Here is a 44,132-nt window from a genome sequence, read left to right on the forward strand (position 1 = left end):
GTCAAGACGTATGTCCGGGCGCCGGGCTGGGTGATGGCGGAGGCGGCGCGGTTCGCGCACCGGCAGCTCGGGGTGCGGGCCGGCAGCCATCTGCTCACCCCGGGCGTCCAGCTCGGACAGGATCTGACGACACATCTGCAGGCCACCCAGCGGATGGAGTTCGGACATGCGGTGTCCGGCTCCGGGCACGCCTACCAGGACGTCGAGGAGGTCTACACGGGCAGCGACTTCCATCTGATCGCCACCCCCTTCTCGTCGGCGGCGCTGCTCGGCGAGGACCCGGCGCTCGCGGACGACGTACGGGTCACCCGGCTGATGCCGCCCTGGGACACCGCGGTGGTGCGGGAGAACGCCGGTCACCGGCCGACGCCGGCCCAGCTGTCCGACATCGCGACCGAGACCGGGGTCTACCGGCGGGTGCTGGACGGCGGCGGGCTGCTCGCGCTGGGCACCGACCAGCCGCTGGTGCCGGTGGGACTGGGACTGCATCTGGCGCTGCGCGCGCTGCACCGCGGCGGCCTGGGCGTGGCCCGGACGCTGCGCACCGCGACCGCGCTGCCCGCCCGGGTGTTCGGCGCGGAACGGGACCTGGGGACGCTGGAGGTCGGCAAGCTCGGTGACATGACGGTGGTGGACGGCAATCCGTTCGAGGACTTCGACACGCTGGTGCGGACCTCGGCGGTGCTGCGCGGCGGACGGGTGGTCACCCAGCGGGAGTTGACCGAATCCTTCCCCGCACCGGCCGGACGGGCGCTGCGGTCGGCCGGGACGGACGGGACGGACTGGCTGGAGGTGGGCCGGCAGCTGCGCCGGGACTCCTGCTGCGATTCCGCGCACTGACCCGTCGACCACCGCCGGGCGGTCGGGTGGTGTGGGGTGGCGCGGCTTCCCGGGACGCCGGGAATCCGCGCCACTCCGTCGCCGTCAGGGGGGTGGTGCGCCCGCGCTTCGCACTCCAACTCGCCCGGTGATACCGGCCAGTTGATGTTTTGGGTGGGCCGGAGTAGGTATGCCAACGGGTATTGCACGCGGTAAGCGACGGATCACTTTCCGGAACGACCACTGCAGACGGTGCCGCCGGCGCCGTCCCGAGGCGGGGTGCGACCAGCGCGGGGAAAATGCGGAGGAGGGCTTGTCTTGCATCGCCATTTCACGGACCAGCGGCACGAAGCACTCCGGCTCCGGGTACGGGACTTCGCCGAGAGGGAGGTCCGCCCCCGGATTGCGGAGATGGAGGCGAGCCGTACCGTTTGTCGTGACCTTTCGCGTCTGATCGCCCGGCAGGGGTGGATCGGCGTGACCGTCCACCGGGCGTACGGCGGGATGGGCGCCGGGCATGTCGCCAAGACCCTCATCATCGAGGAGCTCTCGCGGGTCAGTGCGGCGATGGGCGCCATGGTGCAGGCGTCCCAGCTGGGCGTCGCCAAGATCATCCACTTCGGCAACGAGGAGCAGAAGAAGACCTGGCTGCCGGCCATCGCCTCGGGCGACTGCCTGCCGACCATCGCCGTGACCGAACCGCACTCCGGCGGCCATGTGCTGGGCATGACGTCCACGGCGGTCCGGGACGGCGACGACTACCTCCTCAACGGCCGCAAGACCTACGTCGGCAACAGCCACGTCGGCGATCTGCACGGCGTCGTGGTGCGTACCGGCGAGGGCTCCAAGGGCCTGTCCGCCTTCCTCGTCGAGTCCAGCGCCCCCGGGTTCCGCATCGGTCCCCAGCGGCCCGCGATGGGGTTGCACGGCTTCAGTTTCGGCGAGCTGTTCTTCGACAACTGCCGTGTCCCGGCGGCGAATCTGCTGGGCCGGGAGGGCGACGGGCTGTCCGTGGCGTACTCCTCCAGCGTGCTGTACGGGCGACCCAACCTCACCGCCGTCTCGCTCGGCATCCATCAGGCGGTGCTGGACGAGACCACGAAGTTCTGCGCCGACCGGCAGCGTTACGGCAAACCGCTGGCCGACCTCGGCAACATCAAGCTCAAGCTCGGCCGCATCCAGTCACGGCTGCTGCTGGCCCGGCTCGCCGCGTACCACGCCGTGCACCTGCTGGACCAAGGGCTGCCGTGCGATGCGGAGTTGATGAACGCCAAGCTGGTGAACGTGGAGTCGGCACTGGAGTCGGCGCGGGACGCGATGGAGATCCATGCCGCGTGCGGACTGTTCACCGACCGGCCGATCGAACGTTTCCTGCGGGACGCCCACCACATCTTCGCGCCGGCCGGCACCTCCGACATCCAGTTGCTGCGCCTGGGCGAACTGGCCCTGGGCCGGGCGCGGGGCGAGTGGTCCAGCCGGCTCGCCGAACAGCTGCGGCTGGCGCCTTCGGAGTGGCCGGACGAAGACGAGGCCGGTGAGGGCCCGCCGCCCACGGTGCCGGGCCAGCGCACCGGCTCGTCCCGCCAGCGCTCCTGGTTCGCCCGGCTGCGCTGAGCGCGGACCCCGGAGACGGCGCCGCGGCCACCGGCAGGACGCCGGGGCCGCGGCACGGAAGATCAGGAAAGGATCGGGGCACGGACAAGGAAAGGATCAGGGCGGGAATCAGGGGAAACGGTCAGAGGCTGTCCTGCTGCCGCTGTTCCATCCGGTGGATCTGCTCGACGAGTTCGGAAGCCATCGACTTGATGGTCTCCAGCCCCTCCCTCCCCCAGGGACGCGGTTCCAGGTCCACCACACACACGGTGCCCAGCGCCATCCCCGTACGGTCGATCAGCGGCGCGCCGAGGTAGGAGCGGATGCCGATCTCGTCGACGACGGGGTTGCCGGCGAACCGCGGGTAGTCGCAGACGTCCTCCAGCACCAGGGCCTTGCGGCGGACGATGACATGCGGGCAGTAGCCGTGGTCACGGTCCATCACCCGGCCCGGCTGGGCACTGGCCGGCGCCGGGCCCAGTTCGACGGCCTGGTCCTGGGCGGGGGTGTAGAGGCCGGCGAAATACTGCCGGTGCTCGTCGATGAAGTTGACCATCGAATACGGCGCCCGGGTGGTGCGGGCCAGTTTGCGCGCGAAATCGTCGAACGCGGGCAACGGGGATTCGCCGATCCCCAGGGCACGCAGCCGGGCCACGCGGGCCGGGGCCTCGTCGTCCTGCGGGGTCAGCAGCAGATGGCGGGTGGGGTCGTAGGAGACGTACGGGACGCGGGAGGCGGGGTGGTTCATGGCAGCTCCGGGGTCGCGGCGAGGGCGGGGGTGAGCAGATGCTCGACGAGCGAAACCAGGACATGGGTGGCCGAGCTGCACTGTCGGGCGTCGCAGAGCACGACGGGGGTGTTCGGGGAGAGGTCTATGGCGGAGCGGACCTCGTCCGGCTCGTAGTGGAAGGAGCCGTCGAACTCATTGACCGCGACGATGAACTGGATGCCCCGCCGCTCGAAGAAGTCCACGGCGGCGAAGCACTGGTCCAGACGCCGGGTGTCGGCGAGGATGACCGCGCCGAGCGCACCGTTGGACAGCTCGTCCCACATGAACCAGAAGCGCTGCTGGCCCGGCGTCCCGAAGAGGTACAGCATGTGGGCGGGGCTGAGGGTGATCCGCCCGAAGTCCATGGCGACGGTGGTGGTGTTCTTGTCCTCGACGCCCGCCAGGTCGTCGGTGTCGACGCTGATCTGGGTGAGCAGCTCTTCCGTGCTGAGCGGCTCGATCTCGCTCACCGCCCCGACGAAGGTCGTCTTGCCGACCCCGAAGCCGCCGGCGACCAGGATCTTGAGCGCGGTCGGGAAGAGGTCGGGCACGTCGTCCCCCTGGGCGCGGGGGTCACAGTCGTTTGCGAAGTCCATTCAGCACCGCCTCCAGCAGGGCTCGGTCGGTACGGGAGGCGGGCCCGGCCGAAACGGCGGCGGGGGCCCGCGCGGTGAGCGCCCCACAGTCGACGAGGTCGGCGAGGAGCACTTTGGTGACCACGGCGGGCAGCCGTATGTGCGCGGCGATCTCGGCGACCGAGACCGGCCCGCCGCACAGCCCGAGCACCTGGGCGTAGTCGGGGCCCTGGCACGCGACGGGCTTCCGGCCGGTGGCCATCACCATGGTCAGCAGGTCGAAGTGCGCCGTGGGACGGGTCCGGCCGTTGCTGACGGTGTACGGACGGACCAGCCGGCCCGCCGCGTCGTCGTACCACGGTTCCCCGCCCCGCCACTGCCGGCGCACGGTCACGGTCAACGACCGCCCGCGGACGCCTGATGGCGCGCGGGGGTGGACAGGTACGGCCGGACGCTCTTGACCAGCATCGACATCTCGTAGCCCAGCACCGCCACATCGGCCTCGCGGCCGGCGAGCACCGCCAGGCAGGCGCCCGATCCGGCGGTGGAGACGAACAGGAAGCTGGATTCGAGCTCGACGACGACCTGCAGGACGTTGTCGCCGTCACCGAAGCGCGCCCCGGCGCTGCGGGCCAGGGAGTAGAGGCCGGAGGCCAGGGCGGCCATGTGGTCGGCGCTGTCCGGTTCGAAGCCGTGGGCTGCCTTGACCAGGCCGTCCGAGGAGAGCAGGAGCGCGCTGCGGGCGTGCGGTACGCGCTGTACCAGCCCGGTCAGCAGCCAGGACAGATCGGTCTGTTGGCCTGCCTGCCGCTGCAAATGCGCCTGCGTACGCACATCACTCACCATGGTTGCGGTCGTCTCCTCGGGGGCGCGCCATCGGGGCGTCGTGGTCACGGTCGTGGTGCAGGTCGTTGCCGCCCGGGTTGCCGGCGCCGTCACGCAGGTCCGGGGCGGTGCCGTTGGTGTCGGCGTAGCTGTCGTCGGCGAGGCTGAATCCGCGCCGGAAGGCGGCCATCAGGCCGGGGTCGTGCTCGGGCTCGGGGCCATCGCGGCGGGCGGCGGACGGCAGGATCGGGTCGCCGCGCAGCTCGGGGACGAGATGGGTCTGCTTGCGGCGGCGGGGCAGCCGTGGGCGGGCGCTGTTGTCCACGGGGGCCGGTGCGGGCGGGAGGATCACCGGGCCGGGGGCGGCGAGCCGTTCGGCGGGTCCGCCGTCGAGGGAGGGGGTGACGGTGTGCCGTTCGGGGACGGTCGTCTCGGGGCGGGGCAGGTCGGGGGTGGGGCCGTCCCCGGCGTGCACCAGCCGGCGGCGGGCGGCGGGCGAGTCCGGGTCGGGTGAGGGGGCGGGGATGGTCACGGTCCGGGGGCCCGCGTCGACGGTGTCCGGACGGGCGTGGGGGTCGTGAGTGTCGTGGGGCTCGTGAGTGTCGTGGGGGGCATGGGTGTCGTGGCGGGCGTGGGTGTCGTGGCGGTCGTAACGGTCGAATCCGCCGTCCCGGCCGCCGTCCGCCGCGTCCTCCGTGTCCCCGTCGCGTTCGTAGCTGTCGAAGCTGACGTAGATGTCGGAGCCCCCGTGGTCGCGGGCGGGGTCACTGTCCGGTGAGACGGCGGCGCGCTGACCGTCGGCGCCGTCGGCCTCGTCGGCGGATTCGGCGCCGAGCAGCGCCTGCGGGACGATCAGCACGGCCTGAACGCCGCCGTAGATGTTGCTCTGCAGCCGGACGACGATGCCGTGCCGCCGGGCCAGTGAGGAGACCACGAAGAGCCCGATACGGCCGTCGCTCAGCAGCTCGGCCACGTCGATGTGGTCGGGGTCGGAGAGGAGGGCGTTCATCCGGGTCTGCTCGTCCACCGACATGCCCAGGCCGCGGTCCTCGACCTCGACCGCGAGGCCGGCGGTGACGAGTTGGGCGCGCAGCAGGACGGGGGTCTGCGGGGCGGAGTAGATGGTGGCGTTCTCGACGAGTTCGGCGAGCAGGTGGATGACGTCGGCGACGGCGTGGCCGCGCAGGGTGCCCTCGATCGGCGGCACGAGCTTGATCCGGGGGTACTGCTCGACCTCGGCGATCGAGGAGCGGAGCACCTCGGTCATGGAGACCGGGCGGCTCCACTGGCGGCGCGAGATGGCACCGCCGAGGACGGCGAGGTTCTCGGCGTGCCGGCGGATGCGGGTGGCGAGGTGGTCGACGTGGAAGAGGCCCTTGAGCAGGTCGGGGTCCTCGACCTGGTTCTCCAGTTCGTCGAGCAGCTCGATCTCACGGTGCACGAGGGACTGCAGCCGGCGGGCGAGGTTGACGAAGACCTCGACCTTCTGCTCGCTGCCGCTGGCGTTGCTGCGGGCGATGGCGACCGCGTCGATGACCGCGGACTCGGCGGCCCGGCCGGCGGCGGCGACCTCGTGGGCGAGCAGGTCGAGGGTGTCGCCGGTGGGCTCGGGGCCGCTCTCGGGTTCCCGGCGCGGGAGCCATTCGCCCTGGCGGACCCGGTCCAGCAGGTCGTAGAGGTCGGACTGGCTGCGGGCGCAGACCTGGCGCAGCCGGGCGTAGCGGGCGACGGCGGCGCGGGCCTCGGCATTGGCGGCGGCGCCCGCGGTGAGCACGATGACGCAGACCACGACGAGGCCGCCGGAGAGGACCACCCATTCACGTCCGGTGAGCCGCGCGCCGCCGGCCTGGACGACGAAGGCGGCGACCGCGGTGCAGATGACGGCGACGAGCAGGCACGGTACGGCGGCGAGCCGGACCAGGCGGGACCGTATCGCCGAATCGGCGGCCGACTCCGGGAAGGAGGCCCGGCCGTGCCGTCCGCCCTCGCGGTCGCGGCGCCGGGCGGCGGCGGGTGCCGGAGCGGCCACGGGTACGGGGGCGGGGGCGGGCCCTGAGGAACCCTGGGTCCCTGGGGATCTTGGAGCCTCCTGGGACGTCTGGGTCCCCTGGGGGAATGCGGTAGGCATTGGCGCCCTCCGGATCGGCCGTTGGCAGTTCACGGAGCACGCACGCTAGTTGTTGCGGGGGTGGGGTTCGGACCTACTTCGAGGTTTCGCTACCCCGCGCCACCTCCTTGAGTGGACGTCGCACGCACTCCAGTGCGAGCGAAACCGAACTCCCGTACAGAAAGAGGGAGTTGACCCCTCTCAGGCCTCGCCGCCGAGGCTCACTGCCGGCGCACGCCGACCTTCCGCGCGCCGGTCGCCGGCCCGGCGTGTCGCCGCTCGAAGGCTCCGCCCGTGAGCCTGCCCCGTTGCACGGGACGCCAGTTGCCGGGAAGCGGGTGGATCGCCTTCTCACCCTCGCGAGTGATGGACGGGGCGGGAAACGGGAAGCGGGAAGCGGGAATTGCGGATCGGAGCCGGGGAGGGGGGCGCGCGTCGGAGCCGTGGAGGGGAGCCGGGACCGGAGCCGCGGATCGGAGCCATCGATCGGAGCCGTGGAGGGGCATCGTCTCGTGGCGACTGTCACCCGTTCGACGACAGATTATTTGTCAACGGTTCGATGACATGCTACAACTGGGGCAGGTGAAGCGCATTGGCAGGCACTGCCGCCCGAAGCCACTGGAGGTGTTTCACGATGTTGATGCGCACCGACCCGTTCCGCCCTCTCGACCGGTTCACCCAGGCGTCGCTGGGCGTTTCCGGCACCTGGTCGAGGCCCGCCCCGATACCGATGGACGCCTACCGCGCGGGCGGGGAATTGGTGATCGCGCTCGATCTGCCGGGCGTCTCCCCCGACGCGATCGACATCGACATCCAGCGGAACGTGCTGACCGTCAAGGCCGAACGCCGGCCGGCCCCCGAGGCGGACGACGTGCAGATGCACCTGAGCGAGCGCCCGTTGGGCGTCTTCTCCCGGCAGATCGTCCTGGGCGACGCGCTCGACACCGAGCACATCACCGCCGATTACGACGCCGGCGTGCTGACCCTGCGCATCCCGGTCACCGAACGCACCGAACCCCGCAAGATCACCGTCGGCGGGGGCGCAACGGCCCAGCAGCGCGCCACCAGTTGATTCGACCGGCACGGACGATGTGACCGACCGGCACGAATGACGTGACTGACCGGCACGAATGACGTGACTGACCGGCGCGCACGGTTCGACCGACGCGCGCGCTTCGAACGGCGCGCGCTTGATCGCCGCGCGCGCTTCGACCGGCGCTCACGATTCGCTCGGCCGTGCCACCGTGCCGTGGCTGGTCCCCGGCGGGCCGGTCACGTCACCGACCAGGAACTCCGTTGACCGAATGACGAGTGACGAGAAAGGCGACCGCGTAACCGATGTTCACCCAGCCTGCGCCTGAAACCGGTCGGCCCACAGGCCGGCCCGCACCGGGTATGACGTTCGACCAGATGCTGGAACGGGTCCGGTACGAAGGGGCGTACCCCACCCGGGAACGAGCGGAGGAAGTCGTACGCGCCGTGCTGGCGGCGCTCGGCCGGCAGCTGGTCGGCGACGAACGCGTCGAACTCACGGCCCGGATGCCCGTCGAGGCGGCGCTGGCGTTCACCTCCGAGATCCCCTGCCCCGACAGCGAGCGCCTCACCGGCTGGGGCTTCGTGAAGGAGCTCGCCGCCCGCACCGGCGGCACCGCGGCCACCACCCGCTGGGACGCCGGCGCGGTCCTCACCACCGTCGCCCAGCTCGCCGGCCCCGAACTCCTCACCCGCGTACTCGCCCAGCTCCCCTCCGGGTACGCACTCCTCTTCGGCCGCGCCGAACTCACACAAGCGGCTTGACCTCTGCGGCCTGAACCCTGACGGCCTGGCCCTGACGGCCGGATGGCCGGGGGGGTGGGATGACCCCGGGAGGGATGGCCGTGGAGGGATGCCCCGGGGGGATGGCCGGGGCGCTGGGCAATGCGAGGACGGCGGGTTGGGGGAAGGACGGACCCGTAGGGGGTGTGCGAACAGATCCCGTAGGGGATACGCGCGCCCCCTCTGGGGCCCAGAACGTGAAACCGAGGGGCGATATTCCCGCGCAAGGCCCGCAAAGGCTGGCACATGGCCCCCGCAAGGCCCGCGAAGGCCCGCACATAGCCCACGCAAGGCCCCGGCACGGCCCCCACAGGGCCCAGGAGGACCGGACCACAACCAGCCGACCGGCCGGTCGGCTGGTTGTGGTCCGGGCCTCCCATGCCGTTGGCACGCATGCCCGATCCGCGGTCTCCGTGCCGCGCGTCCCTGGCGTATGACGGCCCGCCATATACAGAGCGAGGACGCATGACTCTTGTTCCTCCGGGTAGGCGGCCGCTGCGGCGCCCGAGCGTGTCGGGCGCGCAGGAAGGCGTGATGACCACCGTCGTGAATGACACCGCGACCGAGCAGCACACCGAACTGACCGCTGATCTGCCGGAGGTGCCGTGCCCGAGCGCGGTGGCTCCCAGGGATGCGCGCGAATTCTCCAAGCTGTTCTTCGCGCGGCTCCAGGAATGTGAAGAGGGCACGCACGAGTACCAATACGTGCGCAATACGCTCATCGAGATGAACATGTCGATGGTGCGTTATGTGGCCCGCCGCTACCGCAGCCGTGCTGACGACATGGAAGACATCATCCAGGTCGGCACCATCGGGCTGATCAAGGCGATCGACCGTTTCGACCTCGCCCGTGAGGTCGAATTCTCCACCTTCGCCGTCCCCTACATCCTCGGCGAGATCAAGCGTTTCTTCCGCGACACCGGCTGGGCGGTGCACGTCCCCCGCCGGCTCCAGGAGCTGCGCAGCGAACTGGCCAAGGCGAAGGAGCAGTTGCACAACGACCTCGACCGGGAGCCCACCGTCCGCGAACTCGCGGCCCACCTGGAACTGTCGGAGGAGGAGGTCATCGAGGGTCTGGTGGCCGCCAACGGCTATACCGCCGGCTCGCTCGACGCCCCCAGCGACCCCGATCCCGGCGACCAGCGCCGCCCGTTGGCAGATGTCCTCGGGGAGGACGACCCGGGCCTGGAGACGGTCGAGGACCTGCACACCCTGGCACCTCTGCTGCAGACGCTCGACGACCGTGAACGCCGGCTGATCGAGCTGCGGTTCGGACAGGAAATGACCCAGTCGGAGATCGGCGCGGAACTCGGCGTCTCCCAGATGCACGTCTCGCGGCTGCTGTCCCGCATTCTTTCCCGGTTGCGCACCGGCATGCTCACCGACCGCTGACTCCGGGCGGCGATTCCCTCCACGAAACCCTGGAACCCGTCGAAATCCTCCGCCCCCCGACCCCTCCAACCCTCCGCTCCCCGAATCCTCGGAACTATACGAACCACCGGAACCTCGACGACACCTCGAAGGCGCCTCCCATGCACCTCCAATACGCCCCAAGGCACCCCCAGGCACCTCGAACGGACGTCGAAATCCTCCACCGCTACGGGTACGGGCGGTGCGGGCGGGTACGCGGAGGAGCGCCGGCCCGGTGCGGAATGCGCACGACGGGCCGCCCAGTTGGAATTGTCACCGCTGAGGAGGAGTGGACATGAGCACGGTGAAGGAGACGGTAGACGTCGAGGTCCCGGTCCGCACCGTCTACAACCAGTGGACGCAGTTCGAGGAGTTCCCGCAATTCATGGAGGGCGTCGAGGAGATCCGCCAAATCGACGACCGCCATAACCATTGGACCACCAAGATCGGTGGTATCCGGCGGGAATTCGACACCGAGATCATCGACCAGCTCCCGGACGAGCGGATCGCCTGGCGGACCACCGCGGGCGACACCCGGCAGAGGGGTGTGGTCAGCTTCCAGCGCCTGGACGACAGCCACACCCGGGTGCAGCTCGTGATGGAGGTCGAGCCGACCGGGGCCGCGGAGAAGACCGCGGACATGACCGGTCTGATCGACCGTCGCACCAAGGGCGATCTGCGGCGCTTCAAGGAGTACATCGAGCAGCGCGCGAGGGAGACCGGCGCATGGCGCGGCCGTATCCGGCCGGGCGGCTCCGGGCCCGTCGTCTGACGCGGTACGGAACATCTCCACATCTCCCGGAGGGGCGGCGGCAGCCGCCCCTCCGGCGTTTCGGCGGGCTGCCCATCCCGCACTCCCGCCCTCCCCGAAAAGTGCCCGGATATCGGGCATCGCCTGCTGTTTTCCGACAAACACTGCTCCGCGGCGGGACATCCGTTGACGTCAGGGCGTCGGCGGTGTGATGGTACGGCCGCCATGCAGGGCATGGACATGCCCATCCCCTAGGGCGCGGACCTGCTCATCCCCCACTGGGCAACCCGCCGCCCGACCGGGCACGGCGTACGCACGCACCCCATGCCTCCGGCGTACCACCCCTCACCCCCCAACCCCCTCAAGGAGCCCTGGTGTTACGAAGACTCGCGGTGACCGGCGCCTCCCTCGCCGTCACCCTCGCCTCCGCGCTGCTCACCACAGCCCCCGCGTCCGCCGCACCCGTCACGGCAGCAGCCAGCCACGCCACCCCCGCCACCACCGCCGCCTCCCCCGTCCGCGCCCTTGACACCCGCGCCGCCGACGACGCCCCCGACATCGACGTCACCAAGGTCCAGGCGCATCTGACCGAGCTCAACGCCATCGCGAACCGTAACGGCGGCACCCGTAAATCCAGCGGTCAGGGCTACCGGGACTCGGTCGCCTACGTCAAAGGCCGTCTGCAGTCGGCCGGTTACACCGTCACCGAGCAGCCCTGCACCTCCGGCTGCGCCGGCGGGGCCGGGCCCAATCTGATCGCCGAGTGGCCCCAGGGCGACACCTCGTCGGTATACATGTTCGGCTCGCACCTCGACAGTGTCGGGGCCGGGCCCGGCATCAACGACAACGGTTCCGGTTCGGCGGCCCTCCTGGAGACCGCCCTCACCCTCGCGGAGCGCCACCCGGCGATGGCGGCCCGGGCCCGGTTCGCCTGGTGGACGGACGAGGAACAGGGCCTCAACGGCTCGGACTTCTACGTCCGTTCGCTCTCGTCCGCCGAGCGGTCCCGGATCAAGGCGTACTACAACTTCGACATGATCGCCTCGCCCAACGGCGGCTACTTCATCAACCACCTCACCTCCACCGCCGCCCAGCCGATGAAGGCGTACTGGGACTCGCTCGGTCTCCAGCCGGAGGAGAACACCGAAGGCGCGGGCCGGTCCGACGACTACTCCTTCGAGCAGGCCGGCATCCCGACGTCCGGGTACGCGATGGGCGCCGGCGCCCGGAAGACCTCCGCCCAGGCGGCGAAGTGGGGCGGCACCGCCAACCGCGCCTATGACTCCTGCTACCACCAGTCCTGTGACACCACCGCCAACATCAACGCCACCGGACTGGACCGCAGTGTCGACGGCATCGCCGCCACGCTGTGGAAACTCGCCGTCGCCGGCTCCACCCCCGCCAACGACTTCTCGCTGACCGCCAACCCCGCCTCGGGCAGCGTCACGCCGGGCGAGTCCCTCACCGCGACGATCGCCACACAGACCACCAGGGGCTCCGCCCAGACGGTGGCGCTGTCGGCGTCGGGCGCTCCGGCGGGCGTGACCGTCTCGTTCAGCCCCGCCTCGGTGACCAGCGGTGCGAGCTCCACGATGACCGTCGCCACCGCGGCGTCCGCCGCTCCCGGGACGTACCCGCTCACGGTCACCGGCACCGGCTCCGGGCCCGGGGCGGTCACCCACACCACGTCCTTCTCCCTGACGGTCAAGGGCGCCGGAGGATGCACCGCCGGGCAGCTGCTCGCCAACGGGGGCTTCGAGAACGGCACTTCGCCGTGGACCGGCGACACCGGCACGATCGGCGCCCACAGCGGGCAGTCCGCCCACGGCGGCAGCCGGTTCGCGTGGCTCGGCGGCTACGGCTCCGCCGCGACCGACACCCTCAGCCAGTCGCTGACCCTGCCCGCCGGATGCCTCAGGGCGACGCTGACGTACTGGCTGCACATCGACACCGCGGAGACCGACCACACCGCCTATGACACCTTCCGGGTCAAGGTCGGTGACAAGACCCTGACGAGCTGGTCCAACACCGACGCGGCCGCCGGCTACGCCCAGCACACCCTGGACCTCAGCCCCTACGTCGGCCAGCGGATCACGCTCACCTTCACCGCCACCGAGGACACCAGCCTGCAGACCAGCTTCGTCCTCGACGACACGTCCTTGCAGGTGTCCTGACGGCGTCCGCTCTCGGGAGCTGCTCCAGATGTCCTGACGGCGTCCGGTCTCCGGAAGGCCTCCAGGTCTCCTGAAAGCACCGCCCACCCACCCCCGTCCCGCCCGCTGCCGTGTCAGCGGGCGGGACGGGGCAGCAGGGCGCCGGCCCGCTTCACGGTGCGGATGACCGGCGCCGTCTCGATCGAGCGGATCGCGTCCAGTGCCGCGATCCGCTCGGTCAGATACCGCGCGAGGTCGACGGAGTCCCGGCAGTTCACGGCCGCGAGCAGATTGGTCGGCCCGGTGGTCAGCGCCACCAGCGACACCTCCGGGTGCTCGGCCATCGCCGAGCCCACCTCGGCGAGCCGGGACGGCCGTACGGAGATCCACAGGCGCGCTTCGGCGCGGAAGCCGAGGGCGGCGGGAGGGACGTCGACGAGGAAGGTGAGCACACCGGCCCGGCGCAGGGCGGCCACCCGGCGGCGCACGGTCGACTTGGACCACCCGGTGGCGGCGGCGAGTTCGGGGTGGCCGGCCCGCCCGTCCCGCGCCAGCACGTCGAACAGCGGCCGGTCGTCCGGCCCGACCGCAACCCCGGCCTCCCCGGGCGCCTCACCGGTGCCGTCGGTCAGGGGCCCCGGCGGGTTCAGCAGCGCCGTCTGTTCCGGGGTGAGGCACGCCGGACCTGCCCAGGTGTGGGGCAACGCGTAGTGGCCCAGGAGCAGATGGGCGGAAACGGAGGTGACCCGGGCGGTCCTGGGCAGTTTGTGCAGGAGCAGGGCCTCGCTCTCGTCGGCGGTGGGGGTCTGGGCGGTGCACGAGATCTCGGTTCCGCCGGAGAGCAGATACACGTACGAGGTGTCGGTGCGGGCGGCGAGTGCCGTGGCGAGGGGTCCCGCCGCGTCCGGTGTGCACCGCAGCCGGATCGTCCAGGCGTGGTGGCCGAGCCGGGCACCGTTGAGCGTGCCGGCCACGCGCAGGGTCCCGGCGGAACGCAGCCTCCGGTAGCGGCGGGCGACGGTGCTCTCGGACACCCCGAGCACCTCCCCGATGAGCAGGAACGGCGCCCGTCCGTCGATCCGCAGGGCGTGCACCAGTCCGCGGTCCACCTCGTCCAGGCTGCCGGTCGCCGTCTTCATGAGGCAGGAGTGTGCCAGTTTCCGCCGGCGCTGTGGCCGGGGTGACCCGTCACCGTCCTCCCTCCTCGACCCGGTACGGTCGCGGCGTTCTGGTCGATGCCGCATGCGCGGGTGTACGCGCAGTGCGACCGGCTGGTGGAGGCGGGGCTGCTGTCGGAGGTGCGGCAGTCGGGCGGGCGGACAACTCGCCGAGCACCACCGCACGCTCGGGGTTTACGAGGAACTGGCCGAGCGGAGGGGCGAGTTGCTGACCCGCGGACAGCGCGAGGCGCTGGCGTTCGGTAGCCGCTATGAGCGGATGGTGGTGGATTTCTGGCAGTCAGTGGGGGGAGCAGCGCGGGGAGTGAGAAAGCCGCGCGCAACAACGGAGGTCGACCGGTCCTCGGGGGCCCCGGTGTGGCGTCCCGGTGCCCGCGGCCCGCTGGCCGGCGGCACCTAGACTGACCCGGTCGGGACGGGAACGGCGTCCCACCAGGGGGACGGAGACGGCAGTGGGCGGACGCGGCACGGGCGACGGCGGCGCGGTGGACGACCCGTCCACCGAGATGCTGGCCGAGGCGGCCGCGGTGTTCGGACTGCTGGCCGCGCCGCCTCGGTTGCACATCGTCTGGGCGCTGACGCAGGGCGAACGCGATGTGAGCGGGCTCGCGGAGCGGATCGGCGGGGCGCTGCCGGCGGTGAGCCAGCATCTGACGAAGCTGAAGCTCGCCGGTCTGGTGCGCTCGCGCCGGGAGGGCCGCCGGGTCGTGTACTTCGTCGACGACCCCGATGTGGTGGCGGTGGTACGCCTGTTGTTCGACCGGCTGGACGCCCGCCGCACCGGACGGTCCGCGGCCGCCGCCGACCTCCGTTCCTTCGGCGCCTGAGTCCGCGTGCCCGGGACCACCGCGGCGCCGGGCGGCGGCCGCACTCCGCTGCGGGCGGCCGCCGTACGGGCCCACGCCGATCCGTGCGCCGGCCCCGGCAGCGCGGACCCGGCCCGGCTGACGACGCTGGAGCTGCTGCGCCGGCTGGCTGCCGGGCCGCGCGGACTGACCGCGGAGCAGGCCGAGGAACGCCTGGTCCGGGACGGCGAGAACGTCGCCCCCAGCTGGCGGCCGGTCTCCTGGCCGCGGCGCTTCCTCGGCAGTCTGCGGGACCCGTTCACCGCGGTGCTGCTCTGTCTCGGGCTGGTGTCGGCGGCCATCGCCTCATGGGGCACCGCCTGCGTGGTCCTGGTGCTGGTCGTGGTGAGCTGTCTGCTGCGCTCGGGCGGCGAGCACCAGGCCGGCCGGGCGATGGCTTCGCTGCGCGAACTGGTCGCCACCACGGCCTCCGTGCAGCGCCGCGCGGACGACGGCGCGGCGCCGGTGGTCCGGGAACTCCCCGTCGACCAGCTCGTCGTCGGGGACGTGATCCGGCTCGGGCCCGGCGATCTGGTGCCGGCCGATGTCCGGTTGCTGCGCGCCAGCGGGCTGACCGTGCACCAGGCCGCACTGACCGGCGAGTCCGCCCCGGTACCGAAGTACGCCCTCGATGTCCCGCCCGATACGGACGACGGGGCGCCCGAGCCGCCCCACCTCTGCTTCCAGGGCAGCAGTGTGGCCTCCGGGAGCGCAACGGCCCTGGTCGTCGCCACCGGTGCGGACACCCGGTTCGCCGCCGCGCACCCGGGCCCGGCCCGGCGGCGGACGGAGAGCGCCTTCGACCGCTCGGTGCACGGCATCGCCTGGACGCTGATCCGCTTCATGCTGCTGACCCCGCCGGTGGTGCTGATGGCGAACGCCGCGCTGCGCGGGCGGGGCCTGACGACGCTGCCGTTCGCGATCGCGGTGGCGGTGGGTCTCACGCCGGAGATGCTGCCGGTGATCGTGACGGCGACGCTCGCGCGCGGTGCCTCGGCGCTCGCCCGCACCGGCGGCGTGATCGTCAAACGGCTTCCGGCGCTGCACGACCTCGGGGCGATCGAGGTGCTGTGCCTGGACAAGACCGGCACCCTGACCCAGGACCGGCCGGTGGTGACGCGGTCCGTGGACGCCCGGGGGGCCGACGATCCGGACGTGCTCAACTGGGCGTCGGTGGGCAGCTTCTGGGCCCTCGAACTCGCCGAACTGCCCGCACCGGACTCCCTCGACGAGGCGGTCCTCGACGCCTCGGCGGCGTACGGCGCGGATCCGCTCGCCCACGACGGGATCGCCGCGCTGCCGTTCGACCCCGCCCACCGGCTCGCCGCCGCCGTCGTCCGCAGCCCGGGCTCGTACGGCCGGCACACGCTCGTCGTCAAGGGTGCCGTCGAGGACGTCCTCGGCCGCTGCGGACGCGTCCGGCGGGACGGTACGGAGGCGGAACTGACCGAGGGGGAACGCCGGCGGCTGCTCGACCTCGCGGCGACGGAGGCGGCCGGCGGGCTGCGGCTGCTCGCCGTCGCGCGCGCCGAACGCCCGGCCCGTTCCGGGGCTTACGGGGAGCGGGACCTTCGGGGGCTCACCTTCCTCGGCTGGGTCGCCCTCCGTGACGCGCTCGCCCCCACCGCCCGGGCCGCGCTGGCCGGCCTCGCCCGGCGCGGGGTCGCGGTGAAGGTGCTCACCGGCGACCACCCCGGCACCGCCGCCCGGGCCTGCCGCGATCTCGGTCTGGAGCCCGGCGAGGTACTGACGGCCGATCAGCTCCGGTCGGTCGGCGGGCCGTCGCTCGCCGCGGCCGTCGAGCGGGCCAGCGTCGTGGCGCGCTGCACCGCCCAGGACAAGGCCCGGATCGTGGCCGCGCTGCGCGAGAGCGGCCGGACCACCGGGTTCCTCGGCGACGGCGTCAACGACCTGCCGGCGCTGCTCACCGCCGATGTGGGCATCTGTCCCCGGGGTGCGGTGGCCGTGGCCCGTGAGGGCGCCGATGTCGTGCTGGCCGACAAGGACCTGACGTCCCTCGACCGTGCGCTCACCGCCGGACGCCACAGCAGCGCCACCATCGCCGCGTACCTGCGGATCACGCTCTCCTCCAACCTGGGCAACGTGCTCGCGATGCTCGCCGCCGGCCTGCTGCTGCCGTTCCTGCCGATGCTCCCCGCCCAGGTCCTGGTGCAGAACCTCTGCTTCGACGCGGCCCAGCTCGCGTACGCCTACGACCGGCCGGCGCCCGGCGCGGCAGACGGCCCGGCCGTCCTGCGGCCACGCGCGGTGCTCCGCTACGTCATGGCCTTCGGCCTCCTCAACGCGGCCGCGGACCTGGCCACCTTCGGGGCGCTGGCACTCGCCGTGCGCGTCACGGGCGGCCCCGGCGGCCCGGCGGTGTTCCACGCCGGCTGGTTCACCGAGAACCTGCTGACCCAGGCGATGATGATGCTGCTCCTGCGCACCGGCCGGCCCGCCCCCGGACGCCGCACGATCGGCCCGGTCCACCTCGCCGTCACCGCCCTCGCCGCCCTCGGCCTCCTGCTCCCGCTGTCCCCGCTGGCCCCGCTCTTGGACATGGCCGCCCCGCCGCCCCTGTACGACGCACTCCTCGCCGCGGTCCTCGCCCTCTACGCCGTCACCCTCACCACGGCGAGGCGGCGTTACGCGCCCGATGGCCCGCCGGCCCGGGAGCCGTCGACCGTCGGCCCGGACGGCAGTGCGCCGCGGTCGCGGGTGTAGCGCCGGGCCGTGGCCTTCTCGGCGAAAGGCCGACCGTCACCGTGCCCGAGCCGGCCGGCCGGCAGCCGGATACGTCGTCGGGCCGCTCGCCTCACCCGGTGGCGCCGGACGGTGCCGGCCGTGGGATGCAGAAGAGGGCGAGGGCGGCGGCCGTCAGGTACGCGGTGGCGCCGATGGCCATGCTGAGGCGCAGCCCGGTGGTGAAGCCGGCGGTGCCGGCCAGCAGGGAGCCGCCCAGCGCCACGCCTGCGGCGCTGCCGACCTGTCGGGTGGTGTTGAACAGGGCGGAGGCGGTGCCGGCGTAGGTGTCCGGGGCGGCCGACATCACGGTGGCGGTTGCTCCGGTGAGGGCGAAGGACGTACCGAAGCCCGCCGCCATCATCGGAGCCACCAGCAGGGCGTACTCCGGTTCCTGGCCCGCGGCGGCCCAGCCGGCGAGGCCTGCCGATGCCAGCAGCATGCCCGTCACCACGAGGGGCCGGTGTCCGGTGCGGCGGGCCAGCCGCCCGGACAGGACGGAGGCGAACATCGTCATGGCCACCGCCGGGAAGAGCGCGAGTCCGGTGCGCAGCGCGGTCAGGCCGCGGTGGTGCTGGAAGGAGAGGCTGGCGGTGAAGATCATGCCGTAGAAGGCGAAGTTGAACAGCAGGCCGATGGCCGCGGCCCCGCTCATCGGGCGGGAGCGCAGCAGCGCGAGGGGCAGTACGGGGGTGCGGGCGAGGCGTTCGCGCAGGAGGAATCCGGCAGCGGACAGCAGGCACAGGCCGGCCCCGGCGAGGATCAGGGGGTCCGTCCAGCCACGTCGTCCCGCCTCGTTGAGGACGGCGGTCAGCAGGGCCACCGTCGCGACCAGCGCACCCTGCGCCGGCCAGTCCACGGGGCGGTCCGCCCGCCGGGCCGAGACGGACACATGACGCAGCGTCAGCAACAGGCAGGCGGCTCCGACGGGCAGGTTGATGAAGAACACCCAGCGCCAGCCCACGGTGGTGACCAGCAGACCGCCGAGGAGCGGACCGGCGGAGGCGGCGATTCCGGCCATCGAGCCCCAGAGGCCGAAGGCCCGGGAGCGCTCGGCGGGTGAGGGATAGGCCTGCTGGAGGAGGGCGAGGGAGCCGGGCACGATCAGTGCCGCGCCGAGCCCTTCGCCCAGCCGGGCGGCGACCAGGAAACCGGCGCTCCGGGCGAGTCCGCAGCCGGCGGAGGCGACGGTGAACACCACCACCCCGGTGCAGAAGATCCGGCGGTTGCCCAGCCGGTCCCCCAGTGCGCCGCCGGTGAGCAGCAGACCGGCGAAGACCAGGGTGTAGCCGTCCGTGATCCACTGGATGCCGGTGAGCGAGGCCGACAGCTCCCGCCCGACCACCGGTACGGCGACGTTGATCACGGTCACGTCCAGGATGACCATGAAGTAGCCCGCACAGACCGCGAGAAGCGGGGCCAGGGACCGGCCCCGACCCGCGGGTCCGTCCGGTCGATCGGCCCGAGGACCCGCGGCACGCACCATGGCGACACGGTATTCCCGGGACGCGCGCCTGCCGTGGCTCGAGTCGTCCGGCGGCGTGCCGGAACGTCACACGCCACCGCGTCGTCGAGGTGCGACGCGCGGCGCCGATCCGCTCACCGAACTCCGCCGGGTGACCACCGCTTTGGTACGTGCACGCCGGCACGGATCGCGCAGGCCGCGCGCCAGGTGTTCGGGCGCGAGGGGTACGCCCGGGCCGAGGTCGATGCGATCGCCGCCGAGGCCGGCGTCTCCACTTCCCCCCGAGCACTTCGCGCTGGTCCGCTCGATCCACGCGGAGGTGCCCCGGCTGCCCGCCGCCGTACATGCGGCTGACGACGGACGGGCTCTTAGGGCTCGACCAGAACCGCATCGGGCCGGCGGTGGGCGGCACCGGTCCGCATTTCCACAAAACGATGTCCGAGTCGTTCTACGTGCTCTCGGGCGAGATACATGTCTTCGACGGCGAGCGCTGGTTCGACGCGTCGCGGGGCGATTACCTCTACATTCCTCCGGGCGGGGTGCACTCGTTCGGGAACATCTCCGGTGAACCGGCCGAATTCCTGGTGCTGTTCGCGCCCGGCGCGGCGCGGGAGGGGTATTTCACATGGCCAAGGGGCCGGCGGCGGATTCCTGGGAGGACCGGGCGGCCCTCCGCACGTCGTTCACGACCCGCTGAAGTTCCGCCGCGGGCAAGGAGAGCGCCGCCGGCGGAGAGATCTTCCTCACGCGCACCGCGGTCCGAGGCAACCGACCGTGCGTCAAACCCCTCCTTACACGGCAGGGAATGAATTCGTGAGGAATGGGGGAGCCGTGCGGCGGCGTTCACTTCTCGCGGCGACATCGGCCGCGCTCGTCCTGACCGTCTCCGCCGGTCTCGGCCTGACCGGCTGCGGTTCACCGCGGATGGCGGCACTGCACGCCAACTGCACCACCAAGGGGCTGCGGTGGAAGCTCACGGTGCTCAAGAAGCCGGCGCACGGCATGCACCGTAGCGCCCGCCTGACGATCGTCAACAAAACGTCCCGGCCGTGCGTCTTCGGCGGCTACCCGCTCTTCGAGGTGCATGTCGGCAAGGGGCCGATGGCCGGCGGCAAGGGGCGCGGCGCGGTCCCGCCGCCCATCGATCTGCGCGCCGGCGGCACGGTGACGACGGCACTGCGCTACAAGGACGCCGAGCCCGGCATCCCGTCCGCCGAGTGCCTGGTCAGCAATGTGGAGGCGACGGTGGCCGCACCGCACGACCGCTCCCTGCGGTCCATAACCGCCCGGGACGAGTCCGGCCGGCGCTCCCTGCTGAACGTCTGCGACGACACGGTGTGGATGAGCCCGCCCAAGGAGGCGGCCCAGTAGCGCGCGATCTCCAGGGTCTCCCGGCCCTCGTGCGGGGCCGGCCCGGCTGGTTCAATGGCCCGCGAGGTGAGGGATATGGTGTCGGCCGACCGGCTGCTGGGCTTTGCGGTGATGTCGCTGCTGGTGATCGTGATTCCGGGGCCGAGCGTGCTCTTCGTGATCGGCCGGGCCCTGGCGCACGGCCGCCGGACCGCGCTGGCCACGGTCCTGGGCAATGTGCTCGGCTCGTACCTGCTGGTGGCCGCGGTGGCGTTCGGTCTCGGTGCGCTGGTCGAGCGGTCCGTCACGGTGTTTCTGGCCGTGAAGCTGGCCGGCGCGGCCTATCTGGTTTTCCTCGGCGTGCAGGCGTTCCGCCACCGCAAGGACATGAAGGTCACCGACGTACGGCCGTCCGGGCGGCCGGCCCGCGGCGATCTGCGGACGGTCGCCGACGGAGTGCTCGTCGGCTGCACCAACCCCAAGGGGATCGTCTTCTTCGCCGCCGTGCTCCCGCAGTTCGTGGACCAGGCGGCGGGCGGGCTGCCCGCCCAGATGCTCGTACTGGGTCTGGTGCCGATCGGCATCGGCCTGGTCACGGACACGGTGTGGGGGCTCACCGCCTCGGCGGCCCGCGGTTGGTTCGCCCGGTCCGAGCGCCGGCTGTCGCTGATCGGCGGCGCCGGGGGGTTCGCGATGATCGGCCTCGGGGTGACGGTGGCGGCGACCGGACGCGCGGACTGACCGGCGCCCGGTGCCGCAGCCGTCCGGCTCAGCGGTCCGCGGCGAGATCGGCGTCCAGGACCGCGGCCCCCACCGGCGGCCAGGCGGGCCACCCCTGGACCGGCGGCACCGCGACCGCCCGCCACCACGGATAGCCGACCGGCGGACCGGCCGGCTCGAACGGCTCGCCCGGTCTGGGGTGGACGGTGGTCACCCCGGCCTTCCGGCCCGCGCTCAGCGTCCATTCGGCCGGCTCGGCCCAGGGGTGCGGGGCGAGGTTGAAGGTGCCCCAGTGGATCGGCAGCAGGACACCGGTCGGTGCGCCGCCCTGCAGATCCAGATGGGACTGAACGCCCTGGGCGGGGTCCATGTGGATGTCCGGCCAGAACTCGCTGTACGCACCAATCTGGATCATCGTGGCGTCGAACGGGCCGTGCGCCGCGCCGATCTCCGCGAAGCCGGGGAAGTAGCCGGTGTCGCCGCTGTGGAAGATGCGGTGGTCGGGGCCGGCGACGACCCAGGAGGCCCAGAGGGTGTGCTGCGGACCCCGCAGACCGCGGCCGCAGAAGTGCTGGGCCGGGGTGGCGGTGAGGGTGAGGTCGCCGACGCGGGTGGACTCGTGCCAGTCCAGCTCGGTGATCCGCGCCGCGGGCACGCCCCAGAACTCCAGGTCGGCGCCGACCCCCAGCGGGACGACGAAGACCGCGCCGGTGCGGATCAGGGCCTGGATCGTGGACATGTCGAGATGGTCGTAGTGGTCGTGGGAGATCACCACGGCGTCGACCGGGTCCAGCTCGGCAAGCTCCACCGGCATCGGGTGCATCCGCTTCGGGCCCGCCCAGGTGAACGGCGAACAGCGCTCGCCCCACACCGGGTCGAAGAGCACCCGCCGCCCGTCGATCTCCGCCAGTACGGTCGAATGCCCCAGCCACGTCAGCCGCAGCCCGGAAGCGGGCGGAACGCGCAGGTCGGCAGCGGTCTCGCCGTACACCGGAATCCGGCCGACCGGGGCCCGGCGCAGCCGCCCCTCGCGGTTCAGCTGGGTGCGCGCCATCGGCAGCGCGGAGCCGTCGAGCAGCTGCCGGGTCTGCACCGGGTTGCGGAACTGGCCGTCCACGAACTGCGGCGACCTGCGTATCCTCGCCAGCCGCTCACCGGTGGGCCGGGCGCCGAAGCTCGCGGGACGCAGCGCGGACAGTCGGGTACGGCGGGAACGGGAACCGGGCACGGCACCTCCATGGTCGGGGCGGTCGCGAAGTGAACGGGCCACGGGACCGGTGGGTTCCGCCCCACCCCGGCCACTTCGCACCTCCCCTCAACACCGCGGCCCCGGCTCACATTCCGTGACCGGCCGTCTCCCCGGCGTGGCATTCCCGTACGACGTGGTCCTCCACCGCCCGGTACCCCAGTCGTCGGTAGAGCGCATTGCTGGTGGGGTTGGCGAGATCGGTGAACAGCACCACCTCCCGGGCCCCGGCGGACCGGGCGGCGGCCGAGACCGCGGCGGTGACCGCCCCGGCGAAACCGCGTCCGCGCAGCTCGGGCGGGGTGTGGAAGGGGGTGACCCGGGCCGTGCCGGCCAGCGTGCGGGTGACACCGGCCATCGAGACCGGGCGGCCCCGGTCCTCCCACAGCAGGCAGCGGCCGTCCGCGATCCGGTCGTCGAGCGCCCGGCGTCGCGCCACGGCGGGCCGCCGATCTCGGCGGCGAAGGCCGCGAACCAGTCACGCAGCAGGTCCCGGTCGGCGGGCGTGGCGGTGCGGGCGGCGCCGGGTGGTGCGGGGTGCGGAGGCGTCAGTTCCGTGAGCCGGTGGAGGCGGCGGCGGGAGGCGGTGCGAAGCGTTCCGCCGTGCCGTCGCCGCCAGGCGGTGGCGAACGCCTCGGCGACGGGCCGGCAGCCGTTCACTCCGGGCGGCCGGGGCCGCTCGCGGGCGAGGACGTCGGCCAGCGCGGCGGCCGCGGCCTCCGGCATCGGGGAGAGCAGCACCGGACGCGGCGGCGTCCACACAAACGCCCCCGTGGCCTCCCCCGCTCCGTCCGGCCGCCACCATCCGAAGGCCGGGGCGTCATCCCCGTACGCGTCGGGGCCGAGCGTCCGCAACGAGGACGCCACCGAGAGCAGCACCGTGTGCGCCACCGGCCGGCCGCGCAGGAACTCCCCCGCCGCCGCCTCGAACGTGTCCGGGTTCCGGGTCGTGGTCCACGTCATGCCTCAGCATGGCGCGGGGACGGGCGCCGGTGCAGCCGGATTTCGGGGCCGGGCCGCGGGGGCCCGTCAGAGCGGTTCGACGGCCGCCGGCGGGGCGGGCAGCGCGGGGCGGCGGGGCAGCAGGACCGTGCGCAGCAGGACCCGCGGGGTGACCAGGCGAGCGGGCGGGGCGGTGAGGCTGAAGACGTCGCGGAAGGCCGCGCCGACCACGGGGTCGATGGCGGCGCGCACGGTGAGCCGGTCGAGGTACCAGGTGCCGAGCCGCTCACCGAGGCCCGCGCGGGCGCCGTCGCCGGTGGCGTACGGGCGGTCCGCGCCCACCGCGGCGAGCCAGGCGGTTTCCGCGGCGCGGGCGACCGCGCGCTGCGCCTCGGCCGCGACACCGGGACGCGGTCCGCCGCGGGCGGCCAGCGTGCCGCGCACCGCCAGCGCGCCCAGTGCGGCGACCGACATGCCCTGCCCGTACACGGGGTTGAAGGTGCAGCCGGCGTCCCCCAGGACGAGCAGGCCCTCGGGCAGGGCACCGGGGCGCTCGAAGCGCCGGCGGCGGTTGCAGGTGTCGCGGAAGCCGTGCACCGGGGAGAGCGGTTCGGCCCGCGCGAGCAGTTCGTGGACGTACTGGTCGCCGATGGTGGCGGTGAAGGCGGTGAACTCCGCCGGGTCCGTGGGCGGGTGGTGCCCGCGCACCCCCGACAGGGTCAGCAGCCAGTTGCCGTCCTCGACGGGGACGTAGGCCGCACCGCGCGGGCAGCCCGGCCAGCCGGGGACGTTGACCCCCGCGTCGGCTGCGGCGTCCGGGTCCTTGGGGCGGTACATCCGGGTGGCGTAGGCGAGGCCGGAGTCGACGGTCTCCTCCTCGGGGGCGGGCCGGCCCAGTGCCGCGTACCACTGGGGCGCCCGGGAGCCGCGGCCGGAGGCGTCCACGACGAGGGTGGCGGGCAATTCCCGCTCGGTGCGGGCGCCGGCCGCGCCGGCCCGGGCGCGGACGCGCACCCCGGTGACCCGGTCGGCGTTCCCGGTCAGGCCGGTGACCTCGGTCGCCTCCAGGACCTCGATGCGGGTGGCCGAGCCGGCGGCCGCCGCCAGCGCGCGTTCCCGGACCACGGCGTCCAGCACCGGCCGGGTGACGCTGAGCGTCGGATGGCGGCGCTCGTCGAACCGGCGCTGCCAGCCGGCGGGCGTACGGGTGAGCAGATCGCGCGACAGGTACAGGCTGCGGGCGCCCGCGTCGGTGAGGGCGGCGACGGTGCCGGGCAGCAATTCCTCCAGCGCGCGCCGGCCGCCGCTGAGGAGGATGTGCAGATGGCGTGCCTGGGGTACGCCCTTGCGGAAGGCGCGGCCCTCGGGGTAGCGGTCGCGTTCGACGACGGTGACGGTGTCGACGTGGCCGGTGAGGGCGGTGGCGGCCAGCATTCCGGCGAGGCCGCCGCCGATCACCAGCGCGGTCCGCCCGCCATTGGAGTGCTCTGCCATTCCTGCCTCGCTCCCCGCCGGGCCGCTCCGGCCGCCGCCCGGCCCGCGCGCCGCCCGGCCCGGAACCCGTTCGCCGGACCCGGCCGCGGCGCGTTCGTGCCCGCAACGGAGCACCGCCCGCGGGACCTGATCATGTCCGTCCCTCAGACTTCAGTGCGGCCGTCGTCCGTGTCAACCACCCTTGCCGCCACGGGAGTCGGGGCCGCCGCGGCGCCCTGGGGCAGCTTCCTCCGGCGGCCCGCCCGCGCCCGTTCCGCGCCGGTCACGGTGCACCGGCGGGGAGCCCTGCGCGTCGCGTCCCCTCCTCGTGCCACCCCCGTCCCGGACATCCCGGCTTCGGGCGGCGCGGCGTCTAGACTCCCGGCAGCGGACGCACCCGGTCCGCGAACGGTCTCACCAGCAAGGGATTCGTCTCACCAGCAAGGGATGCAGGGACGCTCGTGACATTCCAGCAGGTATCTGAGCCGTATGACGCATATGACGTACTCGTGGTGGGCGGGTCGGGCGTGGACACCGTCGTGCCGGTCGGCGCGCTGCCCGTACCGCCCGCCGATTCCCACCCGGTCCCGCCCATCAGGGAATGGGCCGGCCACACCGGGACCGGCGTCGCGCTGGGCTGTGCGGCGCTCGGACTGACCACCGGATTCGTGGACTTCATCGGCGACGACCCTCCCGGGGCGCTGGTCCGCGAGCGACTGGCCGGCACCGGTGTGGACTTCCGGCCGCTGGTCTCCCCGCACGGCACCCGGCGCGCGGTGAACCTCGTCGCCCCCGACGGCCGCCGGATGTCCTTCTACGACGGGCGGGACCCGCTCGATCTGCGGATGCCGCCGGAGCACTATCTGCCGGTGCTGCGCCGGGCCCGGCACGTCCATCTGTCGATCACCCACTTCACCCGCTTCCTCTACGACGACATCGAGGCGCTCGGCCTTCCGGTCTCCACCGACCTGCACGACTGGGACGGTCTGACGGACCACCACCGGGAGTTCGCGTTCCGCTCGGACCTGGTGTTCCTGAGCACGGCCGGGGCGGGCGAGCGGATCGGGCAGGTGATGCAGGAGATCCTGCGGCAGGGGCGGGCCCGGGCGGTCGTGGCGACGGCCGGCGCGGGCGGCGCGTATCTGCTCACGCCGGACGACCGGACCCCGCGGCCGGTGCCGGCCGCGGTGCCGCCGGGCCCCGTCGTGGACAGCAACGGGGCCGGCGACGCCTTCGTCTGCGGCTTCCTCTACGGCCGGCTGGCGGGCCGGCAACTGGAGGACTGCGCACGCCTGGGCGCGGTCGCGGGGGCGTACGCGTGCACCTCGCCGGGCACGCACACGGCCCTCATCGGTCCGGAGGGCCTGCGCGGTGTGGTTCCCGAGCCCGCGGCGGCGGCCGAGCCGGCCGGTCAGTCCTTGCGGCCGACGCCGCCGTAGAAGATGGTGTTGTTGAGTTCCTCGGCGTCGGGCACCGGTCCGTCCGGCCGCCACAGCGGGACGCGGACGACGCCCGGGTCGAGGAGGGTGAACGGCCCGAAGAGCGGCTCGATGCCGGCCTTGGAGCGCAGGTTGAGGCTGGCCGTGGCGCTCTTGTAGACGTCCTCCACCCCCGCCCGGGCGACCTCGTCGGTACGGCCGCCCGGGTAGCCCTCGTAGGGTTCGCCGGTGGCGTGCGACAGGACGAGGTGGCTGCCGGCGGGGAGTGCCTCGGCGAGGGTGGCGATCACGCCGGCCGGGTCCTCGGCGTCCCGGAGGAAGTGCAGGACGGCGACGAGCAGCAGCGCCACCGGTTCGTCGAAGTCGATCAGCTCCCGGACCACGGGCTGGTCCAGGATCGCCTTGGGGTCGCGGACGTCGCCGAGCACGAAGCCGGTCTGTGTGGTGTTGGTGAGCCGGGCGCCGGCGTGGGTGGCGACGATCGGGTCGTTGTCGACGTAGACGACCCGGCAGTCGGGTGCGGTCCCGCGGGCCACCTCGTGGGTGTTGGGCGAGGTCGGGATGCCGGTGCCGATGTCGATGAGCTGGCGGACGCCGGCGTCGACGACGGTGCGCACCGCGCGGCGCAGGAAGGCGCGGTTGGCGCGGGCGCTGAGCCGTACCTGGGGGTGGACCTCGATGACGCGCTCGGCGGCCACCCGGTCGACCTCGTAGTTGTCCCAGCCGCCGAGGTAGTAGTCGTACATCCGGGCCGGGTGCGGCCGGCTGGTGTCGATCTCCTCGGCGGAGAAGCCGGTGTGTTCGGGGCCGGGGGCGTACGGTCCGATCTCCGGGACCTCGAAGTCCGAGTCTTCCGGGGGGAGTTGCTGCCCGGTCATGCCGGCCTCCGGTCGGTGCACCGGCCGGCCGGTGCCGCGGTGAGCAGGAAGTCGGCGTGGCCGGCCTTGGCGCCCTCGATGAAGCTGACCATTTCGCGGTGGGTGTAGATCAGCGCCGGGCCGTCCGGGTCGGTGGACTGGCGCAGGGCGATCCGGCCGTCCCCCAGCCGCATGGCCTCGACGCACTCGCCACCGTTTCCGCCGCTCCACGGTTTGTGCCAGCCCTCTGTGCCCAGTTCTTTGGCGGGCATGCCGTTGTAGATGCGTATGCGATCCATGGGGGGTTCAGATCTCCTTGCGAAAGCCACCCAGAATGGCCTCGGTGGTGTGTGCCGGCGCGGCCTGCGCACACATCCGGTCCAGGGCCTCCAGGTACTGCGAAACGTCGTTGCGCTGGTCGAAGTACACGGCTCCGACGAGGCTTTCCGTGTAGGCGATGTCCGGGAGTTCCGGGATCGGGAAACGGAAGATGTGGAAGGGTCCGTACATGGCGGGGTGCGGTCCGGCGGCGAAGGGCATCACCTGCAGCCGGACGTTCGGCAGCGCGGTGGCCTCCATGAGCCGGGTGATCTGGTCGCGCATCACCTTGGGCCCGCCGATCGGACGCCGCAGGACGGTCTCGTCCATGACCACCCAGAGCATCGGCGCGTTGTCGCGGGTCAGCAGGGACTGCCGTTCCCTGCGCAGGGCGACGATGCGGTCGATCTCCGCGCCGGAGGCGTGCGGCATCCCGGCGCGGAGCACGGCGGTGGCGTAGTCCTCGGTCTGCAGCAGGCCGGGAACGTAGTGGGGTTGGTAGGCGCGGATGAGGTTGGCCTCGCCCTCCAGGCTGACGAAGGCGCTGAACCACTCCGGGAGGACGTCCCGGAAGCGGTGCCACCAGCCGGGTTTGTTGGCCTCGCGGGCCAGGCCGAGGAAGCCCTCGATCTCCTCCTCGTCGGTGACGCCGTAGGTCGCCAGCAGCTTCTCGACGTAGGGGAGTTTGAGTCCGACCTCGGCCTTCTCCATCCGCCGGACGGTGGCGTGGGTCACGTCCAGGGCCGCCGCGGCCTGCTCGTAGGAGAGTCCCGCCTTTTCGCGCAGGTCCTGCAGTCGCTTGCCGAGCACCACCCGCAGGACGGTCGGTGCGCCTGCCGACCGTGGGTCCGCCACGTCCGATCGCCTCCAACTGACTTCAGTGTTCAGCAGTGTGTCATGCCGTCAGCAGGACGAACAGACTGCACTGACGATTCTGCAAATTACAGAGTGATCCTTGCCATCGGTGACCGACATCGCACATAGTTACGGCGTGGCTTCCTCCAACAACGCTCCCTCGTTAGGGCGCTGCGGCGGCTTTGTCGCCCAGCACCCGCAGGACGCGTTCCACTTGCCGGCGCGACGCACGTCCGTGCCCGAGGCGCGCAGACGCGTCCAGACGCTGCTCGTCGAGTGGGGCGCGGCTCAACAAGTCCGCGACGACGTGGAGTTGGTGGTCTCCGAGCTGTTCACCAATGCCGTGCGGCACACCGGCAGCGAGAAGGTCGGCTGTGAAATCGCCCTCATCGGCGCGCACATCCGCATAGAGATCACGGACGAGGGCGACTTCGCCGGTTCGGCGCCGCGGGTCCAGCCGGGCAGTCCGGACCAGGAGTGCGGCCGGGGGCTGTTCCTGGTCGGCGCGCTCTCCGACAGCTGGGGCTCGCGGCCGGCGGACAGCGGGCACGGCCGTGTGGTCTGGGCGGACCTGCCGTACTCCAGCGCCGCGGCGCACTGAGGCCCCGTTCCGCCGTCGGCGGACGGGGCCTTCGTCAATGCTTCACAGCGGCAGCAGGTCCGGCCGCTTGGGCTCGACGTGGTCGCCGGAGGACTCGCCACGCAGCCGGCGCCCGATCCACGGCACCAGATGTTCCCGCGCCCAGTGGATGTTGTCCCGCCGCGCCTCGGCGGCCGAACGCCCCGCCTCCGGCGGCCAGGGCTGGTCCGGGTCGGCCGGCACCGGCAGGCCGAGCACCTGCGCGGCGCGCAGCGCCACCCGGGTGTGGCCGTCGGCCGACAGATGCAGCCGGTCCTCGCTCCAGGCCCGCCGGTCCTGTACGGACTTCAGCGACCACAGGTCGAGCACCGGGCAGTCGTGCCGGTCCGCGATGGCCCGGACGTGCGCCGTGTACGTGGCGATCTTGCCGCGCAGGAGACCCAGCACCGGGACCCCGCGGGTGTCGAAGCCGGTGCAGAGCAGGACCGTGCCGACCGAGGAGCGCAGATCGGCCACCGCCGCCTCGTAGCGCTCGGCGACCGCGTCCGGGTCGGAGCCCGGCCGGAGGATGTCGTTGCCGCCGGCACAGAACGTCACCAGGTCGGGGGCGAGCTCCTTGGCCCGCGGCACCTGTTCCTCGACGATCTGGTCCAGCAGCCGTCCCCTGATCGCGAGGTTGGCGTAGCGGAAGTCACCTTCCGCCTGCTGGTCCGAGAGCAGGACCGCGAGCCGGTCCGCCCAACCGATGTACACCCCGTCAGGGCCGGGATCCCCGACCCCCTCCGTGAAGCTGTCCCCGACGGCTGCGTACGACCCGATGGCGCCCATGGCGCCACTGCTGATGTTCTTCGAATCGTCTGCCACGTCAGGACATACTTCACCTTGAGAAGTGACTTACGCCACCGTAACCAGGGGTTGACGAGGGGTGATTAATGCCACCAGGTCAAATTCTCCTCAAGTTGGAATAAGAATCGGTCATCCCGGCTGCCGAGTGCTTCCCCGCGCCCCGCGCCGCTCCGATTGCGGCCTGATTTCCTATTGCATCAATGTCGTATCGTCGGGACTGCCCCGCCTCGTCGACGAGCAGCGTCGGCGAACGACCCAGAGGAGCGCCCGTGACGCAGCAGACGCCGCAGGTCCCGCAGGCTCAGCAGGAGCTCGCGGAGGTCCGCAACTTCCGCGACGTGGGCGGCCTGCCGACCGTGGACGGGCGTCGCGTACGGGAGGGCAGACTGTTCCGCAGCGGGCACCTCGCCCATGCCACCGCGGAGGACGCGGCGTTCCTCGCCGGCCTCGGACTGCACACCATCTTCGACTTCCGCAACGCCTCGGACATCAAGCTGGAGGGCCCCGACGTCGCACTGCCCGGTGTGCGCAACGTGAACATCCCGCTGACCGACCCGGCCGACGGTGCCGAGTTCTGGACGATGGTCCGCGACGGTGAACTGGACCAGCTGCGCACCGCGCTCGGCGACGGCAAGGCCGCGGCCCGGATGGCCGCCACCTACCGGCACATCATCACCACCCGTACCGACGACCACAGCCGGGTGCTGCACGCGCTCGCCGAGGACAGCGTCCCCGCCCTGATGCACTGTGCGGCGGGCAAGGACCGCGCGGGTCTGTCCGTGGCCGTGACCCTGCTGGCGGTCGGGGTGGAGCGGGACGCCATCGAGGCCGACTACCTCAAGTCCAACGACCCGCACCGCCGCTACAAGATCCGCCGTTCCGACAACTCAGCGGTCGGGATGTCACAGGAGGTCATGGAGCTGCTCTCGCCGCTGTTCGGCGCGCACACCGACTACCTCGCGGCCGCCTACGACGCGATCGAGCGGACCTGGGGCTCGACGGAGAAGTACCTGTCCGAGGGCCTGAAGCTGGCCCCCGAGACCCGCGAGCGGCTGCGCGAGGCCCTGCTCACCGACTGACCGGACCGCGGGCCGCTAGGGTTCGGCGACCCAGCCCGCCGTCAGTACCAGCCCCGACTCCCGGTGCACGGCGAGGAACCCGAAGGGCCGGTCGAAGCGGGCCGTGATCCGCAGCGCCTCGTACGGCGGGGGCGGCGGCACGGACCCCGCGGCGACCGGCATGACCGTGACGGCCGCCGCCCGGAAACCGAGCGCGCCGAAGGTCGCGGTGGCCTGCTGCCGGGCGGCCGACACCGCGAGCGGGTGGTCGCTGATGCCCGGGAAGTGCCCGCGGGAGGTGTCCGCCGCGGCGGTCAGCCCGAACAGCTCCGGCCGCTTGAGCAGATCGTGTTCGGCATCGACGGTGAACCGCACGGTCATGAGGTCCAGGCGCGGCACCCCGTCGTAGCTCGGCACCGTCGTCACCCGCAGCCCCGGCCCGGCGCCGTCGGTCAGCGCCGCACCGGGCACCGCCGGGTACCGCCCGGCCAGCGCCTCGACGCCGTGCCCCAGGACCTCACCGCCCGGTACACCGGGCCCGCCGAGCAGCAGATGCACGTCCAGACCGTTGTCGCCCTCGACGCGTACGGCGGTCAGCGGGCCGGCGGGGGTGTCGTGCACCAGGAGCTGCGAGGCCTCCGCCCCGGAGCGGCTCAGTGCGGTCACCTCGCGCCCCGCCCAGGGGCCTTCGGTGAGCCGCAGCGGGTACTCCCCGAAGGGTTCCGCCCAGGTCGTCCGCACCAGCAGCGCACTGGCCAGGACGAGCAGCAGGTCCGGGGTGACCTCGACCGGCATCCGCTCGATCAGCCCGTCGGTGTGCTGCCGGGCCCAGGCGTCCAGCGCCTCCTGGTCGGCCGCCGCGGCGCCGGTCAGCTCGCCGAGGGTGCCCGGCGGCAGAGCGTCCCGCCACTCGGGGCGCAGCGACAGGGTGCGCCGGGCCCACAGCGCGGCCGCGGCGCCGACGCCGTCGGCCGCGTCCAGCGCCGCGAGCAGCGACCAGCCCTCCGCCGGTGCCCGCTCCGGGTCCGTGCCGAGCGCCTCGGCCAGCTCCGTGCGGGCCGGGCCCGCCGAGGGGCCCGCGAGCAGCGCCAGCAGTGGCCAGACGCCGGCCGCGGTGAGGACCGTGCCGGCCTCCCCCACCGCCGCCCGCGCCCAGCGGGCCGTCATGTCGTTCACGGACCGTACCGTCGTCGCGGTCACCCTCGTGTCCCCCCGTGCTCTGTCAGCGGTGGGCGACCGCCTGTTTGACCAGCGTCCGCCCGAAGTCCCACATCAGGCCGCCGCCACCGTGGGCGTCGTCCATGACGGCCGTGAAGGCGTCGACGAACCGGTCGACCTCCCGCTCGCCGATGATCAGCGGCGGGATCAGCTTAATGACCTCCAGGTGGTCGCCGGAGACCTGGGTGAGGATGCGGTGCCGCTGCAGCAGCGGCACCACGACCATCTGCGCGAACAGCCCCTTGCGGGCCGCCTGCAGCATCGTCCAGCGGCTGCGCAGCCCGAGCGAGGTGGGCCGGCCGAACTCGATGCCGATCATCAGGCCGCGGCCCCGCACGTCGTGCAGCAGCTCGTACTTGGGGATCAGCTCGGCGAGCCGGCCGCGCAGCAGATCGCCGGTGCGCCGGGCGTGCGCGACGATTCCCTCGTCCTCCATCACCGCGAGGACCGCCAGACCGGCCGCCATGGCCTGGGCGTTGGAGCCGAAGCTGGCGGAGTGCACCAGCACGCGGTCCATGGACGAGTAGACCTTTTTGAAGATCCAGTCCTTGCCGAGGGTCGCGCCGACCGGGACGTAGCCGCCGGACAGTGCCTTGGCCACGCACACCAGGTCCGGTGCGACGCCGTCCTCGTGCTGGTAGGCGAAGAAGTCGCCGGTGCGGCCGAGGCCGGTCTGCACCTCGTCGGCGATCAGCAGGGCCTTGTGCTTGCGCAGGAGTTCCTGTGCGGCCCGCAGATAGCCGGGCGGCGCCTCGTGCACGCCCTTGCCCTGGACCGGCTCGACGATGAGCGCGGCGACATCGCCCTTGCTCAACTCCCTTGCCAGCGCGTCGAGATCACCGAGCGGCACGGCGGTGTCCGGCAGCAGCGGCGCGAAGCCGTCGCGGAAGCCGTCCTCGCCGTTGACGGACAGGGAGCCGGTGGTCAGGCCGTGGAAGGCGTGCGTGCAGTACAGGATCCGCGGCTTCCCGGTCGCGTACCGCGCGAACTTCAGGGCGGTCTCGACGGCCTCGGTGCCGCTGTTGCCGAAGAAGACCCGGTCGAGGTGGGGGGCGTGGCCGAGCAGCTTCTCGGCGAGGAGGCCGGGCAGCGGCGGGCAGTCGAAGCGGGTGAGGTCGGCCAGCCGGGCGTCGAGGACGTCGTGCAGCGCCTTCCGTACGACGGGGTGGTGCCGGCCCAGGCCCATCACCCCGAAGCCGGCGAGCATGTCGAGGTAGTCCTGGCCGTCCGCGTCCCAGAAGTACGCGCCCTCGGCCCGCTCGTAGACCTTGTCGAAGCCGAGGGTGTGCAGCATCCGCGGCAGCTGGTGGTTCAGATGGCGGGTGTGCAGGTCGTAGCGCTCAGCGCCGCGCTCGGCGAGCAGCCGGCCGAGGTCGAATCCGGTCACGAGACGCTCTCCTTACGGGCCAGTGCGGCGCTGATCCGGCCGGCGATCTCGGCCGGGGTCAGCCCCAGGTCGGCCAGCAGCTCGGCCCGCTTGGCGTGCGGCAGGAACTCCTCGGGGATGCCGAAGGTGCGCAGCGGTACGTCCACGTCCGCGTCCCGCAGCGCCTGCCCGACCGCCCAGCCGACGCCGCCGGTACGGCTGTTGTCCTCGACCACGGCCACCAGGGCGTGATCCGCGGCGAGTTGCGGGATGGCCGGGTCGACCGGTTTGACCCAGCGCGGGTCGATGACGGTCGCGTCCACGCCGCGTGCCGCGAGGAGTTCGGCGACCCGCAGACAGACCGGCGCCATCACGCCGACCGCGACCAGCAGTACGTCCGGGTGCGGTGCCCGGTGCAGGACGTCCGCCCCGCCGATCCGGTCCACGGCCGGGATCGGGTCGTCCACCGATTCCTTGGGGAAGCGCAGCACGGTCGGTGCGTCGTCCACGTCGAGGGCCTCGCGCAGCTGGGCGCGGAGCTGGTCGGCGTCGCGCGGGGCGGCGATCCGCAGGCCGGGGACGACGCCGAGCACCGAGAGGTCCCACATGCCGTTGTGCGAGGCTCCGTCGGTGCCGGTGACGCCGGCCCGGTCCAGGACGAAGGTGACGCCGCACTTGTGCAGTGCGACGTCCATCAGGACCTGGTCGAAGGCGCGGTTGAGGAAGGTGGCGTAGACCGCGACGACCGGGTGGAGTCCGCCGGTGGCCAGGCCCGCCGCCGATACGGCGGCGTGCTGCTCGGCGATGCCCACGTCCCACACCCTGTCGGGGAACGCTTCGGCGAACTTCCGCAGGCCGACCGGCTGCAGCATCGCCGCCGTGAGGGCGACCACGTCCTCGCGTTCCGCGCCGATGCGGACCATTTCGTCGCCGAAGACGGACGTCCAGGACGGCGCGCCGGGCGGAGTGACCGGCGCGCAGGTCAGCGGGTCCATCACCCCGACGGTGTGGAAGTGGTCGGCCTCGTCCTCCAGGGCGGGCCGGTAGCCGCGGCCCTTCTCGGTGAGGCAGTGCACCAGCACCGGGCCGTGGAATCCGGACGCGCGGCGCAGCGCCGATTCGACGGCCCCGATGTCGTGGCCGTCGATCGGCCCGAGGTACTTCAGGCCCAGGTCCTCGAACATGCCCTGCGGGGCGATGAAGTCCTTCAGGCCCTTCTTGGCGCCGTGCAGCGTGCCGTAGAGCGGTTTGCCGACGACCGGGGTGCGCTCCAGCAGGTCCTTGCCGCGGGCCAGGAAACGCTCGTAGCCGTCGGTGGTGCGCAGGGTGGCCAGGTGGTCGGCCAGCCCGCCGATGGTCGGTGCGTAGGAACGCTCGTTGTCGTTGACGACGATGACCAGCGGACGGTCCTTCGCGGCGGCGATGTTGTTGAGCGCCTCCCAGGCCATACCACCGGTCAGCGCGCCGTCGCCGATCACCGCGACGACATGGTCCTTCTTGCCGCGCACCTGGTTGGCCTTGGCCAGACCGTCCGCCCAGCCCAGGACCGTCGAGGCATGACTGTTCTCGATGACGTCGTGCGCCGACTCCGCCCGCGACGGATAGCCCGACAGACCGCCCTTGGCCCGCAGCTTGGAGAAGTCCTGCCGGCCGGTCAGGAGCTTGTGCACGTACGACTGGTGGCCGGTGTCCCACAGGATGCGGTCGGCGGGTGAGTCGAAGACCCGGTGCAGGGCGAGGGTCAGCTCGACCACGCCCAGGTTGGGGCCCAGATGGCCACCGGTGCGGGCCACCGCGTGGACGAGGAAGTGCCGGATCTCCTCGGCGAGTCGGGGTAGGCGGTCGGCGGGGAGCGCCTTGAGGTCACGCGGTCCGCTGATGTGTTCCAGCATCGTCATGTTCGGTCCCCCTCGGGTGGTTCGGCGGCCGTGGCGGAGGGAGCCCACCGCGGTGGCGGGCTCCCCCGGATGCGACGGGTCAGCCGCGGTTTCCGGCGACGGTCTCCTTGGCCGCCCTGAGGGATTCCTTGAGGGACCCCATGGTGGCGAGGACGGCGGTGGGTTCGTAGCCGCAGTGCGCCATGCAGTTGGCGCAGCGCGGGTCCTTGCCGCGGCCGTATTTGTCCCAGTCCGTCTCTTCGATGAGTTCCCGGTACGTCGGCACATAGCCGTCACTCATCAGGTAGCAGGGGCGCTGCCAGCCGAACAGTGAGTAGTTGGGGATCGCCCAGGCCGTGCACGGGAAGTCCGCCTTGCCCTCCAGGAAGTCCAGGAAGAGCGGGCTGTGGTTGAGCCGCCAGCGGCGCCGGTTGCCGCCGGCGAACGCCTTGCGGAACAGCTCGCGGGTCTGCTCGACGCCGAGGAAGTGCTCCTGGTCGGGGGCCTTCTCGTAGGCGTAGGCGGGCGACAGCATCATCTCGTCGACCTTGAGGTCGTCGTTGAGGAAGTTGAGGACCTCGATGACGGTCTGCGGGGTGTCGGTGTTGAAGAAGGTGGAATTGGTGGTGACCCGGAATCCGCGCCGCTTGGCCTCCTTGATCGCCGCGACCGCCTCGTCGAACACGCCTTCCTTGGCGACGGATTCGTCGTGCCGTTCGCGCATTCCGTCGATGTGCACCGCGAACGCGAAATAGGGCGACGGGGTGAACAGGTCCATCTTCTTGCGCAGCAGCATGGCGTTGGTGCACAGGAAGACGTATTTCCGCTTGGCCACCAACTGCCGGGCGATCTCGTCGATCTGCGGGTGCATCAGGGGTTCTCCGCCGGCGATGGAGACCATCGGGGCGCCGGACTCCAGGACCGCGCCGACCGCCTGCGCCACCGGCATCCGCTGCTTGAGCACCCCGGCCGGATGCTGGATCTTCCCGCAGCCCTCACACTTCAGATTGCACGCGAAGAGCGGTTCCAGCTCGACGATGAGGGGGAACTTCTCACGCCGCCGGATCATCTTCTGTTCAAAAAGATATGTCCCGACCCGGATGGACTGACGGAGCGGCATGGCCATCTGGCTCACCTCCTGGGGAGCAGCAAGGAACGGTGCCATTCGTAGAAAACTGGAAGCACTCTGCGCAGCACGCGGAAGGCCGATATTCCCCCGCGCACCGTGCCGATGCGGACGAGTTCATGTTCTGGAGCGTCCACGACCACCCGGACGGCCGCAACCGGACGGGCGCCGGCGAGCTGTGCCGTACGGAGCGTGGCGGCGGATTCCATGTCCACCGCGATCGCGCCGGAGGCGTGCAGCTCGGCCCGTTCCGTGCCGCGTACGACGTGGTCGGAGCCGCGCAGCAGCCCGCGGTGCACGGTCAGGCCGCGGTGGCGCAGGGCGGCGAGCAGCGGGCCGTTGTCGCGGCAGGGCACGTCCGGCAGGCCCGGGCGGTGGTCGCGGGTGGCCTCGGCGACGACCACGTCCCCGGGGCGCATACCGGGCGCGAGGCCGGCGCAGAAGCCGCTGGCGACGACGGGCGAACGGGAGGTGTCCGTGCCGTCACGCAGCGCATCGGCGAGGGCGCGTTCGGCCGCCCGGGGGCCCATGCCGGTGCGCAGCACCACGAGCCCGGGGCGGCCCTCGCCGGACGCCGCCGCCCGCTCTCCCCCGCGCAGCGCGAACCGCTCGATGCCGAGCGCACAGGCGACCAGCAGCGGGGGGTCCGCACTCGCGGGGGACGGTCTCGGCATCAGGCCCCCACCGGCGCCGCGGCCGGTCCGCCGTTGACGTAGCGGCCCAGGGCGGTCAGCGGGAAGACCTGGCGGTAGAGGTGGTAGTTGATGGAGAAGTCCCAGGGGAAGCCGGTGCCGGTGAAGTACGGCTCGTCCCAGGAACCGTCCTCGCGCTGGGTCGCGGCGAGATACCGCACCCCGCGCCGCACCGCCTCGCTGTCCCGCTCACCGGCCGCGAGCAGCGCCATCAGCGCCCAGGCGGTCTGCGAGGCGGTCGAGGCGCCGCGCCCGGCCCAGCCGTCCTGATCCGCGTACGACCGCTGGTCCTCGCCCCAGCCGCCGTCGTCGTTCTGCACCCGCTCCAGCCAGCCGACGGCGCGGCGTACGGCCGGGTGGGAGGCGGGGATGCCGGCCGCGGCGAGCGCGGGCAGCACCGAGCCGGTGCCGTAGATGTAGTTGGTGCCCCAGCGTCCGAACCACGAGCCGTCCGGCTCCTGTTCGGCCAGCAGCCAGGCGAGGGCGCGACGGGTGCGCGGATCGTGCGTCCGGCCGGTCTCGGCGAGCATCTCCACGACGTGCGCGGTGACGTCGGCCGACGGCGGGTCGATGACCTCGCCGAAGTCGCAGAACGGCAGGCGGTTGGGGAACGGGCTGGTGTTGTCGACGTCGAAGGCGCCCCAGCCGCCGTTGCGGGACTGCATCCCGAAGTTCCAGCGCACCGCGCGGTCCACCGCGGCCGCCACCCGCTGCGGGTCGGGGTGCTTGACCCGGCGCAGTGCGAGCACCACCTCGGCGGTGTCGTCGATGTCCGGGTAGTTGTCGTTGTGGAACTCGAAGGCCCAGCCGCCGGGCGGGAGTTGGGGCCGTTTGACGCTCCAGTCGCCGGGCCGGTCGATCTGCTCGGCGAGCATCCAGTCGGCGGCCTTGACCAGCTGCGGGTGGTCGGCGGGCAGTCCGGCGTCGGCCAGCGCGATGGTGGCGAGGCAGGTGTCCCAGACCGGTGACTGGCAGGCCTCGATCATCCGGGAACCGTCCTCGCGCCGGACCGCGAACCGGTCCAGGGAGGCCAGTCCCTCGCGCAGCACGGGGTGGTCGAGGTCGTAGCCGAGGAGGTGCAGGGCGATGATCGAGTACACCGCGGGTGGCTGGATGCCTCCCCAGCAGCCGTCGTTCTCCTGCCGTTCGATGATCCAGCGGGCGGCCGAGCGCATCGCGGCGCCGCGCAGTTTGCGCAGGGCGACCTTGTGGTAGACCCGCAGCGCCTTGTCGAGGCGCTGGAAGACGCCGTCCCAGCTGGTGGCCGGGGCGAGCGGGCGGGGCGGGTTGGGGCGGCGGGGATCGGTGTGCAGCTCGTCGAGGGCGAACGGCGCCGGGCGGACCGGGCGTTTGGCGGAGACGATGGTCAGCGGCACGATGGTCTGCCGTGCCCAGCACCCGAAGTCGTAGATGTTGAGCGGGAACCACTTCGGGAAGAAGAGGAGTTCCGGTGGGAGCTGGGGCAGGTCCTCCCACTTCCACCAGCCGAAGAGGGCCAGCCAGATGCGGGTGAAGACCCGGGAGGCGGCGACCCCGCCCTGTGCGCGGATCCAGGCGGACGCGGCGGCCATGTGCGGGGCGTCGGTCGCGTCCCCGGCGAGCCGCAGGGCGACATACGCCTCGATGGTGGTGGAGAGTTCACCGGGCCCGCCGTGGAAGGTGGCCCAGGTGCCGTCGGTCCGCTGCTCGGCGCGGAGGTGGCGGGCGGCGGCCTCGGTGGTCCCGGGGTCCGAGATGCCCAGGAACTGACGGAGCAGCAGGTCCTCGGCGTCCATGGTGACGTTGGTTTCGAGGTCACCCTTCCACCATCCTGCGGGGTCCTGGACGGAGAGGAGGTAGTCGGTGGCGCGGGCGGTCGCTCGGCGGGCGGCCTCGGCGGTGTCCTCGGCGACGGCGGTGGCCGTCTTGACGGATGGTGCGGCTCTCTCAGCGGTGGCATCGCTGGCCGAAGGGGCCCGGGGCGGCAGCGCCCCGGTGCTTCCGTCGGTCGTCGCTGTCATGGCTTCCCCTTCTGCAGTGAACTGTCAAAGCGTGCTCAGGGATTCCGTCGGCCGGCGCCCGGTGCGGCACCGGCCGGCGACTGCGATCTATTCGGTGTTGGTAGGGAGTCATCTTTCTCGTACGACGACGAAGTCCGCGAGGGCGACGAGCTGTGCCCGGACCTTCTCCGGCATGTCGATCTCGTCGAGCGCGGCGATGGCGGTGGCGTGCTGGCGGCGGGCCTCCTGGGAGGTCCACTCACGGCCGCCGGCCTCCTCGATGAGGGCCGCCCGGGAGGCGAACTCCTCCTCGGTGAAGTCGGCGATCTCGGTCTCGCTCTTCTTGGCGTCGGCGGCCAGGATCCGGGCCAGTCGCTCGGAGGCCGGGCCGCCGGCGGCCAGCGCGGCGACGACCGGCAGCGACTTCTTGCGCTGGCGCAGGTCGCTCCAGGGCCGCTTGCCGGTGGCGTCCGGGTCGCCCCAGATGCCCAGCAGGTCGTCGACGGCCTGGAAGGCGAGGCCGAGGTGGTAGCCGTACCTCTCCAGGGTGTCGGCGGTGCGGTCGTCGGCGCCGCCCAGGACCGCGCCGATGGAGACCGCGCAGGCCAGCAGCGCGCCGGTCTTGTTGCCCTCCATCTCCAGGCACTCCTCGACGGTGACCCGCTCGCGGTGCTCGTAGGAGATGTCCTGGGCCTGGCCGTCGATCAGCTTGCGGGTGGCCAGGGTCAGCCGGCGGGTGGCGCGGCCGGCGTCGACCGTGCCGAGCTCCAGCAGTATTTCGTTGGCGAGGGCGAACAGCGCGTCGCCGACGAGGATGGCCTGCGCCGGGCCGTGCACCTTCCAGACCGTGTCGCGGTGCCGGCGCTGTTCGTCGCCGTCCATGAGGTCGTCGTGCAGCAGCGAGAAGTTGTGCACCAGCTCGACGGCGACCGCGCCGGGGATGCCGACCTCGGGGGCGCTGCCCGCGACCTCGGCGGACAGCAGGGCGAGCGCGGGCCGGACGGCCTTGCCGCTGTCGCCGGAAGCGGGTTTGCCGGTGGCGTCGATCCAGCCGAAGTGGTAGGCGGCGACGGTGTCCATGGGAGGGGCGAGCCGGCCCACGGCAGCACGCAGCACGGGAGTGGCGAGTGTCCGCCCGCGCTCCAGCAGCGCGGTGACGCTCTCGGTGTCGATAGCTGGGGAAGCCGGATTCACGGTTTCTCCTCTGTTTCCGATGCTCGTGCTCGTGCGAGCGCTCGTACTCGTAGTCATGCCGCCTCCTGAGGCAACTGGCCCTGGGGGAAGCCGAGTTCGTTGAGTGCCTCGCGAGCGGCGGCAGTGCCGCTGCGAACAGCGCTTTCCATGGTCGCGGGCCACCCGGTGGCGGTCCACGCACCGGCCAGGAACAGGCCGGGGGCTTGGGTGCGGGCGGCGGGGCGGAGCCTGCCGACGCCCGGGGCGGGCGCGAAGGTCGCGGTGCGCTCGCGGGTGACGAAGAAGTCGATGATCCGGGCGCCCCGGGCGGCCGGCAGCAGCCGTTCCAGCTCGGGGAGGTAGCGGGCGCGGAGTTTGGCGACCGGGTGGTCGATCTCCTCCTGCGCGGCGGACTGCGACACGGCCAGGTACTGGCAGCGGGCGTTCCCGGCCGTCCTGGTCAGTCCGGAGGCGTCGGTGCGGTCGAAGACCCACTGGACGGGCGAGCCGACCGCGGCGAAGAAGGGGCGGCGCAGGACCTTGCGGTCGTAGACGACGTGGAGGTTGAGGATCGGGGCGGTGCCGATGTCCAGCAGCCGGTCCCGGTCGGCCAGCGCGCCGGCGGGCAGCAGCGCATGCGTCTCGCGCTGCGGTACGGCGAGGACGACGGTGTCCGCGGTGAGCCGTTCGCCGCCGTGCGGACCGTTCTCCACCGCGACCTGCCAGCGGCCGTCGGTCCGGTCGAGGGACGCGGCACGGGTGCGCAGCGCGATCCGCACCCCGGCCTTCTCCAGTGCCGTACGGGCGAGCACGTCGTGCACGTCGCCGAGCGGGACCCGGGACCAGCCGATGTCGGCGGCACCGGGGGCGGACAGCAGCCCGGTCTTGAAGACCTTGGCGGCCAGCCCCATCGAGGCGTCGCCGGCCCGGGCGTTGAGGGTGGCGATGCCGACCAGGTCCCACAGCGCCTCGACGGCCCGGGACGACTGGCCGTGGCGGCGCAGCCAACTGCCGAAGTCGACGCCGTCCAGGACCGGGTCGGCCGGGTCGAGGCCCTTCAGGGCGAGGGTCGCGCGGACCACGCCGGCCCGCTCGGCCGGGGAGAGGTGCGGATAGCGCCCGAGGCTGGCGGCGAGGTGCAGCGGGACGGGCAGGGCGGTACGGCGCAGCCGGCCCAGCCGCATCCGTCCCCCAGACTTCGTCCGGGAGGTGCCCCCAGCATCCAGGACGGGCACGTCCATCCGGTCCTGGAGGGGCACCAGGTGGGCCGCGCCGAGCCGGTCCAGCATCCGGCCGTACGCGGTGCAGCAGCGCAGGTAGACGTGCTGGCCGTTGTCGACGCTCAGCTCACCGGCGGCCGAGTCGCGGCGGAAGGAGAAGACCAGTCCGCCCAGGCGGGGGCGGCCCTCGACGAGGGTGACCCGCAGCCCGGCGTCGGCCAGCGCGAGGGCGGCGGTGGTGCCCGCGAGCCCGCCGCCGACGACCACCGCGGTGGCTGTGGATGTCATGTGTGCTCCCCCCGTACGTGGGTGATGGACGCAGCCGTCCGGGGGAGGGTTGCCCGCCGTACTGACGCGGGGTCACCGCTGTCGTGCGTGGTCCGGCCGGTCATCCGCGCCTCCGCACGGACTGCCGGCGGCCGATCGCCCGCGCGTCGAGCCCGGACAGTCCGCGTACCGCGACGAACGCCTTCTCCCAGCCGGGCAGCGAGACCCGGCCGCGCAGCACCGCCTCGGGGTCGGCGGCGATCCGGGTGAGCAGGCGGTGGTAGATGCCGGCCATCGCGGCCACGCAGGCGCCGCTGCGCCGGTCGAGCATCGGCAGCAGCCGGAAGCCCTCGGCGAACAGTGCGCGGGCGCGGTTCACCTCGTGGTGGACCAGGCCGGTGAAGTCGGAGCCGGGCGGCGGGACGGGGTGGGCGAACCCGGCCGAGCAGCCGAACTTGGCGAGGTCCTCGGCGGGGAGGTAGGTCCGGCCGTTGCCGGCGTCCTCGCGAACGTCCCGGAGGATGTTGGTGAGTTGGAGGGCGAGACCGAGCGTGTCGGCGTACTCGGCGGCGCGCTCGGTGTCCGGTACGCCGGGCACGGTGCCGAACACGCCGAGCGAGAGCCGGCCGATCGCGCCGGCGACGCAGCGGCAGTAGACCTTCAGCTCGTCCCAGGTCTCGTAGCTCTCGCCGCGCACGTCCGCCAGCACGCCGTCGATGAGCTCGTCCAGCGCGTCGAGCGGGACGGGGAAGCGGCGGGCGGCGTCGGCGAGGGCGACGGCCACCGGGTCGGTGTCGTCCTCGTCGAGCCGGCCGTCCTTGATACGGGCCAGCAGCGCCCGGGTGTCCTCCAGGCGCTGTTGCTTGGCGGCGGCCTCCAGATGGCCGTCACCGATGTCGTCGACCCGGCGGGAGAAGGCGTAGAGCGCCGACATCGCATGGCGCTTGTCGGTCGGCAGCAGCCGGATGCCGTAGGCGAAGTTGCGTGCCTGCTGCCCGGTGATGGCTTCGCAGTAGCGGTATGCAGCGAGCACCGGCGCGGACGCGTGTGCGGTTGCCTCCACGGTCCGACTCACCCCTCTCTTCGCAATGTCGCCCCCACCTCGCGCAGCAGGCTGAGCTTGGTCGGTTTGGGCGGTCCAGGGAGTACGTCGTGTTCGGCGGCAGCGACCGCCTGGAGTGCGGCACGTCCGCCGGCGACGAAACCGGCCAGCAGCAGCTTGAGCCTGCCGTGGACGCTACCCACCAGCGCGGTGCCTTCATCCAGCAGGTCACGGGCGCGTTCCGCCTCGTAGGCGATCAGTGCGCGCACCGATGCGCCCCCGCTCGGGGCGGCCAGATCGGCTTCCGAGACGCCGAAGCGTTTCATGTCCTCGGCGGGGAGGTAGATGCGGTCGCGCCCGAGGTCCTCGGCCACGTCCTGGAGGTGTTCGACGATTTGCAGGGCGGTGCAGACGGCGTCCGAGCGGCGGAGGCGCTCGGGGCTGGCGGTGCCGGTGATGCCGAGGACGAGCCGGCCGACGGGGTTGGCGGACAGCTCGCAGTAGGCGACCAGGTCGTCGTAGGTGGCGTAACGGCTCACCCGCTGGTCCTGGCGGTTGGCCTCGATCAGGCCGAGGAACGGCTCGGGGGTCAGCTCGCAGCGGCGGACGGTCGGGCCGAGGCGGCGCATCAGCGGGTGCTTGGGGCCGGGTGCGCGGTCGCTGAAGACGCGCTCCAGGTCCGCCTCCAGGGCGTCGAGCAGCGCGGGCCGGTCGTCGAACTGCGCCCGGTCGAGCCCGAGGAGTACGGCGTCGCCACCGCCGGGCGCGAGGTCACCGTCGCCGATGTCGTCGACGAGCCGGGCGAAGCCGTACACGGCCATCAGGTCGGCCCGCCAGGCGCGGGGCAGGAAGAACGGCGCGACCGGGAAGTTCTCGTGTGCGGCCTGATCGAGCACGGTGCGCGTCTGGTCCCGCCCGTCACCCGCCGCCACCCTTCGGAGGAAGGCGCGACGCGCCCGCTCGTTGTCTCGGCTCACCGTGGGCTGCCCGGCGTCTTTCGGTGCCGGAGCGAACCAGTAGCCATTGCCGTCACGTCTCCCGTTCTACACCGCCAAGCTAAAACATCCTATTTCGGACACGCCGCGCCCGGCGACGCGCCCGATCGAGCCCTCATCGCCCTCTTGGGTGAGTATTGCCCGACTTGCGCTACTTGTGCTGTTCGGCACCCGTACAGCTTACGCCGTACATCTCCCATGCGTCCGAGTGGGTACCGAAGCCCGTGGCAACGATCGGGTCAACATCCATTCCGGACGAACTGTTCCCGTTGTCCGCAGAGTTGACCAATTCTTCACCGTCGAAGGCCCCCGCGGGGCGGGCCCGCGGGGGCCTTCCGGGTGTCCGGAGAACTACTTGCCGGTCTCCTTCTCGTACGCCTTGATGACCTCGTCGGTGGGGCCGTCCATCAGCAGTTCGCCGCGTTCCAGCCACAGCACGCGGTCGC

General features: G+C 72.4%; 40 protein-coding genes and 1 pseudogene (1 of these 41 only partly in view). 16 read left to right on the top strand and 25 right to left on the bottom strand.

Annotated features, from left to right (window positions below):
* Together ACFV1J_RS26285 and ACFV1J_RS26290 are read left to right on the top strand one after the other, a co-directional pair.
* Positions 1-840: the final stretch of an amidohydrolase family protein gene (locus ACFV1J_RS26285; RefSeq protein ID WP_385861929.1), read on the top strand. The gene continues 2,397 nt to the left of window position 1, outside the view; 840 of the gene's 3,237 nt are visible here — the last part of the coding sequence; its start codon lies beyond the left edge, outside the window; the stop codon is at positions 838-840.
* Between the two features lie 297 nt (positions 841-1,137).
* Entirely contained in the window at positions 1,138-2,433 is a 1,296-nt protein-coding gene (locus tag ACFV1J_RS26290; protein ID WP_385861932.1) for an acyl-CoA dehydrogenase family protein, read from the top strand.
* Positions 2,434-2,554: 121 nt separating this feature from the next.
* Here the strand turns inward: ACFV1J_RS26290 and ACFV1J_RS26295 are convergent, their stop codons facing one another.
* From ACFV1J_RS26295 to ACFV1J_RS26315, 5 genes are read right to left on the bottom strand one after another with little or no spacing between them, the layout of a single operon-like run.
* Positions 2,555-3,160, bottom strand: coding sequence for a GAF domain-containing protein (locus tag ACFV1J_RS26295; RefSeq protein WP_385861934.1), 606 nt, complete (start codon positions 3,158-3,160; stop codon positions 2,555-2,557).
* Positions 3,157-3,777, bottom strand: coding sequence for an ATP/GTP-binding protein (locus ACFV1J_RS26300; protein ID WP_385861936.1), 621 nt, complete (start codon positions 3,775-3,777; stop codon positions 3,157-3,159). Before ACFV1J_RS26300 ends, ACFV1J_RS26295 begins: the two co-directional genes overlap by 4 nt.
* A complete protein-coding gene (locus ACFV1J_RS26305; protein ID WP_385861938.1) occupies positions 3,755-4,150 on the bottom strand; it encodes a DUF742 domain-containing protein in 396 nt (131 codons plus the stop codon). Before ACFV1J_RS26305 ends, ACFV1J_RS26300 begins: the two co-directional genes overlap by 23 nt.
* A gap of 2 nt (positions 4,151-4,152) precedes the next feature.
* Complete coding sequence (locus ACFV1J_RS26310; RefSeq protein ID WP_385861939.1) at positions 4,153-4,602, bottom strand: roadblock/LC7 domain-containing protein; 450 nt, start codon at positions 4,600-4,602, stop codon at positions 4,153-4,155.
* Positions 4,592-6,610, bottom strand: coding sequence for a sensor histidine kinase (locus tag ACFV1J_RS26315; protein WP_385861940.1), 2,019 nt, complete (start codon positions 6,608-6,610; stop codon positions 4,592-4,594). Before ACFV1J_RS26315 ends, ACFV1J_RS26310 begins: the two co-directional genes overlap by 11 nt.
* Positions 6,611-7,322: 712 nt before the next feature.
* Between ACFV1J_RS26315 and ACFV1J_RS26320 the strand changes: the two genes are divergently transcribed.
* The 5 genes from ACFV1J_RS26320 (at position 7,323) to ACFV1J_RS26340 (ending at position 12,838) form a co-directional block, all read left to right on the top strand.
* Positions 7,323-7,760, top strand: a complete 438-nt coding sequence (locus ACFV1J_RS26320) for an Hsp20/alpha crystallin family protein (protein WP_385861942.1) — start codon at positions 7,323-7,325, stop codon at positions 7,758-7,760.
* A 323-nt stretch (positions 7,761-8,083) separates the two neighbouring features.
* Positions 8,084-8,485, top strand: a complete 402-nt coding sequence (locus ACFV1J_RS26325) for a DUF2267 domain-containing protein (RefSeq protein ID WP_385861943.1) — start codon at positions 8,084-8,086, stop codon at positions 8,483-8,485.
* 552 nt (positions 8,486-9,037) lie between these two features.
* Complete coding sequence (locus ACFV1J_RS26330) at positions 9,038-9,895, top strand: RNA polymerase sigma factor SigF (RefSeq protein ID WP_385861946.1); 858 nt, start codon at positions 9,038-9,040, stop codon at positions 9,893-9,895.
* Positions 9,896-10,208: 313 nt separating this feature from the next.
* Positions 10,209-10,685 carry an SRPBCC family protein gene (locus tag ACFV1J_RS26335; RefSeq protein WP_385861948.1) on the top strand — a complete coding sequence of 159 codons (477 nt, stop codon included), beginning with the start codon at positions 10,209-10,211 and terminating at the stop codon, positions 10,683-10,685.
* A 353-nt stretch (positions 10,686-11,038) separates the two neighbouring features.
* The gene (locus ACFV1J_RS26340; protein WP_385861950.1) at positions 11,039-12,838 is read left to right on the top strand and encodes a M28 family peptidase; all 1,800 of its coding nucleotides are present in this window, start codon (positions 11,039-11,041) and stop codon (positions 12,836-12,838) included.
* Between the two features lie 113 nt (positions 12,839-12,951).
* Here the strand turns inward: ACFV1J_RS26340 and ACFV1J_RS26345 are convergent, their stop codons facing one another.
* Positions 12,952-13,956, bottom strand: coding sequence for an Lrp/AsnC family transcriptional regulator (locus ACFV1J_RS26345; RefSeq protein ID WP_385861952.1), 1,005 nt, complete (start codon positions 13,954-13,956; stop codon positions 12,952-12,954).
* Positions 13,957-14,501: 545 nt separating this feature from the next.
* Between ACFV1J_RS26345 and ACFV1J_RS26350 the strand changes: the two genes are divergently transcribed.
* Positions 14,502-14,822: an ArsR/SmtB family transcription factor gene (locus tag ACFV1J_RS26350; RefSeq protein ID WP_385862014.1), complete on the top strand. Its 321-nt coding sequence runs from the start codon at positions 14,502-14,504 to the stop codon at positions 14,820-14,822.
* 6 nt (positions 14,823-14,828) lie between these two features.
* Positions 14,829-17,564, top strand: coding sequence for a magnesium-translocating P-type ATPase (gene mgtA, locus ACFV1J_RS26355; protein WP_385861954.1), 2,736 nt, complete (start codon positions 14,829-14,831; stop codon positions 17,562-17,564).
* Positions 17,565-17,655: 91 nt separating this feature from the next.
* On the opposite strand, the gene ACFV1J_RS26360 is transcribed toward mgtA, so the two are convergent.
* Positions 17,656-19,068, bottom strand: coding sequence for an MFS transporter (locus tag ACFV1J_RS26360; RefSeq protein ID WP_385861956.1), 1,413 nt, complete (start codon positions 19,066-19,068; stop codon positions 17,656-17,658).
* 33 nt (positions 19,069-19,101) lie between these two features.
* Here ACFV1J_RS26360 and ACFV1J_RS26365 point away from each other — a divergent pair, with 33 nt between their 5' ends.
* The 4 genes from ACFV1J_RS26365 to ACFV1J_RS26380 all read left to right on the top strand — a co-directional run bounded on the left by ACFV1J_RS26365 (position 19,102) and on the right by ACFV1J_RS26380 (position 21,138).
* Complete coding sequence (locus ACFV1J_RS26365) at positions 19,102-19,401, top strand: TetR family transcriptional regulator (protein ID WP_385861958.1); 300 nt, start codon at positions 19,102-19,104, stop codon at positions 19,399-19,401.
* An 80-nt stretch (positions 19,402-19,481) separates the two neighbouring features.
* Positions 19,482-19,856, top strand: coding sequence for a cupin domain-containing protein (locus ACFV1J_RS26370; RefSeq protein WP_385862017.1), 375 nt, complete (start codon positions 19,482-19,484; stop codon positions 19,854-19,856).
* 22 nt (positions 19,857-19,878) lie between these two features.
* Positions 19,879-20,418 (top strand): DUF4232 domain-containing protein, encoded by a 540-nt coding sequence (locus ACFV1J_RS26375; protein WP_385861960.1) that lies wholly within the window; start codon positions 19,879-19,881, stop codon positions 20,416-20,418.
* Positions 20,419-20,493: 75 nt separating this feature from the next.
* Positions 20,494-21,138 carry a LysE family translocator gene (locus ACFV1J_RS26380; RefSeq protein ID WP_385861962.1) on the top strand — a complete coding sequence of 215 codons (645 nt, stop codon included), beginning with the start codon at positions 20,494-20,496 and terminating at the stop codon, positions 21,136-21,138.
* A 28-nt stretch (positions 21,139-21,166) separates the two neighbouring features.
* On the opposite strand, the gene ACFV1J_RS26385 is transcribed toward ACFV1J_RS26380, so the two are convergent.
* The 3 genes from ACFV1J_RS26385 to ACFV1J_RS26395 form a co-directional block, all read right to left on the bottom strand.
* Positions 21,167-22,345 (bottom strand): MBL fold metallo-hydrolase, encoded by a 1,179-nt coding sequence (locus ACFV1J_RS26385; RefSeq protein WP_385861964.1) that lies wholly within the window; start codon positions 22,343-22,345, stop codon positions 21,167-21,169.
* A gap of 106 nt (positions 22,346-22,451) precedes the next feature.
* Positions 22,452-22,802, bottom strand: a complete 351-nt coding sequence (locus ACFV1J_RS26390; protein WP_385861966.1) for a GNAT family N-acetyltransferase — start codon at positions 22,800-22,802, stop codon at positions 22,452-22,454.
* A gap of 590 nt (positions 22,803-23,392) precedes the next feature.
* A complete protein-coding gene (locus ACFV1J_RS26395; protein ID WP_385861968.1) occupies positions 23,393-24,799 on the bottom strand; it encodes an NAD(P)/FAD-dependent oxidoreductase in 1,407 nt (468 codons plus the stop codon).
* A 440-nt stretch (positions 24,800-25,239) separates the two neighbouring features.
* Here ACFV1J_RS26395 and ACFV1J_RS26400 point away from each other — a divergent pair, with 440 nt between their 5' ends.
* Positions 25,240-26,217 (top strand): carbohydrate kinase family protein, encoded by a 978-nt coding sequence (locus ACFV1J_RS26400; RefSeq protein ID WP_385861970.1) that lies wholly within the window; start codon positions 25,240-25,242, stop codon positions 26,215-26,217.
* Here the strand turns inward: ACFV1J_RS26400 and ACFV1J_RS26405 are convergent.
* Genes ACFV1J_RS26405 through ACFV1J_RS26415 form a run of 3 tightly spaced genes read right to left on the bottom strand, consistent with a single transcriptional unit; the run spans position 26,190 to position 28,247 of the window.
* Positions 26,190-27,095 (bottom strand): SAM-dependent methyltransferase, encoded by a 906-nt coding sequence (locus tag ACFV1J_RS26405; RefSeq protein WP_385861973.1) that lies wholly within the window; start codon positions 27,093-27,095, stop codon positions 26,190-26,192. The two genes, ACFV1J_RS26400 and ACFV1J_RS26405, sit on opposite strands and share 28 nt — an antisense overlap.
* Positions 27,092-27,373, bottom strand: a complete 282-nt coding sequence (locus ACFV1J_RS26410) for a DUF397 domain-containing protein (RefSeq protein ID WP_385861975.1) — start codon at positions 27,371-27,373, stop codon at positions 27,092-27,094. The genes ACFV1J_RS26405 and ACFV1J_RS26410 overlap by 4 nt, the downstream gene beginning before the upstream one ends.
* A gap of 7 nt (positions 27,374-27,380) precedes the next feature.
* A complete protein-coding gene (locus tag ACFV1J_RS26415; RefSeq protein ID WP_265364510.1) occupies positions 27,381-28,247 on the bottom strand; it encodes a helix-turn-helix transcriptional regulator in 867 nt (288 codons plus the stop codon).
* 136 nt (positions 28,248-28,383) lie between these two features.
* Here ACFV1J_RS26415 and ACFV1J_RS26420 point away from each other — a divergent pair, with 136 nt between their 5' ends.
* Positions 28,384-28,848 carry an ATP-binding protein gene (locus ACFV1J_RS26420; RefSeq protein WP_385861977.1) on the top strand — a complete coding sequence of 155 codons (465 nt, stop codon included), beginning with the start codon at positions 28,384-28,386 and terminating at the stop codon, positions 28,846-28,848.
* 42 nt (positions 28,849-28,890) lie between these two features.
* Here the strand turns inward: ACFV1J_RS26420 and ACFV1J_RS26425 are convergent, their stop codons facing one another.
* A complete protein-coding gene (locus ACFV1J_RS26425; protein ID WP_385861979.1) occupies positions 28,891-29,691 on the bottom strand; it encodes an SGNH/GDSL hydrolase family protein in 801 nt (266 codons plus the stop codon).
* Positions 29,692-29,942: 251 nt separating this feature from the next.
* Between ACFV1J_RS26425 and ACFV1J_RS26430 the strand changes: the two genes are divergently transcribed.
* A complete protein-coding gene (locus tag ACFV1J_RS26430; RefSeq protein WP_385861982.1) occupies positions 29,943-30,752 on the top strand; it encodes a tyrosine-protein phosphatase in 810 nt (269 codons plus the stop codon).
* Between the two features lie 15 nt (positions 30,753-30,767).
* On the opposite strand, the gene ACFV1J_RS26435 is transcribed toward ACFV1J_RS26430, so the two are convergent.
* The 11 genes and pseudogenes from ACFV1J_RS26435 to ACFV1J_RS26485 form a co-directional block, all read right to left on the bottom strand.
* On the bottom strand, positions 30,768-31,898 hold the full coding sequence (locus ACFV1J_RS26435; protein WP_385862019.1) for a serpin family protein: 1,131 nt from the start codon (positions 31,896-31,898) through the stop codon (positions 30,768-30,770).
* Positions 31,899-31,953: 55 nt separating this feature from the next.
* Entirely contained in the window at positions 31,954-33,336 is a 1,383-nt protein-coding gene (locus ACFV1J_RS26440; protein ID WP_385861984.1) for an aspartate aminotransferase family protein, read from the bottom strand.
* A complete protein-coding gene (gene dxs, locus ACFV1J_RS26445) occupies positions 33,333-35,213 on the bottom strand; it encodes a 1-deoxy-D-xylulose-5-phosphate synthase (protein WP_385861986.1) in 1,881 nt (626 codons plus the stop codon). Before dxs ends, ACFV1J_RS26440 begins: the two co-directional genes overlap by 4 nt.
* Positions 35,214-35,292: 79 nt before the next feature.
* Positions 35,293-36,318, bottom strand: a complete 1,026-nt coding sequence (gene hpnH, locus ACFV1J_RS26450) for an adenosyl-hopene transferase HpnH (RefSeq protein WP_385861989.1) — start codon at positions 36,316-36,318, stop codon at positions 35,293-35,295.
* Positions 36,319-36,323: 5 nt separating this feature from the next.
* Positions 36,324-36,992 carry a 1-hydroxy-2-methyl-2-butenyl 4-diphosphate reductase gene (locus tag ACFV1J_RS26455; protein ID WP_385861991.1) on the bottom strand — a complete coding sequence of 223 codons (669 nt, stop codon included), beginning with the start codon at positions 36,990-36,992 and terminating at the stop codon, positions 36,324-36,326.
* Positions 36,992-39,010 (bottom strand): squalene--hopene cyclase, encoded by a 2,019-nt coding sequence (gene shc, locus ACFV1J_RS26460; protein ID WP_385861993.1) that lies wholly within the window; start codon positions 39,008-39,010, stop codon positions 36,992-36,994. Before shc ends, ACFV1J_RS26455 begins: the two co-directional genes overlap by 1 nt.
* A gap of 108 nt (positions 39,011-39,118) precedes the next feature.
* A complete protein-coding gene (locus ACFV1J_RS26465) occupies positions 39,119-40,240 on the bottom strand; it encodes a polyprenyl synthetase family protein (RefSeq protein ID WP_385861995.1) in 1,122 nt (373 codons plus the stop codon).
* Complete coding sequence (gene hpnE, locus ACFV1J_RS26470) at positions 40,237-41,670, bottom strand: hydroxysqualene dehydroxylase HpnE (protein WP_385861997.1); 1,434 nt, start codon at positions 41,668-41,670, stop codon at positions 40,237-40,239. Before hpnE ends, ACFV1J_RS26465 begins: the two co-directional genes overlap by 4 nt.
* 100 nt (positions 41,671-41,770) lie before the next feature.
* A complete protein-coding gene (gene hpnD / locus ACFV1J_RS26475) occupies positions 41,771-42,724 on the bottom strand; it encodes a presqualene diphosphate synthase HpnD (protein ID WP_385862000.1) in 954 nt (317 codons plus the stop codon).
* Positions 42,721-43,587 (bottom strand): squalene synthase HpnC, encoded by an 867-nt coding sequence (gene hpnC / locus ACFV1J_RS26480; RefSeq protein ID WP_385862021.1) that lies wholly within the window; start codon positions 43,585-43,587, stop codon positions 42,721-42,723. The genes hpnD and hpnC overlap by 4 nt, the downstream gene beginning before the upstream one ends.
* Positions 43,588-44,037: 450 nt before the next feature.
* A pseudogene (locus ACFV1J_RS26485) lies at positions 44,038-44,132 on the bottom strand (ABC transporter ATP-binding protein); the annotation flags it as partial.

Origin of the sequence: Streptomyces sp. NPDC059649 (assembly GCF_042734445.1) — a bacterium.
Taxonomy (GTDB): domain Bacteria; phylum Actinomycetota; class Actinomycetes; order Streptomycetales; family Streptomycetaceae; genus Streptomyces.

What these genes read in the sequence shown, in the direction of transcription:
- ACFV1J_RS26310 (WP_385861939.1), bottom strand. Translation starts at nt 4,602, where the DNA reads ATGGTGAGTGATGTGCGTACGCAGGCGCATTTGCAGCGGCAGGCAGGC.
- ACFV1J_RS26325 (WP_385861943.1), top strand. Translation starts at nt 8,084, where the DNA reads ATGACGTTCGACCAGATGCTGGAACGGGTCCGGTACGAAGGGGCGTAC.
- ACFV1J_RS26405 (WP_385861973.1), bottom strand. Translation starts at nt 27,095, where the DNA reads ATGACCGGGCAGCAACTCCCCCCGGAAGACTCGGACTTCGAGGTCCCG.
- hpnH (WP_385861989.1), bottom strand. Translation starts at nt 36,318, where the DNA reads ATGGCCATGCCGCTCCGTCAGTCCATCCGGGTCGGGACATATCTTTTT.
- ACFV1J_RS26350 (WP_385862014.1), top strand. Translation starts at nt 14,502, where the DNA reads ATGCTGGCCGAGGCGGCCGCGGTGTTCGGACTGCTGGCCGCGCCGCCT.
- shc (WP_385861993.1), bottom strand. Translation starts at nt 39,010, where the DNA reads ATGACAGCGACGACCGACGGAAGCACCGGGGCGCTGCCGCCCCGGGCC.
- ACFV1J_RS26395 (WP_385861968.1), bottom strand. Translation starts at nt 24,799, where the DNA reads ATGGCAGAGCACTCCAATGGCGGGCGGACCGCGCTGGTGATCGGCGGC.
- ACFV1J_RS26330 (WP_385861946.1), top strand. Translation starts at nt 9,038, where the DNA reads ATGACCACCGTCGTGAATGACACCGCGACCGAGCAGCACACCGAACTG.
- ACFV1J_RS26300 (WP_385861936.1), bottom strand. Translation starts at nt 3,777, where the DNA reads ATGGACTTCGCAAACGACTGTGACCCCCGCGCCCAGGGGGACGACGTG.
- ACFV1J_RS26435 (WP_385862019.1), bottom strand. Translation starts at nt 31,898, where the DNA reads ATGACGGCCCGCTGGGCGCGGGCGGCGGTGGGGGAGGCCGGCACGGTC.
- ACFV1J_RS26410 (WP_385861975.1), bottom strand. Translation starts at nt 27,373, where the DNA reads ATGGATCGCATACGCATCTACAACGGCATGCCCGCCAAAGAACTGGGC.
- ACFV1J_RS26360 (WP_385861956.1), bottom strand. Translation starts at nt 19,068, where the DNA reads ATGGTGCGTGCCGCGGGTCCTCGGGCCGATCGACCGGACGGACCCGCG.
- ACFV1J_RS26295 (WP_385861934.1), bottom strand. Translation starts at nt 3,160, where the DNA reads ATGAACCACCCCGCCTCCCGCGTCCCGTACGTCTCCTACGACCCCACC.
- ACFV1J_RS26335 (WP_385861948.1), top strand. Translation starts at nt 10,209, where the DNA reads ATGAGCACGGTGAAGGAGACGGTAGACGTCGAGGTCCCGGTCCGCACC.
- ACFV1J_RS26370 (WP_385862017.1), top strand. Translation starts at nt 19,482, where the DNA reads ATGTCCGAGTCGTTCTACGTGCTCTCGGGCGAGATACATGTCTTCGAC.
- ACFV1J_RS26320 (WP_385861942.1), top strand. Translation starts at nt 7,323, where the DNA reads ATGTTGATGCGCACCGACCCGTTCCGCCCTCTCGACCGGTTCACCCAG.
- ACFV1J_RS26345 (WP_385861952.1), bottom strand. Translation starts at nt 13,956, where the DNA reads ATGAAGACGGCGACCGGCAGCCTGGACGAGGTGGACCGCGGACTGGTG.
- ACFV1J_RS26465 (WP_385861995.1), bottom strand. Translation starts at nt 40,240, where the DNA reads ATGACTACGAGTACGAGCGCTCGCACGAGCACGAGCATCGGAAACAGA.
- dxs (WP_385861986.1), bottom strand. Translation starts at nt 35,213, where the DNA reads ATGACGATGCTGGAACACATCAGCGGACCGCGTGACCTCAAGGCGCTC.
- hpnE (WP_385861997.1), bottom strand. Translation starts at nt 41,670, where the DNA reads ATGACATCCACAGCCACCGCGGTGGTCGTCGGCGGCGGGCTCGCGGGC.
- ACFV1J_RS26380 (WP_385861962.1), top strand. Translation starts at nt 20,494, where the DNA reads ATGGTGTCGGCCGACCGGCTGCTGGGCTTTGCGGTGATGTCGCTGCTG.
- ACFV1J_RS26455 (WP_385861991.1), bottom strand. Translation starts at nt 36,992, where the DNA reads ATGCCGAGACCGTCCCCCGCGAGTGCGGACCCCCCGCTGCTGGTCGCC.